Here is a 55,945-nt window from a genome sequence, read left to right as displayed (position 1 = left end):
ACGATGTAGCCGCTCGGCGGGTTGTACGCCGTCGGCATCGCGTCGAACGGAACGTAGCCCGTCCAGCCGTATTGGCTCGTCCAGCCGGGAACGGGCATCGTGCCGTCTCCGGCGGCCCGCACCGGAACGGCTCCGGGAGCTTGGTAGCCGATGTTGCCGTCGACATCGGCGTAGACGAGGTTCTGCGACGGCACCTGGAAGTTCTTCGCGGCGGCGCGGAACTGGTCCCAGTTCTGCGCGGTGTCGAAGGCGAAGATCGCGCCGGCCGTCGGCCCCGGGGTGAGGGCGGTCCACTGCAGCGACAGCTGGTACTTCTCGGCGGGAACGCCCAGCTTGCCCGCCTGGTCTTTCGCGATCGTCGCGAAGCCGTCGCTGATGTCGGTGATGAGCGGGCCGTGCCGTGTCGACCTCACCGTCAGGTGCACGCTCTTGCCGCCGGCGACCTTGATGGTCTCCTTGCGGATGACGAGCGGAACCTGCTTGCCGTCGTATTCGTAGGTGTCGCCGGTGACCTTCTCCTCGTAGAGGTCGGCGACATCCGGGCCCAGGTTGGTGAAGCCCCAGGCGATGCGGTCGTTGTGCCCGATGACCACGCCCGGAAGCCCGGAGAAGCTGAAGCCCGACACGTCGAACGGGCAGTCGGCGGTGACCTTCGTGCAGTGCAGCCCGACCTGATACCAGACCGACGGCATGACCGAACCGAGGTGCGGATCGTTGGCGAGAAGGGGTTTCCCGCTCGCGGTCAGCGCGCCCGACACGACCCACGAGTTCGACCCGATGTCGTTCCCCGCCGGGCCGAGGAGTGTCGGCAACGCGTCGAGCGACGACGCGAGCGAGGTGAGGGCGGTGGCGTACTCGGGCGGTGTGGCGGGCGAAGCGGTGTCTCCGGATGCCGAGCCTGCCGCGGCCGAGTCGTCGGCACCGGCCGAGGCGGGAATGTCGGCGGTCGTCGCCGCCGGATCTCCTCCGCCCGCGTCGGTGATCGTCGGGTGCTCGCCGTACGGGTAGGCCGGATGCAGTTCCGCGATCTGCGCGGGCGTGAGCTTCGTCGACAGCAGCGCCCGGTCGATCTCGTCTTCGAGGTTGGAGCGCAGATCCCACGCCATGGCCTTCAGCCAGGCGACGGAGTCGGCCGGGGTCCACGGCTCGGGGGAGTATCCGGGGTTCTGGAAGCCCAGAACGGCATACTCGAGCGAGATCTCGGAGCCTTTGTGCGTGTCGAGGTAGGCGTTCACACCGTCGGCGTAGTCCTGGTAGTACCGCAGCGACGTCTTGTCGAGCGCCTTCACCTCCTGTTCGGCGACCGTTCGCCAGCCGAGCGTGCGGATGAACGTGTCGGTCGGCACCTGCGACTGGCCGAACATCTCGGCGAGTCGGCCCGAGGTCACGTGCCGGCGGAAGTCCATCTCCCAGAACCTGTCCTGCGCGTGCACGAAGCCCTGCGCGCGGAACAGGTCGTCGGCCGTCGATGCGTCGATCTGAGGGATGCCGGCGTCGTCGCGCACGACGGTGACCGGTGCGTCGAGGCCCGCGATGTCGATGGTGCCCGACGTCTGCGGGAACGATCGGGCGACCGTCCAGACGCCGACGCCGCCCGCGATGACCACGAGCACGAGCAGAATGCCCACCACGACCCCGACGGCTCTCAGTATCCGATGGTGCCGCCTGAGGCGGGGCGAGTCGTCCCCCACGCCACTCCTTCGTTCGGTGCCGGGTCGCTGTGCTGCGCTGTGTTGAGACTGTAACGCATCCGGTTGACGCGGACGGGTGGCGCTGGGAGGCTGCGTGTACGGAGGGGCGGCGCTCAGTGCGCGTTGATTCCTGCCCAGGCCATCCGTTCGAGCACAGGACGCACCGCGGCGGCGTCGACGCTGGCGCCCCCGACGCGGGCCGTATGCGGGGTCGAGTTGATCAGTCCGAAGGTCGCCTGCACGCGCATGCGCTGTTCGACGGAGGTGAGTGAGGGATGCAGGGTGCCGAGCACCCGGATCCAGAGGTCGATGTACCGACGCTGCAGTCGTCGCACCTCGCGGCGTTCCTCCGGAGTGAGCGCGTCGAGGTCCCTGTCCTGCGCCCGGATCGTGTCGGGCTCGGTGAGGGCGAAGTCGACGTGGAAGGCGATCAGCACACGGAGCGCGGTCGAGGAGTCGGTCGCGGCGGCGGCCACCTCGGTGCCACCGTCGAGCAGGTGCCGGCTGACTCCGACGAGCAGAGCCGCGAGCACCGCCTGTTTGCTGGGGAAGTGGCGGTAGACCGCCGGTCCGCTCACCCCCGCTGCCGCGCCGAGGTCTTCGATGGAGACGCCGTTGAATCCGCGTTCGGCGAAGAGCGTCGCCGCTGCCCTCAGCAGGGCGGCGCGGCGGTCGGCCTTGGCCTGACTCCGCTGCGTCGGCCGTGCTGCGGCAGCCGCGGCGTCTTCGGCGACGATGTCGGTCATGATCCGCTCCAGGTGCTGGACATTCGGGTTAATGAACACTAACCTAAAAATGAGTTAGCAATCACTAACTGACTGTCGATGGAGACGAGCGATGCCAACTCTGACCAGCGCCACGAGCGCGGCGGACCCGAGGTTCGAGCAGAACGCCGCTGACCAGCGCGCCCTGGTGGACGACCTGCGCGACCGGCTCGCGGTCGCGGCGGCCGGTGGTCCGGAGCGCTCGCGTGAGCGGCACGTCGCTCGCGGCAAGCTCCTGCCGCGCGAAAGGATCGACGTTCTCCTCGACGAAGGAAGCCCGTTTCTCGAGATCGCTCCGCTCGCGGCGACGGGGATGTACGACGACGAGTCGCCCGCGGCCGGCGTCATCGCCGGCATCGGTCTGGTGCACGGCCGGCACGTGCTGGTGATCTCGAACGATGCGACGGTCAAGGGCGGCACCTATTACCCGATGACGGTGAAGAAGCATCTGCGGGCGCAGGAGATCGCGCTCGAGAACAAGCTTCCCTGCGTGTATCTGGTCGACTCGGGCGGCGCCTTCCTGCCGATGCAAGACGAGGTCTTTCCCGATCGCGACCACTTCGGCCGCATCTTCTACAACCAGGCGCGGCTCTCGGCGGCGAAGGTTCCTCAGATCGCGGCGGTTCTGGGCTCCTGCACGGCGGGCGGCGCCTACGTGCCTGCGATGAGCGACGAGACCGTCATCGTGCGGGGCCAGGGCACGATCTTCCTCGGGGGCCCACCCCTCGTGAAGGCGGCGATCGGGGAGGTGGTGACGGCCGAGGAGCTCGGTGGCGGCGACCTGCACGCGCGCACCTCCGGTGTCGTCGACCATCTCGCCGAGAACGACCGTCACGCGCTGCAGATCGTGCGCGACATCGTTTCGACGCTCCCTACTCCGGCGGCGCCGGCGTGGGATGTGCGGGAGACGGTCGAGCCCGACGTCGACCCGTCCGGGCTCTACGGGGTCGTGCCGACCGACGTGCAGGCGCCTTACGACGTGCGGGAGGTCATCGCCCGGCTCGTGGACGGCAGCGAGTTCCACGAGTTCAAGCCCGAGTACGGCACGACGCTCGTCACCGGCTTCGCGCACCTCCACGGGCACCCCGTCGGCATCGTGGCCAACAACGGGGTGCTCTTCAGCGAGTCGGCGCTCAAGGGCGCGCACTTCATCGAGCTGTGCGATCAGCGCGGCATCCCGCTGCTGTTCTTGCAGAACATCTCCGGTTTCATGGTCGGCCGCGACTACGAGTCCGGCGGCATCGCCAAGAACGGCGCGAAGATGGTGACCGCCGTCGCCACGGCGCGTGTGCCGAAGCTCACGGTCGTGATCGGCGGCTCCTTCGGCGCCGGCAACTACTCGATGTGCGGTCGCGCGTATTCGCCGCGCTTCCTCTGGATGTGGCCGGCCGCGCGCATCTCGGTGATGGGCGGCCCGCAGGCGTCATCCGTGCTCGCCACCGTGAAGCGCGAACAACTGGAGGGCCGCGGCGAGGAGTGGTCGGCTGAAGACGAGGCCGCGTTCAAGGCCCCGATCGCCGAGCAGTACGACCGTCAGGGGAGCCCGTACTACTCCACGGCGCGGCTCTGGGACGACGGCGTCATCGATCCGGCCGACACCCGCACGGTGCTCGGGCTCGCCCTCGACGTGTGCTCGCGCACGCCCCTCCCCGAGACGGCCTTCGGGCTGTTCAGGATGTGATCGCCGTGTCCGCACCGTTCCATACCGTTCTCGTCGCCAACCGCGGGGAGATCGCGTGCCGCGTGATCCGTACGCTGCGAAAGCTCGGCATCCGTTCGGTCGCCGTCTACAGCGACGCCGACCGGCACGCGCCCCACGTCGCCCTGGCCGATGTCGCGCTGCGCATCGGCCCCGCAGCGGCACGCCAGAGCTACCTCGACGGCGGCGCCATCCTCGCGGCGGCGCGTGCGTCGGGTGCGCAGGCCGTGCATCCCGGCTACGGCTTCCTTTCGGAGAACGCGGAGTTCGCGGCCGAGTGCGCTGCCGCCGGCATCGTCTTCATCGGCCCCGACGTGCGCGCCCTGGAGGTGATGGGCGACAAGATCGCGGCCAAGCGCGAGGTCGAGGCCCACGGCGTGCCCACCATCCCCGGCATCGCCGAGCCGGGCCTCTCCGACGAACAGCTCGTCTCAGCAGCCGACCAGATCGGCTTCCCCGTGCTCGTCAAGCCTTCCGCGGGCGGCGGCGGCAAGGGGATGCAGTCCGTGCGCGACCGCGCCGACCTCCCCGACGCGCTGTCGACCGCCCGGCGGGTCGCCGCCGCCGCCTTCGGCGACGACACCCTGTTTCTGGAGCGGCTCGTCGACAGCCCCCGGCACATCGAAGTGCAGGTGCTCGCCGACCGCCACGGCGCTGTCATCCATCTCGGCGAACGCGAGTGCTCCCTCCAGCGCCGCCACCAGAAGGTCATCGAGGAGGCTCCGTCGCCGCTGCTCGATGCCGAGACGCGCGACCGGATCGGCCGCGCAGCCTGTGCCGTCGCGCGCAGCGTCGACTACGTCGGCGTCGGCACCGTCGAGTTCCTGATCTCGGACGCCGCCCCGGGCGAGTTCTTCTTCATGGAGATGAACACGCGGCTGCAGGTCGAGCATCCGGTGACCGAGGCCGTCACCGGTCTCGATCTGGTCGAGTGGCAGCTGCGCGTCGCTTCGGGCGAGCCCTTGACGATCGCGCAAGAGGATGTGCGGCTCACCGGACACGCGATCGAGGCGCGAGTCTATGCCGAGAACCCCGAGCGCGGGTTCCTGCCGACGGACGGCACGGTGCTCGCCCTGCACGAACCGGCCGGAGACGGTGTGCGCGTCGACAGCGGGCTCGCCGCGGGCGGCGCGATCGTCACCGACTACGACCCGATGCTCGCCAAGGTGATCGCCTGGGGCGAAGATCGCGAGACAGCGCTGCTCCGGCTCGACGCCGCGCTCGGCGAGACCGGCATTCTGGGCGCCGTCACGAATCTGGGCTGGTTGCGCGACCTGCTCGCCGACGAGGATGTGCGGCAGGGCCGGCTCGACACGACACTCATCGACCGCCGGTTCTCCGACCTCGCGCCGAAGGAGACGCCGCCCGAGGACAGCATCGCTGCCGCGCTCATCGCACACGCGGAGCGATTCCGCAGGCTCCCGGCCTCGGCCGGACCGCTCTGGGGTTCGCCGAGTGGCTGGCGGCTCGGGGCGAGTCGCCCCGTCGCCTATGACGTCGGCGCCACCACGGTGCTCGTCGGCGGCGACAGCACCGCGCTCACCGCAGGACGCGCGAGGGTGACAGCGGGCGGGAGCGCTGCCGTCGACGCCGGACTCGTCGTCGTCGAGCCGATGGCCCCCGGCGAGCCGTCGACCGCTCTCCTCACCATCGACGGCGTCACCCGCTCGCTGCTCTTCGCCGTCGACCGCAACGGCACCGACAGCGCGGCCACCGACAGCGCGGCCGTCTGGCTGTCGGAGGGCGGCTCGGCGCGGGAGCTTCGCATCCTCGGCCGACAGGAGCGAATGGCGCGCGAGCTCGCCGGTCTGTCGCGAGCCGCGGGAGTCGCCGAACCCGACCTGCGCTCCCCGATGCCGGGAACCGTCATCGCCATCGCCGTCGCGGACGGCGACGACGTGGCCGCCGGCGACACCGTGCTCACGGTCGAGGCGATGAAGATGGAGCACCGTCTGCTCGCCCCGGTCGCCGGAACCGTGCACCTGCAGGTGGCTCCCGGCGACCTCGTGAAGCTCGACCAGCTCGTGGCGACCGTTCGGCAGCCCGAGGCAGCTATCGCCTCCGACGCGACCGCATCCACCGACCCCACCATGCCGCCCACAACAGCGGCGACCGACGAAACCACGCCGACACGATCGACCGTGGCCTGACGAGAGGCAGACGATGACCATGCAGATGACCCGAAGCGAGACCGCGAACGCCGATGTCGCGGGGTTCGAGCTCACCGACGAGCACAAGGCCTTGCGCGATCAGGTGCGCGACTTCGCCGACACCGTGGTCGCCCCCGCGGCCTACGACTACGACACGCGCCGCAGCCTGCCGTACGAGATCATCGCCGAGATGGGGGAGATGGGCCTGTTCGGCCTGCCCTTCCCGGTCGAGTACGGCGGCCAGGGCAAGGACTATCTGTCGCTGTGCCTCGCCGTCGAGCAGCTCGGCCGTGTCGACCAGAGCATCGGCGTGACCCTGGAAGCCGGCGTGGGGCTGGGCATCATGCCCGTCTTCCGCAACGGCACGGAGGCTCAGCGCCAGGAGTGGATGCCGATGCTGACGGCGGGCAAGGCGCTCGCCGGTTTCGGTCTCACCGAGGCGGATGCGGGTTCGGATGCCGCCGGCACCAAGACCACGGCCGTTCTGCGCGACGGCGAATGGGTCATCAACGGCACGAAGCAGTTCATCACGAACTCTGGGAGCGAGATCACCAGGCTCGTCACGATCACGGCGGTCACGGGTGAGTCGACCCGCGCCGACGGCAGCGTCAAGAAGGAGCTCTCCGCCATCCTCGTGCCGGTGCCGACCCCCGGGTTCGTGGCCGAGCCGGCGTACGACAAGGTCGGCTGGCACACCTCCGACACGCATCCGCTCACCCTCACCGACGTGCGGGTGCCGGAGGCGAACCTGCTCGGCGAGCGCGGGCGTGGCTATGCGAACTTCCTGCAGACGCTCGACGAGGGCCGGGTGGCCTTCGCGGCCCTCTGCACCGGTGCGGCGCAGGGATGCTTGGAGGAGGCGATCCGCTACGCGAAGAGCCGCGCCGTGTTCGGCCGTGCCATCGGCTCCAACCAGCACATCGCCTTCAAGATCGCCCGGATGCAGGCCCGCGTGCACACGGCGCGCCTGGCATACTACGACGCCTGCTTCAAGCTCATGGCGGGCAAGCCGTTCAAGCTCGAAGCATCCATCGCGAAGCTCGTCGGCAGCGAGGCCGCGATGGACAACGCGCGAGACGCCACGCAGATCTTCGGCGGCTACGGATTCCTCAACGAGAACCCGGTCGCGCGCCACTACCGGGACTCGAAGATCCTGGAGATCGGCGAAGGCACCTCGGAGGTGCAGCTCATGATCATCTCGCGGGCGCTCGGCTTCGAGGCCTGACCGAGGCCTGACCGAGGGCGGAACGACAGAGGAAAGAGGGAGCGCATGATCGACAAAGTCGTCGCGAGCGCACAAGAGGCCGTGGCCGACATCCCCGACGGGGCGTCGCTCGCCGTCGGTGGATTCGGGCTGTGCGGCATTCCGAGCGCCCTCATCCAGGCCCTGCACGAGCGGGGCACCACCGATCTCGAGATCGTCAGCAACAACTGCGGTGTGGACGACTGGGGGCTGGGCATCCTGCTCGGCGACAGACGCATCCGCAAGATGATCAGCTCCTATGTGGGGGAGAACAAGGAGTTCGCGCGGCAGTTCCTGTCGGGCGAGCTGGAAGTGGAACTCACGCCGCAGGGAACCCTCGCCGAGAAACTGAGGGCGGGTGGCGCCGGCATCCCCGCCTTCTACACGCCGGCCGGGGTCGGCACCCAGATCGCCGAGGGAGGACTCCCGAGGCGGTACGGAGCGGACGGGTCTGTCGCGGTGGCGAGCGAGCCGAAGGAGGTCCGCTCGTTCGACGGGGCGGACTACGTGCTCGAGCGGTCCGTGACCCCCGATTTCGCGCTCGTCCATGCCGCCCAGGGTGACCGCTACGGCAACCTCGTGTTCCATGCGGCGGCAATGAACTTCAACCCGCTGGCGGCCATGGCGGGCCGCGTGACGATCGCCGAGGTCGAGGAGCTGGTGGAGCCCGGTCAGCTGGACCCCGGCCGGGTGCACACGCCCGGCATCTTCGTGCAGCGGGTCGTGCTCGCCCCGGACACCGAGAAACGCATCGAGCGGCGAACGGTGCGGCTAGACGACGCGGCCACCGCCCGGTCGGCCACTGCCCGCGCAACCACTGCCCAAGACGGAGGAGAGCGATGAGCCTCACACGAAACGAGCTGGCGGCCAGGGTGGCGCGTGAGCTGCGCAACGGGCAGTACGTGAACCTGGGCATCGGGATGCCGACCCTCATCCCGAACTACATCCCCGACGACATCGAGGTGGTGCTGCACTCCGAGAACGGCGTGCTCGGGGTCGGGCCGTACCCGGCGGACGACGCGGTCGACCCCGACCTGATCAACGCGGGCAAGGAGACCGTGACCGTCACCGACGGCGCGGCGTTCTTCGATTCTGCCCTCTCGTTCGGCATGGTGCGCGGCGGGCACGTCGACGTCGCCGTACTCGGCGCGATGGAGGTCTCGCAGCGCGGAGACCTCGCCAACTGGATGATCCCCGGCAAGATGGTCAAGGGGATGGGCGGCGCGATGGACCTCGTCTTCGGCGCCAAACGTCTCATCGTCATGATGGAGCACGTCGACCGCGACGGGCGCCCCAAGGTGGTCGTCGACTGCTCGCTGCCCTTGACCGGCACCGGATGCGTCGACCGCATCATCACGGATCTCGCTGTCATCGACGTGGTGCGCGACGACGGCGCCGCGGATGGCGGCAGGCTGGTGCTGCGCGAGGTCGCTCCGGGTGTGACGGTCGACGAGGTCATCGCAGCCACCGGCGCACCGCTGACCATCGACCTCGAAGGGGGAGAGGCGTGAAAGAGATCGAGCAGCGTGGGCTCTACTACGAGGAGTTCGAGCCCGACACGCGCTACCTCCACCGGCCCGGCCGCACGGTGACGGAGGCCGACAACGTGTTCTTCACCACGCTGACCATGAACACGCAGGCGCTGCACCTCGACGCCGCCTGGTCGGAGCGTCAGCCGTTCGGCGAGCGGCTGGTGAACTCGATGTTCACACTGTCGACGCTGGTCGGCGCATCCGTCGCCCAGCTGACGCAGGGCACCATCGTCGCGAACCTCGGCTTCAGCGACATCGCCTTTCCGCATCCGGTGCACCACGGCGACACCCTCTACTCGGAGACCGTCGTGGTGGGCAAGCGGCTCTCCGCCTCGCGCCCGGGCCAGGGGATCATCACGCTCGAACACACCGGGCGCAACCAGGACGGCGTGGTCGTGGCGACCGCCACCCGCCAGGTCATGGTGTGGTGCCGGGATGCGCATCCCGAGGCGGTCCGCTCGTGACCGACCTCCCGTGGGGGCCCGCCCTGCTCTTCTGCCCGGGAGACAGGCCGGAGCGGTTCGGCACCGCCCTCGACCGCGCCGACGCTGTGATCATTGACCTCGAAGACGCGGTCGAACCCTCCCGCCGACCGCTCGCACGCCAGGCCGTGCTCGCCGCGTCGGAGACGCTCGACCCCGAGCGCGTGATCGTGCGCGTCAATCAGGCGGGAACACCGGACCACGACGCCGATCTGGCCGCGCTCGCCGCGACGCCGTTCCGCACCGTGATGCTGCCCAAAGCGGAGAGCGTCGATGATCTGCGCCGGCTCGACGGCGTCGACGGCGCGCAGGTGATCGCCCTCTGCGAGACGGCGGCGGGTGTGCTCGCCGCACCGGCGCTCGCCGAGGCGCCCGGGGTGATCGCGCTCATGTGGGGGGCCGAAGACCTGGTGGCCTCGCTCGGCGGCACGTCCAGCCGGCACGCGGACGGACGATACCGGGATGTGGCCCGACACGCGCGCTCCGCCGTTCTGCTCGCGGCGGGCGCGGCCGGAATCGGCGCGATCGACACGGTGCACCTCGACATCGCCGACCTCGACGGACTCGCCGCCGAGGTGGAGGATGCGGTCGCCGTCGGATTCGCGGCGACGGCGTGCATCCACCCGGGGCAGGTCGAGACGATCAGGGCGGGGTTCCGCCCCTCCGAGCAGGCCGTGGCCTGGGCCGAGTCCTTGCTCGCCGCCGCGGAGACGGCCGGGGGAGTGTTCCGGCACGAGGGCCGAATGGTCGACGGGCCCGTGATCGCGCACGCCCGGGCGGTGCTGCGGCGATCGGGTCGCACGGGTGAACCGACCGGCTCCTGAAGACGTGATGAAACTGTGACCAAGCATTCTGGAACAGTTCACCCGGATCAGCGCAAGGGCGTCGGATGTATGCCGTACTCTGCAAGTAGACGTCGAGGAGCTGGGGCCCTCGAATCGATTCGAGCCAGTCGGGAGTAGGGGGAGGGGCATATGCCGCAACTGCTTCCACTCAGGCTGCGCGAGGCGGCGTCGCGGCGTGCGGCCAGTGCCGCGATCCCCGACACCGACACTCGCGAGACGGGCACGCCCGAAGAGGTGCTGACCGAGTCGATCGGCGTCGAGACGGCCGCGTTGCCGCAGCTCGACCCGCGCCTCGAGCGCACCGGACCGCTCTCGATCATCGCACCGCGTCGCATCGGTGACAGCGATCTCGCGGTCTACCCGCTCTCGCTCGGCGCCAGCGTGTTCGGCTGGACGGCCGACGGCGACACGTCGTTGCGCATCCTCGACCATTTCGCGCACCTCGGCGGCAACTTCGTCGACACCGCAGACAGCTATGTCGGCGGCCGCAGCGAGCTGCTCATCGGGCAGTGGATGCGCGAGCGCGGCAACCGCGACAGCATGGTGATCGCCACCAAGGTCGGCCGCCACCACGAGAATCCCGGGCTCGGCTCCGTGAGCATCGTGCGCGCCGTCGAAGCTTCGCTCGAGCGGTTGCAGACCGATCACATCGACCTGCTCTACTTCCACGACGACGACCCCGACGTTCCGCTCGAAGACAGCCTCGCCACCGTCGAATGGCTGATCGAGTCGGGCAAGGTGCGTTACCTCGCCGCGTCGAACTTCAGCGCAGACAGGCTCATCGAGGCGCGCATCCTTTCGTCGAGCGGGCTGCCGAAGTTCGTGGCCGTTCAGACGCAGTACAACCTGATGCACCGCACCGAGTTCGAGAGCGCCCTCCGCATCGTCGCCAGCGCCCAGGGTCTGGCCGTCATGCCGTACTACGCGCTGGCGAACGGGTTCCTCACCGGCAAGTACCGCAGCAAAGACGACCTGAACGCCGACGCGCGCAGCATCCGTGCCGCCGCCTACGTGAACCGGCGCGGCCAGCGCGTGCTCGCGGCGCTCGACAGGGTCGCCGCCGAACACGAGACGACGCCGGCGAGCATCGCCATCGCCTGGCTGCTGGCCAAGCGCAATGTCGTCGCTCCCGTGGCGAGTGCGAGCCGCCCCGAACAGGTCGACGCGCTCATGATCGCCGCCGGCATCCGTCTCACCCGAGCCCAGATGCTCGAACTCGACCGCGTCTCCGACTGACCGGCCCCGGGCTCCCACCCGCAGCCCATCCTCGCCCTGTAGCCCATCCTCGCCACCCACTCACCGCCTCCGCGCGCTAGCGTGCGTCGGAAAGACGGCTGACATCCCGCGGAATGTCCGTCCTGACGGTCGTTCCATCGGCGTGTCGCCTGAAAACACCGGCGACACGAACGGGGTAGCGGGGGCTACGCTTCCGCGAGGATGCGCTCCAGCGAGCGGTGCAGAGCTGCCCCGGCAGCGACAGGGTCGCCGACGTATCCGCCGGCGAGTGCGCCGTCGCGGGCGAGGATGAGGTCGTCGGCCGCGTCACCGGGGTGCGGGTGACCGATCTCGCGGAAGAGATCTTCGATGCGGTGCGCGTACCAGTCGCGGTGTGCGGTGACGGCGACGCGAACAGGGTGGTTCTCGTCGGCGAACTGGGCGGCGGCGTTGATGAACGGGTCGCCCCGGAACCCGGGGCGGATCGCCTCCGTGTTGATCTGGTCGACCAGCGCACGGGCGATGGCGCGAGGGTCGCTCGCCGTCTTCTCCTGCTCTTCGAACCAGTTACGGATCTGCTTGTCTCGGCCTTCGACGTACGCGATGATGAGCAGATCCTTCGAGCGGTAGTGCTTGTAGAAGGTGGCTTTTGTCACACGGGCGCCCGCAATGATGCGATCGACGCCGACGGTGTGGATGCCTTCGAGATAGAAGAGCTCATCCGCCGTGGCGAGGATTTTGATCTTGGAGGGGGCGGGCGGCCGGATGGTCGCCCGGGCACTAACGACCATCCGGCACATCTCCTTCAACTGTTCTGTTCCGACGGTCGGGTCCGTCGTCTTGCGGTCGGAGGTCGGGCATTTGGGGTTCGCCCGAAGTCCTCGTGAAAATCAGTATATAGGTAGACAGACCAGTCTGTGTGTCCTCAATTTGTTCACGGGTGTTTCAAAGGCTCTGGCGTAGGGTGGAGGGGATGAACAGCGCAGTCGACCTCCCCCTTGGCCTGGCCGACCTTTCTTTCGCCGCGTCCGGCGAAGCGCTGGTGCGGCGAACCGTTCTCCCGAGCGGCGTCCGAATCCTCAGCGAGCAGGTGCCCGGCGCCCGGAGCGCGACCCTCGGCTTCTGGGTGGCGGTCGGATCGCGCGACGAGACGGGCGCGCATCCCGCGACCGCCGAGGGCGCCGATGCCGCCGGTAGTGCCCGCGGCGGCGTGGCGACAGTCCCGGCGAGTTTCGGATCGACGCACTTCCTCGAGCACCTCTTGTTCAAGGGCACCTCGAAGCGCACCGCGCTCGACATCGCGATCGCGTTCGACTCGGTCGGCGGCGAGCACAACGCGATGACGGCCAAGGAGTACACCTGCTATTACGCCAAGGTGCAAGACAGGGATCTGCCGATGGCGGTCGAGGTGATCGCCGACATGCTCACCTCGTCACTGCTCGATCCGGGCGAGTTCGAGAACGAGCGAGGGGTGATCCTCGAAGAGCTCTCGATGGCCGAAGACGACCCCGGTGATGTCGCCAACGAGCGCTTCTTCGAGGCGGTGCTCGGTGACCATCCGCTCGGCCGTCCCATCGGGGGCAGCCCCGAGACGATCCGTCAGGCGCAACGCGACGTGGTGCTGGAGCACTACCGGCTCAACTACCGCCCGCAAGACCTCGTGATCACGGCTGCCGGCGCGGTCGATCACGACCTGCTCGTCGCCGACGTCGAGAAGGCCTTGCGCGCAGCAGGCTGGGACCTCACCGTCGAGGCATCCCCGGTCGTACGACGCGACAGTGCGCCCGCGACCATCGAACGGGCGGCCGCCGTCGTCACCGTCAACCGGCCCACCGAGCAGGCGAACCTGCTCATCGGCGTTCCGGGCCTCGTCGCCACAGACGACCGGCGCGTCACGATGAGCGTGCTCAACTCGGTGCTCGGCGGCGGGATGTCGAGCCGGCTGTTCCAGGAGATCCGCGAGAAGCGCGGACTCGCCTACGCGGTCTACTCTTTCTCCGGCGCCTATTCCGACGCAGGCGTCTTCGGTCTCTACGCGGGATGCGCCCCCGCCAAGGCCGCCCAGGTCGGCGAGCTGATGCTCGCCGAGCTGCACCGTCTCGCCGATGGCGGCGTCACCCAAGACGAGCTGCGCCGAGCTGTCGGTCAGCTCTCCGGCGGCGCGGCGCTCGCCCTCGAGGACTCCGACACCAGGATGTCCCGGCTCGGTCGAGCCGAGATCACCATGGGCGAGTTCTCCGATCTCGATGAGAGCCTCCGCCGCCTGCACCTCGTCACCGTCGACGACGTGCAGGCACTCGCGGCAGACCTGGCCGGCCGCCGGGTCTCCGTCTCCGCAGTGGGGAACGTCACAGACGAGATGTTCGCCGCGCTCGCGTCCTGACCCCGACTTCGCACGACCACTGAGAAAGGCCCGCCCGTGCCCCACTACCTCTACCTCGTTCGCCACGGCGAGCAGCAGGATGCCGAACACGGACTCCCCGACGGCCCCTTGTCGCCGCGCGGCAAGCGGCAGGCGCAGCTGATCGCCGAACGACTGAGCGGCATCCCGTTCACCGCGATGTACCATTCCCCGCTCAACCGGGCCGCTGAGACGGCTTCGATCATGGCCGAGCGGATGCCGGCGCTCACCCCGGAGCCGTCGAGCCTGCTGTTCGACTGCATCCCATCGGGTCCGACACCCGACATGCCGAGGGCGTTCGAGTCGTTCTTCGGCGCCGTCACCGAGGCCGAGATCGAGGCGGGCCGCGCTCAGATGGGGGATGCGGTCGACGAGTTCCTCACGCCGGCCCGCGGCGACCGCCACGACCTGCTGGTGACGCACAACTTCGTGATCGGCTGGTTCGTGCGGCACGTGTTCGACGCACCGGAGTGGCGTTGGCTCGGGCTCAACCAGGCCAATTGCGGGCTCACCATCATCCGCGTGCGCTCGGCGAAGCCGCCGGTGCTGGTCGTGCACAACGACCTCGGGCACCTGCCCGTCGAGCTCCGCACCGGTCTCCCCGAACTGCAGCCCGTCTAGCGCGCTGGCACCCCGGCACCGACCTCGATTCGGGTGTGGCTGTTCGCGCCCAGTGTGCCGGTTCCGGTCGAAACCGACCGGTAGGGGTGCCACTCTCGACCGGACTGGCCACACTCGCCCGGCGGTAGCGGTCAGAGCGCCTTGCGGAACCAGTCCGTTGCGTTCGGATTGTCGTTGTACGGCTGGATGTCGACGTAGCCGTGACTGCGGTAGAGACCAGCGGCCGCCTCAAGGCTCGAATTCGTGTCGAGCACGACCTCCGTGGCGCCGAAGCCGCGCGCGCGATGTTCGAGCTCGGTGAGGATGGCGCGTCCGAGCCCGAGCCCGCGGTGTTCGGGGGACACCCAGAGGTGCTTGATCTCGTACCGCACGATCGGCGCATCCGGATCGGCGTCGGCGAAGGGAACGCGCAGCTCGCGCACTCCGCCGCAACCTGCCTCACTGTCTTCGTCGTAGGCGAGGAGGAACACGCCCGCCGGCGGCACGAACTGCGACGGGTCGGGGAACGTCGTGCGGTAAGCGCCCTGCGCGGCCGGAAAGCCGGCGGCGCGCTCGGCGAAATAGGCGGCGAGCATCCTGTGAGCCGCCGCATCGGTGACCGCCACATCCGCAAATGACACCATCCCTCCAGGGTAGTTCGTGAGCGACGGAGGTCGGAGGATTCGCGCAGCGCGCGGCGGGTAGATTGGTCGGGTGACTATTCGCGTTGCCGTCGCTGGTGCGACAGGAAAGCTGGGCTCGGTGGCCGTGCGGCTGATCGAGCAGGCGGACGATCTCGAACTCGTCGCCCGCCTCGGGTCGGCCTCGTCGCTCGAGGAGATGCTGGGCGCCGACGTGCTCGTCGACATGACGCTGCCGGCCGTGAGCCCCGACATCGTCGCGTTCGCCGTGGACAACGGCATGAAGGTGCTCGTCGGAACCTCCGGATGGTCGGCCGACCGCATCCTCGACCTCGAGCGCCGTGTGGCGAAGAACGAGACGAGCGGCGCCGTGGTCATCCCCAATTTCTCCCTCGGTTCGGCGCTCGGCACGGCGTTCGCCACTGTGGCGGCGAGATTCTTCGATTCGATCGAGATCATCGAGGCGCACGGCGAGGGCAAGGTCGACTCGCCGTCGGGCACCGCGGTGCGCACGGCCGAGCTGATCGGCGCCGCGCGCGCGGAGAGGGGCCCGGTGGATGCGCCGCACACCGATCAGCGCGCGCGAGGGCAGCAGGTGGCGAGCGTGCCCATCCACAGCCTCAGGATGCGCGGCATCGTGGCCCAGCAGCAGGTCGTCTTCGGCGGCACCGGCGAGACGCTGACCATCCGTCACGACACCGTGGGTTCGGAATCGTACGAGACCGGCATCATGCTCGCTCTACGGGCCGCCGCCTCGGCCACCGGCGTCACGGTCGGTCTGGACAAGCTCATCGACCTCGGCATCGAAGAGCCGAAGGGCGACCCGCCCCGCCGCACCGTGCGCGAGACCGCGTGAGCGTCGTGCTCGCACAGCGCTCCGAGCTGGACGCGCCCGCATGAAGAACCGCATCGCAGCGATCGTCATGGCGGCTATCCTCGCCATCTACCTGGTGCTCGTGTTCCAGCGGGCCGTGATGCTGATGGCAACAGGCGTTCCCATCGCGATCGGGATGGGTGTGGCCCTGCTCGTGCTTCCGCTCATCGCCGCCTGGGCCATCGGGCGTGAGTTGCTGTTCGGCGCTCGCACCGAGAAGCTCGTGAAGCTCCTCGACGCCGAGGGCGGACTGCCGGTGGAGAACCTGCCCCATCGCGCGAGCGGCCGCCCACTCCGCGACGCCGCCGACGAGGACTTCCCCCGGTACAAGGCCGAGGTCGAGTCGGAGCCGCAGAGCTGGCGCGCCTGGTTCCGCCTCGGGCTCGCCTACGACGCGTCGGGCGATCGTCGCCGCGCGCGATCGGCCTTGCACGAGTCGATTCGGCTCTTCCGCGCCGACGAGCGCACGCAGCACTGACCGGCGACCGCGCTCTGCGCCGACCGCGCTCTGCGCCGACCGCGCTCTGCGCCGTCAGCGGTGCGCGACGAGGCGGTTCATCGCCTCCTGCACGGTCACGTCCTGAAAGACGAAGCCGTCGTCGGTGAGCTTCTGCGGCACGACCTTCTGGCTTGACAGCAGCAGTTCGTGTCCGGCGTTCTGCAGGGCCAGCTCGACGACCTTCTCGGGGAGAGGGATGCCGTACGGGCGGTGCAGCGCGTGCGCGAGCGCTCTCAGCACGGCATCGGCGGTGGCCGGGGTCGGCCCGACCACGTTGACCGGGCCGGTCAGCTTCGAGGTGAGCAAGTGCACGGTCGCAGCAGCCTCGTCGTGCAGGCTCACCCACGGCCAGTGCTGGCCGCCGCCGCCGATCGGCCCGAGAAGCCCCAGCCTGCCGAGCGGCAACAGGGGCTTCATCGCTCCACCGCGGCCGATGACCACGCCGGTTCGGATCGTGACGACCCGCGTCTTCACGGGAGCGAGGTGCGCCGCCGTCTCCCACGCTTCGACCACATCCGACAGAAAGCCGGTTCCTTTGATCGCCGCCTCGGTGAGCTTCTGGCCGGGCCGATCGCCGTAGAATCCCACCGCCGAGCCGCTCACGAAGACCGCGGGCGGGTTCTTCGCCATCCTCATCGCGTCAGTGAGCGTGTGCGTGGCGTCGAGACGCGACGACAGGATCTTGCGCTCGTAGCTCTTGGTCCAGGGCAGGCGGCTGAGGGATGCGCCGGACAGGTTGACGACCGCGTCGGCTCTGTCCATCAGCGCGACGTCGACGATCCGGCCGCTCGGCGACCAGTGGAACTCGGTGCTCGTCGCCGGCTCGCGCCGCACCAGCCGGAGGACGTCGTGTCCCGCCGCCTCGAGTTGCGCGGTGAGCTCGGAGCCGATCATGCCCGAGGCGCCGGCGATGAGCACCTGCACGGATCAGCCCAGCGTGGCTTGGAGGGTGATCGGGATGCCGACGAGCGCCCGCGAGACCGGGCACGTCGCCTTGGCCTCTTCGGCCAAGCGCTGGAAGTCTTCTTCGCTGATGCCGGGCACGCGCGCGTTCACGACGAGGTGGCTACCGGTGATGCCTTCGGCGGGGTCGAACGTGACCGCAGCGCTGGTCTGCACGCTCTCCGGCACGCTGCCGAACGCGCTCAGGATGTTCGAGAACGCCATCGAGAAGCACGCCGAGTGGGCGGCCCCGAGCAGTTCTTCGGGGGTCGTGACCTCGGACGAGCCCTCGGAGCGCGCCTTCCAGGAGACCGGGAACGAACCGGCGTGGGACGACTCGAGAGCGACCGTGCCCGAGCCTGATTTGAGGTCGCCGTTCCAGACCGTTGTCGCTTCGCTCGTGACCGCCATGAAGACCTCCCGTTCGTCGTCGCCGACCGTTTCGAGCGACGGTCCACCAAGCCTACTGGCGCTCTCCGACACCGGGTGGGGCGCTCGGAGGATTCCCGGGAACGGGTCAGGCCGTGGCCGGGCCACGGCGGCGGATGATGCCCGCACGCACCAGCAGCAGGTAGATCTGGCAGCCCAGGCAGTAGCCGAACACCGAGTTGAGGAAGGCGGCGACGAAGGCGAGCGCCGCAGCGATCGGCAGCACGAACGGGACCCCGAGGAGGTGCAGGAGCAGCCCGAGCCCGGTCACGACCAGGCCGACACCCTGCGCGAACGTCGGCGGCGCGGCATCCTCCCGCTCGGTCGGCGCAGCCAGTCGCGGCCGGATGAGCGTGCGGAAGATCACGCCGTACGGATGCCGCTTGATCCCCGCGAACGCGCCCCACGCGAAGAGCGCGGCGATGGCCAGCAGCAGCCAGAACGCGGCTGTCGTGGCTCCGACGAGCCCGAGGAACAGGTCGACGAGGAGAAGCACGGCGGTGATCCCGGCGCCGAACCGCGGTGATCGCGGATCGATCCCGGTCGAGGTGTCAGACGGTGCGGACATGGTTGCTCCCGAGAAGGTCTTCGATGGCCGCTCGCACCTCGGCGGGTCTGGCGGCGCCGCCGATGCGAGCGCGGACCGTGCCCCGTCCGTCGAGCACGAGCGTGGTGGGGGTCTGCAGGATGCCGAACCGCTTGGCGAGGTCCGGACGGTTCGTGAGGTCGATCTCGACGTGCTCGACGCCGTCACGCTCGGCGCCGATGCCGCCCAACACCCGCGCTGTGCTGCGGCACGGAGCGCAGAACTCGGTCGAGAACTGCAGCAGGGTCGCGCCGCTACCGAACCCGGCCGCGCCGACCTCGGCCGGCCGAACGGTCTCGCCGGCCGTGCTCGCGCGCACACGACCGGTGCGCGCGCGCCAGAGGAGCCCGATCGCCGTCGCGACGACGACGACTCCGAGCAGCAGAGCTCCCGCGGCCAGAGTGTTCATGATGCGGCGACCATACGCGGAGCGAGGGGTGGTCGGCGAGGAGTGTGACTGAAGGTTACGGGCCCGACCCGATAGCCTGGTGCCATGTCGAACTCCTCGAACCCGTTCGGCCAGGTGCTCGTCGCTCTGGTCACCCCGTTCACCGCCGATGGCGAAGTGGACTGGACAGGCGTGGAGAAGCACATCGACGACGTCATCGTGAACGGCGCGGACGGCATCGTCGTCACCGGAACGACGGGGGAGACCTCGACCCTCACCGACCAGGAGAAACTGCGTCTCGTCGAGGTCGGAAAAGACGTCGCCGCCGGTCGCGCGAAGATCATCACCGGGGGCGGCTCGAACGAGACGGCCCACGCCATCCAGCTCTACCAGCAGAGCGAGAAGGCCGGCGCCGACGGTGTGATGATCGTCACCCCTTATTACAACAAGCCGACGCAGGCGGGCATCCTCACCCATTTCCGGATGATCGCGGACTCCACCGATCTGCCGGTCATCCTGTACGACATCCCCGGCCGCACGGGCGTTCCGATCAGATACGAGACGATCCTGCGCATCGCGAAGCACCCCAACGTGCTCGCGATCAAAGACGCCAAGGGCGATTTCAGCGAGGTCAGCCGGGTTCTCAACCAGACCGATCTGCTGTACTTCTCCGGCGACGACGCGAACGTGCTCCCGCACCTCGCGATCGGCGCGACCGGGCTCATCGGCGTGACAGCCAACATCGCGGCTCGCCCCTACCGGCAGATCGTGGATGCGGTCAACGCCGGCGACCTGAAGACGGCGACCGCGGCGCACCAGCAGCTCGAGCCGCTCGTGCGCGCCGTCATGACGCACGTGCCCGGCACGGTGGCGGCCAAGTACATCCTGCACGGGCTCGGCCGCATCGCCAGCCCTCGTGTGCGTCTGCCCCTCGTCGGCCCCGAGGAGTGGGAAGCCGCCCAGATCGAAGACGAACTCGACCTGGTCAAGAACATCCCCGGCGTCGACTTCTCCAACTTCCGGCCCGATCGCAACGCAGCAGCCGGTGGCGCGCTGCCGAAGATCGCCGGGACCACACGCTAGGGGCCGTGCCACTGCACGGTCCGAACCCCAACCGGCGCTCCGGCGCCCCTGTACCGAGCTAGGAGGGCACATGCCCAATCTCGTCTCCGATCCACCAGCCCTCGAACCGGGAACGCTGAGGATCATCCCCACCGGCGGTCTCGGTGAGATCGGTCGCAACATGACCGTGTTCGAATACGAGGGCAAGATCCTCATCGTCGACTGCGGCGTGCTCTTCCCCGAAGAGAACCAGCCCGGCGTCGACCTGATCCTGCCGGACTTCGCGCCGGTGCGGGATCGCCTCGACGACATCGTCGGCGTCGTGCTCACCCACGGCCACGAAGACCACATCGGCGCCGTGCCCTACCTGCTGAGGCTGCGGGCGGACATCCCTCTCATCGGCTCGGGCCTCACGCTCGCGCTGGTGGAGGCGAAGCTCAAGGAGCACCGCATCCAGCCGTACAGCCTGACGGTGAAAGAGGGCGAGACCGAGAAGCTCGGCCCGTTCGACCTCGAGTTCGTCGCCGTCAACCACTCCATTCCGGATGCGCTCGCCGTCGCGATCACCACCCCCGCGGGCGTCGTGTTGCACACCGGCGACTTCAAGATGGACCAGCTGCCGCTCGACGACCGCATCACCGACCTGCGCGCGTTCGCGCGTCTCGGCGAGAAAGGCGTCGACCTGTTCATGGCCGACTCCACCAACGCCGACGTTCCCGGGTTCACCCCGCTCGAGCGCTCCATCGGCCCGGTGCTCGACAACGTGATCGCTCGCGCACCGCGCCGTGTGATCGTGGCCAGCTTCTCCAGCCACGTGCACCGCGTGCAGCAGGTGCTCGACGCCGCCGCGGCGAACGGCCGCCGCGTCGCCCTGCTCGGCCGGTCGATGGTGCGCAACATGGGCATCGCCGCGGACCTCGGCTACCTGAAGGTGCCGGAGGGCGTGCTGATCGACTACAAGAAGGCCGCCGACCTGCCCGACGACGAGATCGTCTACATGTCGACGGGATCGCAGGGCGAGCCGATGGCCGTGCTCGCACGCATGGCGAACCTCGATCACCAGATCGAGGTCGGCCCGGGCGACACCGTGATCCTCGCCTCGAGCCTGATCCCGGGCAACGAGAACGCCGTGTACCGGGTGATCGACGGGCTGACGAAGCTCGGCGCCAACGTGGTGCACAAGGGCAACGCGAAGGTGCACGTCTCCGGCCACGCGGCCGCCGGCGAGCTGCTCTACTGCTACAACATCCTGAAGCCCAAGAACGTGATGCCGGTGCACGGCGAATACCGCCACCTCGTGGCCAACGCCAAGCTCGCCATCGACACCGGTGTTCCCGTCGAGAACACGATCCTCGCCGAAGACGGCACCGTCATCGACCTGCGGGCCGGTGTGGCACGGGTGGTCGGTCAGCTCGACATCGGCTTCGTCTACGTCGATGGCTCGAGCGTCGGCGAGATCACGGATGCCGATCTCAAAGACCGCCGCATCCTCGGCGAAGAGGGCTTCATCTCGATCATCGTCGTCGTCGAGGCCGCGACGGGGCGGATCGTCACCGGTCCGGAGATCCACGCCCGCGGTTTCGCGGAGGACGACAAGGTGTTCGACGCCGTCAAGCCCAAGATCGCCTCGGCGCTCGCGGATGCGGCCCACAACGGGGTGCGCGACCCGCACGCTCTCGCGCAGGTCGTGCGCCGAACGGTCGGCCGCTGGGTGAACACAAGCTACCGGCGCCGTCCGATGATCGTGCCGCTCGTGATCGAGGCGTGATCGCCCCGACATCGAAACCCGCGCGAAACACCCGATCCGGTAGCGTCTCGACATGAGCGACTTCCACATCCGCGCCGCGACGAGCGAGGATGCGCGCTTTCTCGGCGACATGCTCGTCGAGGCGGCGAACTGGAACGTCGCCGCCGCTCGCCCGCGGATAGCGGTGATGGAAGACCCGAAGGTCTCGCGGTACGTCGCCGGCTGGCCGCGACCGGGCGACTTCGGCTCGGTGGCCGTCGACGCGAACGGCGCGCCGATCGGTGCCTGCTGGGGCCGCCTGTTCGCCGCGAACGCGCCGGGCTACGGTTTCGTCGCGACGGGCGTTCCCGAGCTCACCCTCGGCGTGAACGCCCAGTGGCGGGCGCGAGGTGTCGGCCGGGCGCTCCTGCAGGCGGTCGCGCGGCAGGCGTCGCTCGCGGGCCACGCGCGGGTGAGCCTCAGCGTCGAGCGGGCGAACTTCGCGCAACGCCTCTACATCAGTGAGGGATACGTCACCGTCGAGTCGGGGGAGAACTCCGACACGATGGTGCGGGCCGTTCACTGATTTTCGTGCAATCAGCGCGGTAGACGCGCGATGCCGGAGGCTGGAAGTACCGTGTAGTCCATGGCTACGAGCACCAAGTCGACATCGCGCGCCCGGAACACCTCCGGCCGCGGGGGTTCGACCGCGCGCAAGCCGGCGAGCAAGACGGCGGCCCAGAAGACGGTCGCCTACCCGGCGGCCGGCGCTGCACAGAATCCGTTCGCCAAGGCCTGGATGGGCTTGGCACACCTCACCGGCGCCGCGTTCCGCGCCCTCGGTCCCGAGAAGTTCGAGAAGGAGGAACGCCGCGACGGCTTCCCCTTCTTCCTCGTGCTGCTGGCGATCGCGGGCGCCATCGTGGAGTGGTTCCTGATCAACGACGAGATCGCGCGCACGCTGGATGCGTGGACGTTCGGCGGTCTGTTCGGCCGCGTGGCCTTCGCGCTCCCCGTGATCATGGTGCTGTTCGCCGCGTGGCTGTTCCGGCATCCGAGCTCCGTGCACGACAACACGCGCATCGGCATCGGGCTCTCCATCCTGTTGCTGACGGTCTCGGGTCTCTGCCACCTGTTCAGCGGGCACCCGTCGCCGAGCGACGGCATGGCGAAGCTCGCCGAAGCCGGGGGAGTGCTCGGCTGGCTGCTCGCGGCCCCGCTGTCGCTCGTCATCACGCCGTACGGCGCCGCAGCCGTGATCATCGTGCTGCTGGTGCTCAGCCTGTTCATCATCACCAAGACGCCGCCGAACAAGGTCGGCGTTCGCGTTCGCGAGCTCTACGCGTATCTCTTCGGGGCGCAGTTGCCGACCGAGGAGGAGCGTCAGGCCGCGAAAGAGGCCAAGACCCAGCAGGTCGAGCTCGACGGGATCGACGAAGACCCCGACGCCGAGACCAACCTCCCCTGGTGGCGTCGCAACAAGTCCCAGCGCGAAGAAGACCCGGCCTACGATTCACCGGTCATCTCAGACAGCGTCACGGAGGTCTTCGGCGACAAGCCGGCGCGCGGCAAAGGCGAGTTCGCGACCGCCCTCGAGCCCGATCCGTCGAGTGACCACTACAACACCGAGGTGCTCAGCGAGCTCGCTCTGGCCGAGGATGCGGTCAAACGCTTCACCGGCGAGGTCGCGCTCGGCACCGGCCTGCCGGCTGCCGTTCCGCCGGTGGCCCCCGCTGCCGGGTTCGCCGGCGCCCCGGGCGTGCTCCCGGGATTCACACCCGGCGCCGCCGACTTCGACGAGAACGCCGTTCCGCCCGTCGCCTCCGACCTCCCCACCGCTCCCTACCGGCTTCCGACGCCCATGATGCTGTCGGCGGGAACCCCGGCGAAGACGCGCTCGGCCGCCAACGAAGACATCGTCACCTCGATCACCGAGGTGCTCGATCAGTTCGGCGTCGACGCCAAGGTCACCGGATACTCGCGCGGGCCGACGGTCACGCAGTACGAGATCGAGCTCGGCCCCGGAGTGAAGGTGGAGCGCGTCACGGCGCTCAGCAAGAACCTGTCGTACGCGGTCGCCTCGAACGAGGTGCGCATCCTCTCTCCCATCCCGGGCAAGAGCGCGATCGGCGTCGAGATCCCGAACACCGACCGTGAGATCGTGTCACTCGGCGACGTGCTGCGCTCTGCGGCCGCCACGAAGAGCGTGCACCCGATGACCATCGGCGTCGGCAAAGACGTCGGCGGCGGGTTCGTGGTCGCCAACCTGGCCAAGATGCCTCACCTCCTGGTGGCCGGTTCGACCGGCTCGGGAAAGTCGAGCTTCGTCAACTCGATGATCACCAGCCTGCTCATGCGGGCGAAGCCGTCGGACGTGCGGATGGTGCTGATCGACCCGAAGCGCGTCGAGCTCACCATCTACGCCGGCGTGCCGCACCTCATCACCCCCATCATCACGAATCCGAAGAAGGCGGCGGAAGCGCTGCAGTGGGTCGTGAAAGAGATGGACATGCGCTACGACGATCTGGCGAGCTTCGGCTTCCGCCACATCGACGACTTCAACAAAGCCGTCGTCAACGAGGAGATAGTGCTGCCGGCGGGCAGTGAGCGCAAGCTCAAGCCGTACCCGTATCTGCTCGTGGTGGTCGACGAGCTCGCCGACCTCATGATGGTTGCGCCGCGCGACGTCGAGGACTCGATCGTGCGCATCACGCAGCTCGCTCGTGCGTCGGGCATCCATCTGGTGCTCGCCACGCAGCGCCCGTCGGTCGACGTCGTCACGGGCCTCATCAAGGCGAACGTGCCGTCGCGGCTCGCGTTCGCGGTGACGAGCGTCACCGACTCCCGCGTCATCCTCGACCAGCCGGGCGCCGACAAGCTCATCGGGCAGGGTGACGCCCTCTTCCTCCCGATGGGCGCGTCGAAGGCCGTGCGCGTGCAGGGCGCCTGGGTGAACGAGGCGGAGATCCAGAAGGTCGTCGACCACGTCACGCGACAGGCGCAGCCCGAATACCGTCAAGATGTGGCGGCGCCCGCCGAGCACAAGCAGATCGACGCCGACATCGGCGACGACCTGGAGCTGCTGCTCGCTGCGGCCGAACTGGTCGTGTCGACGCAGTTCGGGTCGACCTCGATGCTCCAGCGCAAGCTGCGCGTCGGATTCGCGAAGGCCGGGCGTCTCATGGACCTGCTCGAATCGCGCGAGATCGTCGGCCCCTCCGAAGGCTCGAAGGCCAGGGATGTGCTCGCCACGGTCGAACAGCTGCCTGCCGTACTGGCCAAGCTGCGGGGCGAGGACAGCCCGTCCGCTTCGGCCGGTGCAGCCGGGCCCGCCGCCGCCTCGGCGGCGCCCCCTGCGGCCTCGCCCGACCACGGCGGCGACCAGTACGCGGGAGACCCCGTAGCGCGGATGACCGAGGGCTATCCTGAGGTGGAAGGCGACTCGAACGAAGACGCCTGGCAGCTGACCGACAGGGAGTAGACCGCATGTCGGTGCCCGACGCGCCCCCGCCCTCGATGGCAGGGGGCACACCCCGTGCCGTGAGCAACTGGAACGTGCCGAACATCATCACGGTGGTGCGCATCCTGCTCGCCCCCCTGTTCGTGTGGATGCTGCTGGCCGACGCCGGAGCGGACACCTGGCTGCGCTGGGCCGCTGCCGTGCTGTTCGTGCTCGCCATCGCCACCGACGGCGTCGACGGGGCGATCGCGCGTCGCAACAACCTTGTGACCGAGCTCGGAAAACTGCTCGACCCCATCGCCGACAAGGTGCTGACGGGCGGTGCCCTCATCGCGCTCTCCATCCTCGGCGAGCTGCCCTGGTGGGTCACGGTCGTCATCCTGGTGCGCGAGGTCGGCATCACGGTCTACCGCTTCGTCGTGATCAAGCAGGGCGTCATCGCGGCATCCCGCGGCGGCAAGCTGAAGACGATCGTGCAGTCGGTCGCGATCAGCCTCGCGCTCTTCCCGCTCTGGACGCTGTTCGGCGACTGGGTGCACTGGGTCAACGGCATCGCCATGACCCTGGCCGTCGTGCTCACCGTGGTCACGGGTGCGGACTACCTCTGGCAGGCCTGGAAAGGCCGGAAGGCGAAGCGTGTCGCCGTCTGAACCGGGTGGTGGCCCAGCGGCAGAGGTCGACGATCTCACGGCGGCCGTCGTCAGGCGCCTCGCGGCCGACGGGCTCACCGTCGCCGCGGCGGAGTCGCTGACCGGGGGAGAGCTCACCGCTGAATTGACCAGGGTTCCGGGCGCCTCGGCCGTGGTGCTCGGCGGCACCGTCGTCTACGCCACCGCGCTCAAGCACAGCCTTCTCGGTGTGGATGCCGAACTCCTCGCCGAGGTGGGGCCGGTGCATCCCGAGGTCGCCGCCCAGCTCGCCACCGGCGTGCGGGAGCGGCTCGCCGTCGACGGCCGGGCAGCCGACATCGGGCTCTCGACGACCGGGGTCGCCGGGCCCGACCCCCAGGGCGGGCAGCCCGTCGGCACCGTGTACGTCGGCATCGCGACCCGGTCGGGCGCACGCGTGGTGGCTCTGGCGCTCAGCGGTTCCCGTGCGTCGATCCGGCGACAGGTCGTGCTGAGGGCGATTCGGGAGCTTGCACGAGAGGTCGGAATCGACGCGACATGACGCTCGGGAATACAGGCTGTTTCGAGTCTGTTACACATCGTGCATTCACAAGAAAAGCCCAGTCGTGCTCATTATCGTTGACGAAAAGATGCGTGTAGTGTTGGCATCCATTATCGAAGTACCAGGTAAGCGGCAGGGTAGAAGAAGGAGGCTCCAATGATTCTTGTACGTCAGGAAATCGGCGACGTGCTCAGGGACTTCCGCCTGCAGAAAGGGCGCACGCTCCGGCAGGTCGCGAGCAAGGCCAGCGTGGCTCTCGGCTACCTGAGCGAGGTCGAGCGGGGCCAGAAGGAGGCGTCGAGCGAGATCCTCGCATCGGTCGCCGACGCACTGGACACCCCGATCTCGGTCATCATGCGCGAGGTCGGCGACAGGCTCGCCGTGCTCGAGGGCATCGAGCCCATCATCCCCGACACCGTTCCCGACGAGTTCGTGGCCGCCATGGACGCGGATCTCGTCGCCCGCTGACACCAGCGGGTCGATCAGACTCACCAATAAGACGCCCCGGAGCACCGGGGCGTCTTCTTCGTCTGCCCCCCTTCGCCGATATCGTGAACCCCGAGGTGATCCATGAAGTTGAGTGAGTTCCAGCGCGCCGTCGCCGACGAGTTCGGCACGCAGTACGGCCGCTCCCTGATGGTCGACCTCGTGCTCGGCGAGCTCGGTGGCCGCACGGCCCAGCAGGCGATCGACGATGGACTGCCGACGCGGGATGTGTGGCTCGCGCTCTGCCGCGAGACGGGCGTTCCGCCGTCGCACTGGTACGGCGCGGGAAAGCCGGCGCCGAAGCGCTGAACGGCGGCGTCAGCTCCACGACACGCCGGATACGAACACTCGAAGATATGTTCGGATGTTGTTAGGCTCCTCCACAACGGCAATCGAAAACGGGTTGTCCACAGAAGATGATCGTCCCGCGTCGGGTGTCAGTGCCCCCGCGTACAGTCGGACTCGTTAGTGAAGCCGAAGAAGGAGAACCGCAATGCCATCAGCCGCCGATCGTGAGAAGGCTCTCGAGACTGCCCTTGCGCAGATCGACCGTCAGTTTGGCAAGGGCTCGGTCATGCGACTGGGCAGCGACGAGCGGGCGCCCGTCGAGGTCGTTCCGACCGGTTCGATCGCACTGGATGTCGCGCTCGGCATCGGCGGTCTTCCCCGCGGCCGCATCGTGGAGATCTACGGCCCGGAGTCGTCGGGTAAGACCACGCTGACCCTCCACGCCATCGCCAACGCGCAGCGTGCGGGCGGCATCGCGGCCTTCATCGACGCCGAGCACGCGCTCGACCCCGAATACGCCCGCAAGCTCGGTGTCGACATCGACGCGCTCCTCGTGTCTCAGCCCGACACCGGTGAGCAGGCGCTCGAGATCGCAGACATGCTGGTGCGAAGCGGCTCCATCGACCTCATCGTCATCGACTCCGTGGCGGCCCTCGTGCCGCGCGCCGAGATCGAGGGCGAGATGGGTGACTCCCACGTCGGACTTCAGGCCCGCCTCATGTCGCAGGCGCTCCGCAAGCTCACCGGTGGGCTCAGCCAGACCAACACGACCATGATCTTCATCAACCAGTTGCGCGAGAAGATCGGCGTGTTCTTCGGCAGCCCCGAGACCACCGCCGGCGGTAAGGCGCTCAAGTTCTACGCCTCGGTGCGTCTCGACATCCGCCGCATCGAGACTCTGAAAGACGGCACCGAGGCGGTCGGCAACCGTACGCGCGTCAAGGTGGTCAAGAACAAGATGGCGCCGCCCTTCAAGCAGGCCGAGTTCGACATCCTCTACGGCGTCGGCATCTCGCGCGAAGGCAGCCTCATCGACTTCGGCGTCGAGCACGCCATCGTCAAGAAGTCGGGCGCCTGGTACACCTACGAGGGCGACCAGCTCGGGCAGGGTAAGGAGAACTCGCGCAACTTCCTGATCTCCAACCCCGACATCGCGCTGGAGATCGAGAACAAGATCCTCGTGAAGCTCGGTATCCATGCCGACCCGAACGCGGTCGAGGCCCCGGCCGACAACATCGACTCCATCGAAGAGAAGCTGAAGGCCCGCAAGGGCGCCTAGCTCCCATCGGCCGTGATCGAAGTGAGAAGGAGGAACGCCGCGTGGTGAGTTTTCCGCCTGAGCTTCCGAGTGACGGGCCGACGAGCGCAGACTCGTCGTCCGACGCCCGCCTGGCGCCCGTGACGAATCTGAGCGACGCGCGTCGCGCCGGTTCGTCACGCGGCGCGGGGATGCGCGAGCACCCGATGCGCGACCATCCCTCCACGCGGCAGGTCCACCGTCCGGCGGTGGCCTTCCCCGGCGCCGGAGCGTCGGACGCTGGACTCGAGACCGCCGAGGCCGGCGCGGTGGGGCTCGGCTCCCCGGAGACCGGCGCCGCCGACACCGGAGCTTTCGAGACCGGTACTGCCGAGAAGGCCGTCAAGCGAGCATCCAACGTGTCAGTGCATCAGCTCGCGCGCCGGGGCATGTCCCGGTGGGAGCTGGAACAGGTTCTCGCCAAGAGGGAGATCGAGCCTGAGATCGCGAAGGCCGAGCTCGACAGGCTCGAGAGCGTCGGGTTGCTCGACGACGCGGCGCTGGCCGTGACTCTCGTCTACACCAACCACACGCGCAAAGGGCTCGGTCGTTCCGCCATCGCGCAAGAGCTCAAGCGGCGGCACATCGATCCCGTCATCATCGACGAGGCGCTCGAAGAGATCGCCGACGACGATGAGCTGGAGCGGGCCATCGAACTCGCCGTCAAGCGCATCGGCCAGCTCTCCAGCTACGACGACGAGACGGTCAAGCGCAGGCTCCACGGGTTCCTCGCGCGAAAAGGCTACAATTCCGGCGTCGTGCGTCAGGCGATGGATGCCGCGTTCGCCAGCCGTGGCAAGCGCGGTGTTCGCTTCCAGTAGCCCGCCGTAAACTAGTCGCACTATGAGCATCACGGAAGAGCGCAGAATCATCCTGCCATCGACCGCCGCGGTCGATTCGCGCGGCCAGGCCCGCACCTACGAGGTCCGTACGTACGGCTGCCAGATGAACGTGCACGACTCCGAGCGGCTGAGCGGATCGCTCGAGGCCGCGGGCTATGTGCCCGCGAACGGAGCTGAGGCCGACATCGTCGTCATCAACACCTGCGCCGTGCGCGAGAACGCCGACAACAAGCTCTACGGCAACCTGGGGCACCTGGCCTCGGTGAAGAAGCGTCACGAGGGAATGCAGATCGCCGTCGGCGGCTGCCTCGCCCAGAAAGACAAGAACGTCATCCTCGAGAAGGCTCCCTGGGTCGACGTGGTCTTCGGAACGCACAACATGGGTTCGCTGCCGAGCCTGCTCGAACGCGCGCGGCACAACGACGCCGCCGAGATCGAGATCCTCGAGGCTCTCGAGACGTTCCCCTCCACCCTTCCCACCAAGCGCGACTCCAGCTACAGCGGCTGGGTGTCCATCTCCGTCGGGTGCAACAACACCTGCACGTTCTGCATCGTGCCTTCGCTGCGCGGCAAAGAGAAAGACCGCCGCCCGGGCGAGATCCTCGCCGAGGTGCAGGCTCTCGTCGACGACGGAGCGATCGAGGTCACGCTGCTCGGCCAGAACGTCAACTCCTACGGCGTCGAGTTCGGCGACCGTCAGGCGTTCAGCAAGCTGCTCCGCGCCGCTGGCGAGATGAAGGGGCTCGAGCGCATCCGCTTCACCAGCCCGCATCCGGCCGCCTTCACCGATGACGTGATCGATGCGATGGCCGAGACCGAATCGGTGATGCCTCAGCTGCACATGCCGCTGCAGTCGGGCTCCGACCGCATCCTGAAAGCCATGCGCCGCTCCTACCGTTCGACGAAGTTCCTCGGAATCCTCGACCGCGTTCGAGCGAAGATGCCGGATGCCGCCATCAGCACCGACATCATCGTCGGCTTCCCGGGCGAGACCGAAGAAGACTTCCAAGAGACGCTTCGCGTCGTCGAGGCGGCGCGGTTCGCCTCGGCGTTCACCTTCCAGTACTCGATCCGACCGGGCACACCGGCGGCCACCATGGCCGACCAGGTGCCGAAAGAGGTCGTGCAGGAGAGGTACGAGCGCCTCGTCGCTCTGCAGGAGCGCATCTCCCTCGAAGAGAACGAGAAGGTCATCGGCCGCCAGGTCGAACTGCTCGTCGCCAACGGCGAGGGGCGCAAAGACGCCGACACGCATCGTCTGAGCGGACGCGCGCGCGACAGCCGTCTGGTGCACTTCGACGTTCCGGCGGGCTCCGACCTGCCCCGGCCGGGCGACGTCGTCACGGTCACGGTGACTCGCGCGGCGCCCTTCCACCTGATCGCCGACTCGCTCGACGGCGCGCCGCTCACGATTCGGCGCACGGTCGCGGGCGACGCGTGGGACCGCGCCGAAGCGGCATCCTGCGGGGTGCCCGTGCCCGCGGGCTCCGTCGCCGGCAACGGCGCGGGGCGCGTCTCGCTCGGCCTGCCGACCTTGCGCGCCGGCGAGCCGCTGATGGCACCCGGCGTGGGCACGATGCCCATCTACGACCCGACGGACGGCCAGCGCTGACCGAGCGGCAGCCGCGCGAAGGCACCGCAGGCGATCCCGAACGGCCTGGTGCGGAAACACGCATCCTCGCCATCGTCGGGGCGACCGGAACCGGAAAGACCGATCTGTCCCTCGCTGTCGCAGAACGGCTGCGCGCTTCCGGCCGTGAGGCCGAGATCGTGAACGCCGACGCGATGCAGCTCTACCGGGGCATGGACATCGGAACCGCCAAGCTCGCTCCGGGCGAGTGGCGGAGCATCCCTCACCACCTGTTCGATGTGCTTGACGTGACCGACGAGGCCACCGTGGCCGGCTACCAGCCCGAAGCTCGTGCCGCGATCGACGGCATCATCGAGCGTGGCGCTGTGCCCATCCTGGTGGGCGGCTCAGGACTCTACGTGTCGAGTGTGATCTTCGACTTCCAGTTTCCGGGAACCGACCCGGAGCTTCGGGAACAGCTCGAGTCCGACCTGACCGCACACGGTCCCGGCCTGCTCTACCAGCGGCTGAAGGAGATCGACCCGGCCGCGGCCGCCAACATCGGATCGAGCAACGGTCGCCGTCTGGTGCGGGCGCTCGAAGTGGTCGGGCTGACGGGGCGCCCGGTGAGCGGCACGCTTCCCGATGAGCCACGGCCCTGGCGCCCCGTCACCGTGATCGGGCTGGCGGCTCCTCGCGACGAACTGACCGCGCGGCTCGACGCGCGGGTGGAAAGGATGTGGGAGTCCGGGCTCCTCGACGAGGTCGCCCGGCTGCTGCCGCTCGGTCTCGATCGCGGCGTGACCGCTCGTCGCGCCATCGGCTATGCGCAGGCTATCGCAGAGCTGAGGGGTGAGCTGAGCCGGGCCGAGGCGATCGCTCAGACGCAACAACTGACCCGTCGCTACGCTCGGCGTCAGGTGAGTTGGTTCAAGCGCTACCCGGGCATCCACTGGCTCGACTACGCCGACCCGCAGTCCGCCTCGGTGACGCTCGATAGGCTGTGAGCATGGCGACAACGCTGCACTTCACCAAGGGTCACGGCACCGGCAACGACTTCGTGCTGTTCGCCGACCCGGACGGGCTCGTCGACCTCACCCCGACTCAGATCGCCGCCATCTGCGACCGGCACTTCGGCGTCGGAGCCGACGGGATCATCCGCGCGGTGCGCTCGAAGCACCTGCCTGCAGGCCTGGAGGCTCTCGCCGAAGACGAGTCGGCCGAGTGGTTCATGGACTACTCGAACGCCGACGGTTCGGTTGCCGAGATGTGCGGCAACGGCATCCGGGTGTACGTGCGGTTCCTGATCGAGAGCGGCCTGGTGCAGCTCGCCGACGGCGACACGCTCGCCATCGGAACGCGCGGCGGCGTTCGCGACGTGCAACGCACCCTGACGGGCTTCCAAGTCGACCTCGGCCGCTGGGCGCTGGACGGTGGGGAGCCACTGGTGCGCGCGAAGGAGCTGCCCGTGGCTCGTCCCGGTCTGGGCATCGACGTCGGAAATCCGCACGTCGTGGTGGCCGTGGCCGACGACGATGAGCTCGATGCCGCCGATCTCACCTACATCCCGCACCTGGAGCCGGCGCCGGAGGCGGGAGCGAACGTCGAGTTCGTCGTTCCGCGTGAGCCCCTCGTGAAAGACGGAGTCGGGCGCATCCGGATGCGGGTGCACGAGCGGGGCAGCGGTGAGACGCTCTCGTGCGGCACCGGAACGGCGGCCGCCGCATTGGCGGTGCGCCACTGGGCGGGGCCGGGCGCGCCGAACCAGTGGCGCGTCGAGGTTTCCGGTGGCACCCTCGCCGTGCGGATGTTCCCGACCGAAGACGGCGAGCACGTCGCGCTCTCCGGCCCCGCCGAGCTCGTCTACACCGGCGTCATCGACCTGGCGTAGTCGCGGTCAGTCTGCGGAACGGCGGGAACGCAGCACGCGGTAGCCCTTGGACGTGGCCGCGCGAGTGGTGGTCAACTCGGGCATCGTCGCCTGGATCCAGCGGTGCAGCGAGTCCGAGCCCAGATTGCGCTGCACGACGAGCCAGGCATCCGAACCCCGCTCCAGGCGCGGCAGCCACTTCTGCAGGAGGTTGTGCAGCTCGTTCTTGCCGACCCGGATGGGCGGATTCGACCAGATGGTCGTAAAAGTCACGTCATCAGGAACATCTTCGGGCAAGGATGTGTTTACATTAGTGAGCCCGAGCTTCTGCGCATTTCTGCGCACCACATCCAGCGCCCGGGTATTGACATCGACGGCCCAGACGGTCGCGTGAGGGGATTCGAGAGCAAGTGTGAGAGCCAGGGGCCCCCAGCCGCAACCGAGGTCGAGAAGCTGACCCCCGGGCGGAGCCGAGGGGACATGGTCGAGGAGCACTCTCGTACCCGAATCGATGCGCTCGGGGCTGAAGATGCCGTTCGCGGTCGTCAGATCGTACGTCTGTCCAGCGAGGCGGACGGTGAACGGCCGGAGCTTCAGCTCGCTCTCGGGCGCCGAGGAAAAGTAGTGATCTCCGCTGGCCATAACAGGACCGTACAGGACACGAACGAACTAGGGCCAACCCGGATAGGATTTGCCCGGATGCAGGACAACGAATGAACGAACGATTTTCACAAACCGAGACCGAAGCCGGCGACGTCGATGTCGTGGCGCGGGTGCTCGCGAACGCCGACACGCACGCCGGTGTCGCCCTGTTCGGACGCGGTGCTCAGGCACTGCAGACCGACAGCGTCGACGACGCCGGGCACGACGGTGAACAGTTCGACCGCGAGGAGCGCGCAGCGCTGCGTCGCGTCGCCGGGCTGTCGACCGAGCTCCAGGACGTCACCGAGGTCGAGTACCGGCAGCTGAGGCTCGAGAACGTCGTGCTGATCGGCATCTACTCGCAGGGCAGCCTGCAGGATGCCGAGAACTCGATGCGAGAACTCGCCGCCCTGGCCGAAACCGCCGGCGCCTCGGTGCTGGACGGCCTGCTGCAGCGCCGGCCGCATCCCGACGCCAGCACCTACCTCGGCAAGGGCAAGGCGCAGGAACTCGCCGGTATCGTCGCCGCCCTCGGCGCGGACACCGTCATCGCTGACACGGAGCTGGCCCCGAGCCAGCGTCGTGCTCTCGAAGACGTGGTGCGCGTGAAGGTCATCGACCGCACCGCCGTGATCCTCGACATCTTCAGCCAGCACGCCAAGAGCCGCGAGGGCAAGGCGCAGGTCGAGCTGGCGCAGCTCGAATACCTGCTGCCGCGTCTGCGTGGCTGGGGTGAGTCGATGTCGCGCCAGGCCGGTGGCCAGGTGGGCGGCACGGGCGCGGGCATGGGCTCGCGCGGACCGGGTGAGACGAAGATCGAGCTCGACAGGCGGCGCATCCACACCCGGATGGCTAAACTGCGCAAGCAGATCGTCGGCTTCAAACCGGCGCGCGAGGCCAAGCGTGCCAACCGCCGCCGCAACTCGGTACCCTCGGTCGCGATCGCCGGATACACGAACGCGGGCAAGTCGAGCCTGCTCAACCGCATCACCAAGGCGGGCGTGCTCGTCGAGAACGCGCTGTTCGCGACGCTCGACTCGACCGTGCGCAAGTCGGTGACGGCGGACGGCCGGCTCTACACGCTCGCGGACACGGTCGGATTCGTAAGAAACCTCCCGCACCAGCTGGTCGAGGCTTTCCGCTCGACGCTGGAAGAGGTCGCCGACTCGGATGTGATCGTGCACGTGGTCGACGGGTCGCACCCCGACCCCGCGAGCCAGCTCGCGACCGTACGAGACGTGATCGGTGAGGTCGGTGCACGAGACCTTCCCGAGATCGTCGTGTTCAACAAGGCCGATCTCATCGCGCCCGACGACCGTCTCGTGCTGCGAGGGCTGGAGCCGGGAGCGATCTTCGCCTCCGCCCGCACGGGCGAGGGCATCGACGAGGTGCTCGCCGCGATCGCCCGGCTGCTGCCGGACACGTCGATCGAGATCGAGCTCGAGGTCCCGTACGACCGGGGCGACCTGATCTCCGCTCTGCACGAGCGCGGTCGAGTGCTGAGCACCGAGTACGTCGAGGACGGCACCCGCGTCAGGGCGCGCATCCAGCCCGAGTACGAGTCGGTGTTCGAGGCGTTCGCGGTCGCGCCGACCAGCTAGCCTGCCGGCCAGCGCAGACAACCCGACCAAGGCCGGGCGGAGCACGTGTGTCATATGCCGACACACAGTGTTCCGTCCGGCCTTCTTCGTTGCTAGATTTCCAGTCAACCGAAGCGCTGAACCGCTCGGTGGTGCGACAGCCGAGCCCGGCACCCGCCCGCGAACACCCTGTGAGAGCAGGGTCCTGACCCTGACCGGGACGGGCGCGGCCGACACGGGCTGTGATCCGTCACACCATCCGAAGAGGACGCCATGAGCTGGAACACCGCGCGGTTCTCCTTCGAGCTGTATCCGCCCCGCACCGCGGCCGCAGCCTCGGCGCTGCCGGCGACGATCGACAGGCTCGCCGCCACCCACCCTGACTTCATCTCTGTGACGTACGGCGCCAACGGCTCATCGCGCTCGTCGTCCCTCGAACTGCTGCGATACATCCTCGACAACACGAACGTGAGCCCGATGGCGCACCTTACGTGCGTCGGATCGTCGCACGCGGAGACCAACCTGCTGATCCGCGAGTTTCTCGACGCGGGCATCCGGAGCTTTCTGGCCGTGCGGGGCGATCCGCCCGCGGACGCCGCCCCGGGTGAGACCGGTCTCGGCGAAGTGCGCAGCTCGGCCGAACTGGTGCAGCTCATCCATCGCGTTCAGGCCGAACGGGAGCCGTACAGCGAGCTCTCGGTGCCCGGCCTCGACGCGAGCGCGGTGCTCTCGAGCCGGGAGCACGTTCAGATCGCGGTCGCCGCGTTTCCGAACGGTCACCCGACCTCGCACTCGGTGAGCCAGGACATCGACACCCTTCTCGCCAAACAGGCCGCGGGTGCGAATCTCGGCATCACCCAGCTGTTCTTCCACCCGGAGGACTACCTCAGCTTCGCGCAGAAGGCCAAGGACGCGGGTGTGCTCTTCCCGATCCTGCCCGGCATCATGCCGGTCACCAGCCCGGCCAGGCTGCGGCGGATGCTCGAGCTGAGCGGCGAGGACCTGCCGAGCGACCTCGCCATCCAGCTGGAGATCGAGCCGACTGAAGAGGGCCAGCGCGAGATCGGGATCGCCTGGGCGACCGACTTCGCGCGCACGCTCCTCGACGGGGGCGCCCCGGGCATCCACCTCTACACGTTCAACCAGCACGAGGCGGTCCTCGCCGTTCTCGAGCGCACCGGACTCCTGTCCGCCGGCACCACGGACAGTCTCACCACCGAAAGGGAACACGCATGAGCGACACCACCACCCGGCCCGCCTTCCCGGTCGGCACGATCATCGGGTACCCCCGGATCGGACGCCGCCGCGAGCTGAAGAAGGCCGTCGAGAGCTTCTGGGCCGGAGCGATCACCGCGGACGTGCTGGAGACGACCGCCGCCGAGCTGCGCGCCGCCACCCGGGAACGACTGGCTTCGCTCGGTCTGGGACGCGACGACTCGTCCATTCCGGAGAGCTTCAGCTACTACGACCAGGTGCTGGATGCGGCGGTGACGGTGGGAGCGATCCCGTCCCGCTTCGCCGGACTCGCCGATGCGGAGGGAGCGGTCGACCTGGCCGGGTACTTCACCATCGCCCGCGGCGAGGGCGACAACGCCCCGCTCGAGATGACCAAGTGGTTCGACTCCAACTATCACTACCTCGTTCCCGAGATCGGCCCGGAGACCTCGTTCCGGCTGGCCTCCGACCGGATCGTGCGCGAGTTCGAGGAGGCCAAGGCGGCAGGATTCGTCACCCGCCCCGTCATCGTCGGCCCGGTCACGTTCCTGCTGCTCAGCAAGGCGAGCGACGAGGCGCCGGAGGGGTTCCGTCCGCTGTCCCGCCTTGCCGACCTGCTCCCCGTCTACCGCGAGCTGCTGCAGCGGCTGGGCGCGGCGGGCGCACCGTGGGTGCAGCTCGACGAGCCCGCGCTCGTCAGCGAGAGCATCGACGAGGAACGTGGGGCGGTGCTGGCAGCCGTCGCATCGGCCTACGAAGCGCTCGGCGGCGTCGACGCTCGCCCCGGGATCTTCGTGGCCGCTCCGTACGGCAGTCTCGATGACGCGCTTGCGGTGCTGGCCGCTTCCCCCGTGGAGGCCCTCTCCCTCGACCTGGTGCGCGGAGCGACGCCGACCGGACTCGACGCCGCGACCGCATCCGCCCTCGCCGGCAAGACGGTCGTCGGCGGCGTGATCGACGGCCACAACATCTGGCGCGGCGACCTCGAAGCGGCCTTCGGAAAGCTGACCGAGCTGCTCGCGCTCAGCCCCGATGTCGCGGTGTCGACATCGACCTCCCTGCTGCACGTTCCGCACGACATCGACGACGAGCCCGCGCTGAGCGATCAGCTGAAGAGCTGGCTGGCGTTCGCCGACCAGAAGGTCGCGCAGGTCGCGACGCTGGCCCGCGGTCTGGTGGACGGCCACGAGGCCATCCAGGAGGAGCTGAGCGCCGCATCCGCTGCCCTCGCCGACCGTGCCGCGGCGCCGGGCGTGCGCGACGTCTCGGTACGCGACCGCACCGAGGCGCTCACGGAATCCGACTTCACGCGCGGCGACTACGCCGACAGGCTCGCGGCGCAGGAGACCGCGCTCGGGCTGCCCTTCCTGCCCACCACGACCATCGGGTCGTTTCCGCAGACCGGCGACATCCGCCGTGCGCGCGCCCAGCTGGCGAAGGGGCTCATCACCGAGGCCGACTACCTCGGCAGGATGCAGGCCGAGATCAAGCGCGTCGTCGACCTCCAGGAGGAGATCGGCATCGACGTCATCGTGCACGGCGAGCCCGAGCGCAACGACATGGTGCAGTACTTCGCCGAGAACCTCGACGGCTTCGCGGTGACGCAGAACGGTTGGGTGCAGTCGTACGGCAGCCGCTGTACGCGGCCGTCGATCCTCTGGGGAGACGTCTCGCGGCCGGCGCCGATCACCGTCGACTGGTCGGCGTACACGCAGAGCCTCACGGCGAAGCCGGTCAAGGGGATGCTCACCGGTCCGGTCACGATTCTCGCCTGGTCGTTCGTTCGCGACGACCAGCCGCTCGGCGACACCGCGCGCCAGGTGGCCCTGGCTCTCCGCGACGAGATCGCCGACCTGGAGGCCGCGGGCATCCGGATCGTGCAGGTCGACGAGCCGGCGTTGCGCGAGCTGCTGCCGCTCAAGAACGCCGATCACGCGGGCTACCTCGACTGGTCGGTGGCCTCGTTCCGTCTCGCCACGGCGGGCGTGCGTGACGAGACGCAGATCCACACGCACCTCTGCTACTCCGAGTTCGGGGTCGTCATCGATGCCATCCGCAACCTGGACGCGGATGTGACGAGCATCGAGGCCGCCCGCTCTCGGATGGAGGTCGTGCGCGACATCCAGACGTCGGGCTTCGAACACGGCATCGGCCCGGGCGTCTACGACATCCACTCGCCGCGCGTGCCCTCGGTCGCCGAGGTGACCGAGCTTCTCGAGACGGCGCTCGAAGCCATCCCGGGGCGACAGCTCTGGGTGAACCCGGACTGCGGTCTGAAGACGCGGGGCTACGACGAGACCGTCGCGTCTCTGCAGAACATCCTGGAGGCGACCCGTGCGGTTCGCGCCAAGGCGGGCGTGCCGGCCTGACCTGTCCTGTCCTGTCCTGTCCTGTCCTGTCCTGTCTCGCCGCGCCGGAGTTCCGGGCCCCTCTGGCCCGGAACTCCGGCGCGACGGACGTTTCACCCGCGCGTCGCGCGAAATCTCCGGCGCTAGGCGAGGATGTGGTCATGGTCGAGATCTCGGACGAGGACTTCGAAGCGATGGTCGGAGCCGTCTACGACGGGCTGCCGGAAGGCATGGTCGCACCGCTGCAGAACGTGGCGGTGCTCGTCGCGGACCAGCCGCCGGGGGAGAGGCCGCGCCTGTTCGGTCTGTACAGCGGGCATCCGCTCACCGGGCGAGGCTTCTACGGCTTCGGTGAGCTGCCCGACCGCATCACTCTGTACAAGAACAATCTCGCCGGGGCCAGTGCTGATCGGGATGAGCTCCGCGCCCGCGTGCGTGTGACCCTGGTGCACGAGATCGGCCACTACTTCGGGCTCGATGACGCCCGCCTGCAGGAGCTCGGCTGGGCTTAGACCGCGCGGAGAACCGCGACCACCTTGCCGAGCACCTGGGCGAAGTCGCCGAGGATCGGTTCGAAGTTCGAGTTGCGAGGGAGCAGCCAGGTGTGTCCGTCGCGCTGGCGGAAGACCTTCACTGTCGCCTCCTCGTCGAGCATGGCCGCGACGATGTCGCCGTTCTCCGCCGTGTTCTGCGTGCGCACGACCACCCAGTCGCCGTCGCAGATGGCGGCGTCGATCATCGACTCGCCGACCACTTTCAGCATGAAGAGTTCGCCGTTGCCGACGAGCTGCCGCGGAAGCGGGTAGACCTCTTCGACCTGCTGCTCGGCGGTGATCGGCACGCCGGCCGCGATTCGGCCGACGAGAGGGACCATCGCGGCGTCGCCGACGGGAATCTGGCTCTCGAACTCCGTGGTCTCCGCAGTGGGTGAGGGCAGGTCGATGAGGATCTCGAGCGCCCGAGGCCGGTTCGGATCGCGCCGCAGATAGCCGCTCAGCTCGAGCTGGTTGAGTTGGTGGGTGACGCTGGAGAGGGAGGAGAGCCCGACCGCGTCGCCGATCTCCCGCATGCTCGGCGGATAGCCGCGCTGGCTGACGGAACGGGAGATGGCCTCGAGGATGGCGAGCTGTTTCTCGCTCAGGCTCTTGCGCCGTCGGGTGCCCCCGCGCTCGCGCCCTGCCTGGTTGTCGTTCGACACTGTCGTCCCTTCGTGACCCGCCTGACGCATCCGGCCCGTCCGAATGTCGGTGGTGCCTGGTTGAGTGAACTCCAGACAATCGAAACTGTATCCACGATGCAGAGGTAAAACAAACATATGTTCGAGCGTGTCTCGAATCCGTGGGCGATTTTCCCTCGAACACCGTGGTTGTGATTTCGAACATTCGAAGATATATTCGGAACACAGCTTCGCATCCGGTCCGCCGGCCAAGCACCGGGTGCGGAATTCTAGGAGGTCAAGACCATGAGCACTGCAACGGTCACGATGTCGTCATCCACCGTCGAATTCCCCGCAGGCGCCACGACGCACCTGCGGCTCACGCGTCGCGGACGCGCGGTCCTCACCACTCTGGCCGCGGTGCCGCTCATCGTCGGCGCCCTCTTCTTCGCCCTCAACGGCGGTGGAGCGTTGGCATCGGGCGATCAGGCCCGCGTGCAGTTCCAGTACGTCACGGTGGAGTCGGGCCAGTCGCTCTGGAGCATCGCCGAGAAGGTCGCGCCCACGGCAGACCCCCGCGATGTCATCGCTGACATCGTGTCGCTCAACCAGCTCGATTCGGCCGTGGTCTCGCCCGGTCAGCGCCTCGCCATCCCGGCGCAGTACGAGCGCTGACAGGCAGTCGCGGCGCAGGTGGGGGCCGTCGCAACACAGCCTGCTGCGGCAACTACCATGGTGTGGTGACTTCTCTTTCCGATCTGCCGATTCGTGATGATCTGAGGGGCAAGAGCCCCTACGGCGCACCCCAGAAGGTCGTGCCCGTTGCTCTGAACGTGAACGAGAACACGCATCCGATTCCCGAAGACGTGGCGACCGACATCGTCGAGAGGGTCGCGCACGCGGTGCTCGGGGTCAATCGGTATCCCGACCGCGAGTTCACCGAGCTGCGGGAGAGCCTCGCACGGTACCTCGGCCACGGTCTGACTGCGGAGAACCTGTGGGCCGCGAACGGCTCGAACGAGGTCATCCAGCAGATTCTGCAGGCCTTCGGCGGCCCGGGGCGCAGTCTGCTGGGATTCGCACCGACGTACTCGATGTACCCGCTGCTGGCGGCCGGTGCAGGCACGGCCTACCTCTCCGGGCGGCGTGACGCCGAGTTCGAGCTGTCGCCCGAGACGGCGGCGGCAGAGATCCGCCGTCTCGATCCGGACATCGTGATCCTGTGCTCGCCGAACAACCCCACCGGAACCCCGCTCTCCCTCGAGACCATCGAGGCCGCCTACGACGCCGCGCGCGGAATGGTGGTCGTCGACGAGGCGTATGCGGAGTTCATGCCCGAGGGCGAGCCGTCGGCACTGACCCTGCTGCCCGGGCGTCCGCGTCTGCTCGTCTCGCGCACGATGAGCAAGGCGTTCGCGTTCGCCGGGGCACGGGTCGGGTATCTCGCGGCCGATCCTGCGGCTGTTGACGCACTCCGCCTGGTGCGGCTTCCGTATCACCTCTCCGCACTGACCCAGGCCGCTGCCCTCGGCGCACTCGCCCACTCCGAGGAGATGCTCGCCATGGTCGGGGAGATCCGGGACCAGCGCGACCGTATCGTCACCGAACTCGCCGGGCTGGGGTATCGCCCGCACCGCAGCGGCAGCAATTTCGTGCTCTTCGGTGGTGTCGCCGATCCGCAAGCGACGTTCGAGGCCTTGCTCGAGCAAGGGGTGCTCATCCGCGATGTGGGCATCCCGAACCACCTCAGGGTGACGGCCGGCACCGAGGCGGAGACGACCGCGTTCCTGACCGCGCTCGCGTCGCTCGGTCGCCCGGCCTCCGGGGCGAACGCCGCGCCGGATGCCGCGGAATCCGCGACAGACCAGCCGGTAGGCTCGCAGTCATGAGCAATCGCACGGCCACACTGCAGCGCGAGACCAGCGAGTCGAGCATCGACCTGAGCATTGACCTCGACGGCACGGGCGAGACGGACATCGAGACCTCGGTTCCGTTCTACGACCACCTGCTCACGGCATTCGCGAAGCACTCGCTCACCGACCTGCGCGTGCGGGCGAACGGCGACACCGACATCGACGTGCACCACACGGTCGAAGACATCGGCATCGTGCTGGGGCAGGCGATCAAGCAGGCGCTCGGCGACAAGCGCGGCATCTCCCGCTACGGGGATGCGCTCGTGCCGCTCGACGAGGCGCTGGTGCAGGCCGTCGTCGACATCTCGGGCCGCCCGTATCTCGTGCACTCCGGCGAGCCCGCCGGGTTCGAGTTCCACCTCATCGGTGGTCACTTCACGGGTTCGATGGTTCGTCACGTCTTCGAGGCGATCTCGTTCAACGCCGCCATCACGACGCACATCACCGTCGTGGGCGGCCGTGACCCCCACCACATCGCCGAAGCCGAGTTCAAGGCGTTCGCCCGCGCGTTCCGCCAGGCCAAGGCTCTCGACCCGCTGGTGACCGGCATCCCGTCGACCAAGGGTGCGCTGTGAATCGCCCTGACGTCGTCGTCTTCGACTACGGAACCGGCAACGTGCACTCGGCCGTGAAAGCGCTCGAGGCAGCGGGGGCCGACGTCGAACTCACCGGAGACCGGGCTCGCGCTCGCGAAGCCGCGGGTCTCGTGGTGCCCGGAGTCGGCGCCTTCAGCGCCGTGGCCAACGCGCTGTGGGCATCCCGCGGCCACGAGGTCATCGATCGGCGCCTGTCGGGAGGACGCCCCGTTCTCGGCATCTGCGTCGGCATGCAGGTGCTGTTCGAGCGCGGCGTCGAACGCGGCGTCGACAGCGAGGGACTCGGCGAGTGGCCGGGAACGGTCGACCGGCTCGAGGCCGAGGTACTGCCGCACATGGGCTGGAACACCGTCGAGGCTCCCGAGACATCGGTGCTGTTCGACGGCCTCCACGACGAACGCTTCTACTTCGTGCACTCCTACGCCGCGAAGGAGTGGTCGCTGGATGTGGTGCCGCCGTTCCCGCGCCCGAGCGTGACCTGGGCTCGGCACGGCGAACGCTTCATCGCCGCCGTGGAGAACGGCCCGCTCAGTGCCACGCAGTTCCACCCCGAGAAGTCTGGGGATGCGGGAATCCAGCTGCTGCGCAACTGGGTGGGCACGCTCTGAGGCGACGTGGTCGCTAGGCTTCTGTGCTTGTGCCGCTGCTCGATTCGAGCCGTCGTCTGCCGCTGACGGCCCTGAGCGTTTGATCCGAGGAAGACTGATGAGTGAATTCAACAACACCCCCGAGCTCGTGCTCCTGCCCGCGGTCGACGTCGCCGACGGAAAGGCCGTTCGGCTGACCCAGGGCGAGGCAGGTTCGGAGACCAGCTACGGCGACCCGGTCGACGCCGCCGCCGAGTGGGCCGACCAGGGGGCCGAGTGGATCCACCTGGTGGACTTGGATGCGGCCTTCGGGCGCGGCGACAACCGCGGCCTGCTGAAGAAGGTCATCCGCCAGGTGCGCGGTGTGAACGTCGAGCTGTCGGGCGGCATCCGTGACGACGCGTCACTGGAGTCGGCGCTCGAGATCGGCGCCAAACGCATCAACCTCGGCACCGCGGCGCTGGAGAACCCGGAGTGGGCGGCGAACGTGATCGGGCAGTACGGCGAGGCGATCGCGGTGGGATTGGATGTGCGCGGCACGACGCTCTCGGCGCGCGGCTGGACGCAGGACGGCGGTGACCTCTGGACCGTGCTCGCGCGGCTGGAGGAAGCCGGGTGCGCGCGGTACGTCGTGACCGACGTGACAAAAGACGGCACCCTGCGCGGACCGAACCTGGACCTGCTGCGCGAGGTGATGGAGCGCACAGCGCGCCCCGTGGTCGCCTCGGGAGGCATCTCGAGCCTGGACGACATCGCCGCGCTGCGCGAACTGGTGCCGCTCGGGCTGGAGGGCGCGATCGTCGGCAAGGCGCTCTACGCCGGCGCGTTCACACTGCCCGAGGCGCTGGATGTTGCGGGGCACTGACCTTGCGGGGCATTGAAGTTGCGAGGCACTGATGTCACAGCGCGCTGACGGTGACGGCCCGAGCGACGAGGGCGCGGCGCGCCTGAGCGGGTTCGCGGCGCAGCTGGCGGCAGCGGATTCGGCCGGCCAGCCGTGGGCCGGGCGCGAGTTCGACGAGAACTCGTTCGAGAACGATGACGGCAGCGCGCCGCAGCAGCTTCTCGACGCGCTGAGCGCGTTCCGCTCGGGCGAGGCCGGGCCCGAGGTCGTTGTGGATGCGGTGCGCGAGTCGCGCCTGCTCATCCCGTTGGTCGCACAGCTCGGCGAGATCGGCGTCAACGCGCACGGGCACACCGTCGACAAGTCTCAGGAGCTAGCGATCGTGACCGTCGCCGGCCCGGACGGTCGCACGGTTCTGCCGGTGTTCTCTTCCGTGGACGCCATGCGGCGCTGGAATCCGCTCGCGCGCCCGGTGCCCGCCGATGGCGCGCGCGTCGCCCTCGCGGCAGCCGGTGAGGACACCGAACTCGTGGTGCTCGATCCCACGTCGGAGACGGAGTTCGTCATCCGGCGGCCGGCGCTGTGGGCCATCGCGCAGGCGCAGCCCTGGGTGCCGAGCCACCGGGATCCCGAGGTGTTCAGGGCGTTCGTGGGCTCGATCGGTTCTGAACTCGGCGTTCACGACGTCGCCCTCCTGCCGGGCGATCCGGAGTCGAGGCTCGCCGCCGAAGAGCTCGTCGTGCGGCTCGAGCTGGCTCGCGGCCTGACCCGCGACGAGCTGGATGCCGTGCTGGGCCGGCTCGCCCAACGGTGGGCGGCCGACGACGTGATCGCCACCCGGGTCGACTCTCTGCGCGTGCAGCTGGTCGCCACCGAAGACTGAGCCCGACTTCGGGCCGAGCCCGCCCGGCGGGAGCACCCGACCGAAGCGTGGCTCAGCTGTCGGCGCGGCCGAGCATCCGGAGCCCGGCGATCAGGCTCAACCCGGCCATCACGACCACGAACACGACGAGCACGGGAACCAGCGGCCAGACGATGAGCGCTGCACCCACGAGAAGCACAGGCAGCGCCAGTCCGATATAGGCGATGAGGAAGATGGCCGCCAGCACCTCTCCGCGGCGTGACGGGGCGGCGAGGGATGCGGCGACCGCGACGGCCGAGCGGAACTGCAGCCCGACACCCGCTCCGGCGAGCACTCCACTGACGATGAAGGTCGTCGGGTCGGCGATGAGAACACCCACGGCCAGTCCGGCGAGGCCGACGACGACGAGCACGATGGCGATCACCAGCTGAACGCGCGTCCTGAGGCGGGCGAAGACGATCTGGGACACCGTGGAGGCCGCGAACACCGAGAACGGCACTGCACCGGCCGTGAGCCGGGAGGTCTCGTGGAGCACTCCCGCGAGAACGCTCGGCGCCAACGACGTGAACAGGCCGAACACGGCGAAGCCTGCGAATGCTGCGATGGCTGCGGCCGAGAAGGCGCTCCGCGATCCGGCGGGGAGCGAGATGCGCTGAGGACGGTAAGCGGGCCTCTCCTCGGCACGCTCGACGGTCTCAGGCACGAGCGCGACGGCGACGGCCGCGACCGCGAGAACGACCAGGAACACGACGTAGGGGATGACGAGAGGGGCAGGCAGGAACTGCGCGAGGGCGCCCGCGATCAGCGGACCCAACGCCAGGCCGCCCGTGTTCACCACGGTGGAGATCGTGCCTGCGAGTCGCGGACCCTCCTCCGGTTTGGCGACGGCGCGCAGTTCGCTGAGATGAGCCGTGGCGCTCGCGGTCAGGGCACCGACCCCGACACCCGAGATCACGCGCGCGACGAGCAGTCCCGTCACGTCGTTCCAGAACAGGAACAGCACCGCGCCGAGGATCTCGAGCACGATGGCGACCAGCACCATCCGGCGTCGTCCCGCCCAGTCGCTGATGTGCCCGATGAGGAAGAGGCTCGCGATGACTCCCACCGCGTATGCCGCGAAGATCACGGTCACGACCCAGGTCGGAAAGCCGTCGCGCTGCTGGTAGAGGGCGTAGAGCGGTGTCGGCAGGGTCGAGAACGCCATCACCGAAAGAAACGCCGCTGCGATCACCCAGAATCCGGCGCCGTGACGGAGTCGCCAGCCGGCGCGGGTCGCGCGGGCGTCGGAAGGGGCGATGGGGTGAGTGTCGGTCGGGGTGGTCATGACATGATCGTGCCCTCGGTGCGCAATCGTGTCCAACGAATCAAATCGATGGTCGCGATCGACGATTACGATTGCGACATGGAAACACGTCAGCTGGAGTATTTCGTCGCCGTCGCGGAGGAGAGCAACTTCACGCGAGCGTCAGAGCGCGTGTTCGCGGCGCAGTCCACCGTGTCTGCGGGCATCCGTTCCCTCGAACGCGAGCTCGGGGCCGATCTCTTCGAGCGCGACCCGCAGGGGGTCAGACTCACGCCACTCGGCGCCGAGGTGCTCGAAGCGGCGCGCGCGACGCTGGAGGCGAGCGAACGGATGCGGATGCTCGCCGACCCTCGCGGCGGTCTCCGGGGCCAGCTCAGGGTCGGGATCTTCACCAACCTGACCACAATCGACCTCCCCGGGATCCTGGGCGAGTTCCACTCACGCCACCCCCTGGTGGACCTGCGCCTCGGCCCATCACCGAGCGGCTCGACCGGTCTCGCCGAAGACGTGAGGCTCGGCCGTGTGGACGTGGCCTTCATGGGACTTCCCGGCCGTTTGCCCGGCCTTCACTACCAGCGGCTGGCGATGTCGCCCTTCGTCGCCGTGCTCGCCGAGGATCACCCGCTGGCATCGCAGAATCGCATCCGGCTGGCCGACCTGACGACCCAGCCGTTCGTGGATGCGCGCGAGGGTTTCGGCAACCGCGTCACTCTCGACCGGCACCTGGCGGAGCTCGGGCTGAGTCGTCGGGTGGCGACGGAGGTCTCCGATCTCGGCGAGATCCCTCGTTTCGTCGCGGCCAGGCTCGGCGTGGCCGTGATGCCCGCGCTCACGGTGCTGCCGGCCGTGGGCGCCGTCGTGCGTCCGCTCGCCGAGCCCGTCGAGTGGGAGCTCAGCGCCGTCAGCCGGCCCCGGCCGAACGCTGCCGCCGCCGCGCTGCTGGGGCTGCTCGCCGAGCGGTTCTCATCCGGGCGTGCCGGGGGGACGGTCGAGCGTGATGGCACGGAGTAGGGCCTTGGCGAGAGTCGTTCGCTGAGGGACACTGAACCCATGGCGAATCTCTCCCGTGAACAGGTTCCTGCGCCCGTTCTCGCCGCGATCGACGCGGCGAACTCCGGCGACCTCGACGGCTTTCTCGACGCGTTCGCGCCGAACGGCTCGGTCGATGACTGGGGCCGCGTGTTCACCGGGCGGGAGCAGGTGCGGCGCTGGAGCGACGCCGAGTTCATCGGGGCACACGTGACGCTCGATGAACTCTCCTATACGACCGTCGACGGCGACGGGCATCCCGGAGAGGCGGCGGCGCCCGTGGCGGTTGCGGTCTCGGCCCAGGTCGGCGGCGACGGTTTCAACGGACCGTCGACGTTCACGTTCGCCGTCGGCCCCGACGGCATCGACCGGATGACGATCACAGGATAGGCACGGCGCTCGATGGCGGTGGGGTCAGCAGGTCACCGTGAGTGTTCCGTCGTTCGAAAGCCTGTCGACCGCGGGGCTGGCCGCAGCGCGCACGGGAGTGCCACGATGGAGGCATGACGATCGAGCTGCACATTACCGACGACGCGGACGCCGACGCACTGCTGTCCGCCGACCCTCTCGCTCTCCTGATCGGGATGCTCCTCGACCAGCAGGTGCCGATGGAGACCGCGTTCGCCGGGCCGGCCAAGCTGCGTGACAGGCTCGGCGTCTTCGATGCCGCCACGATCGCGGGCACCGATCCGGATGCGCTCGCCGCGGTGATGAAGCAGACGCCGGCGGTGCATCGGTTCCCCGGGTCGATGGCGGGGCGTGTGCAGGCTCTGAGCGCTGCGATCGTCTCGGACTGGGGCGGCGACGCCGCAGCGATCTGGACCCAGGGGTCGCCGGACGGCGCCGAGGTGCTGTCGCGGCTGAAGGCGCTGCCGGGCTTCGGCGAGCAGAAGGCCAAGATCTTTCTCGCGCTGCTCGGCAAACAGTGCGGGCTCGCGGCGCCCGGATGGCGCGAAGCGGCGGGAGTCTACGGCGAAGAGGGGTCGCATCGATCCGTCGCCGACATCGTCGACCCTGCCTCACTCGGCAAGGTGAGAGAGACCAAGAAGGCGCTCAAGGCCGCCGCAGCCGCCGCCAAGACCAAGGCATAGCGACCGCCTGCCTCCGCCGCAGGCATCACGCTCCCGCGTCTTCTAGGCTTGACCGGTCATGACAGTTCTCGCCGCCACCGTGCTCTTCCTCAACGCCGTCTTCAACGTCTTCGCCTGGCCACGGTTCTTCCAGCGGGTGTCGAAGGATGCGCGCGCCCGAGACGCTGCGGGCAAGACGACCGCCTTCTACAAGGTCCACGCTGTGCTGCTCGGCGTGGCGCTGCTCCTCGCGCTCGTCTCGCTCGTCGCGGGCGTGCTCGTGCTGCTGTGATTCACGGAATCGACTCGGCGGGCGTCGCGCCGGTCGACCGGCGAGCGTGTCACAGGGTGCCGATACGCTCGGACTGCGAGCGACCGCGCGCATCCTGACGACGGACAGGGGGAGTGTATGTTCCTGCTCGACGGTGCCGTGATCACGAGCGCGAGCGATCTCACCGAGGCCTCCAAGTGCGAGTTCGCCTTTTTGCGCACCCTTGACGAGAAGCTGGGGCGCATCGAGAAGGCCGAGAAGGTCGACGACCCGATGTACGTGCGGTCGTCGCGGCTGGGAGACGAGCAGGAGCACCGCATCCTCGGCGAGTACCGGGAACGTTTCGGCGACGGGGTCGTCGAGATCGAGCGGCCCGAGACACTCGACGCCGAGAGCCTGGGGGCTGCGGTTGCGGAGACGCTCGCCGCGTTCTCCCGGCAGGAGCCGGTGGTGTTCCAGGCGACGTTCTTCGACGGCGCGTTCGTGGGTTTCGCCGACTTCATCGTGCGCCTCGACGACGGAAGCTATCGCGTGCAAGACTCCAAGCTCGCGCGGAGCGCCCGCGTGACCGCACTGCTGCAGCTCTGCGCGTACGCCGAACAGCTCGAGCGGATGGGCGTCGCCGTCGACGACACCGTCGAGCTGCTGCTCGGCACAGGGGCGGTCAGTGAGCACAGGCTCTCCGACATCGCCCCGGTGTACCGCAAGCGTCGCGCACGGCTGCTCGCCATCATCGAGGCCCACCTCGCCGACACAGGGCCGGTGCGCTGGGGGGATCCGCGGTTCACGGTGTGCGGGCGGTGCGAGACCTGCGATGCCGAGATCCAAGCGGCCAGGGATGTACTGCTCGTGGCGGGGGTGCGCATCACGCAGCGTGAGCGACTGGCGGCCGCGGGCATCATGACCATCGACGCGCTCGCGGCCTCCAGCGGCCCGATCGACGGCATCGGCGAGGCGACGCTCGAAGGCCTGCGTGAACAGGCGCGCCTGCAACTGGCCGTGGTGGAAGGACTCGCGCCGCCCATCCATGTGTTCAACGCGCCCGTGCTCGCCGCGTTGCCCATCCCCGATCAGGGCGACATCTTCTTCGACTTCGAGGGCGATCCGCTCTACACCGAGGGTGCGGGCGAGCGCTGGGGGCTCGACTACCTGTTCGGCCTTGTCGACCAGGATGCGGTGTTCACCGCATTCTGGGCACACGACTTCGCCGCCGAACGCGTGGCGCTCCAAGACTTTCTGGCGTTCGTGCGCGAGCGCCGGGCACGGTATCCGCAGATGCACATCTACCACTACGCGGCCTACGAGCAGACGCACCTGCTGGCGCTCGCCGCTCGGCACGGCGTCGGCGAAGAGGAGGTTGACGGCCTGCTGCGCGACAACGCGTTCGTCGATCTCTACCCCATGGTGCGTAAATCCGTGCGAGTCGGATCGCGGTCGTATTCGATCAAGAAGCTCGAGCCGCTCTACATGGGCGACAGCCTGCGCGAGAGCGACGTCACCAACGCGGTCGACTCGATCACAGAGTACGCGAACGCCCGCGATCTCCTCGCCGTCGGCAAGATCGACGAGGCACAGCGGATGTTCGACTCGATCGGCGACTACAACCGCTACGACTGCGTCTCGACACTGCGCCTGCGCGACTGGTTGCTCGATCGGGCGGCCGAGAACGGCATCCCCGTCGGTCGCGCTCCGGTGGAGGAGATGGAGCCGGCCCCCGAGGCGTCGCCGCTGCGCGCCGGGCTGCTCGCCTTCGCCGGCGACCCGCTCGACCCCCACCGAACGCCCGACCGGGAGGCGATGGCGCTCGCCGCCGCAGCCATCGACTATCACCGCCGCGAGCAGAAGACCTTCTGGCAAGGCCACTTCTCTCGTCTCATCCAGCCGGTCGACGAATGGGCCGAGACCCGCGACGTGCTCGTCGTCGAGCACGCGCAGGTGGTGCGGGACTGGTATCAAGACGAAGGCCACCGGGTCGAGCGACGTGAGATGCTGCTGTCGGGGCAGTGGGGCCCCGGAAGCGCCGTCCGCACGAGCGAACGCACAGGGCCCTTCCTGCTCTACGAGTTCCCCGGCCCGTATCGGCAGCCCCGCGCACAGCCGGGGGCAAGAACGGCGCGGTCGGTCGCGGTGATCGCCGCGACCGACGAAGGCGCGGTGCTGGTGCGCGAGACGCTTCCGCCGGAGGTGCAGCGCTACGACGACGTGCCCACCGCCCTGACGCCCGCGGGGCCGCCGGACGCCCGGCGCCTGGCCGCCGCCATCCAGGAGTGGGGCGCCGAGCTGCTCGACGCGAGAGTCAGCGCCGATACGTGGCCGAACGACGCAATGGTCGACCTGCTGCGGCGCACGCCACCGCGCACGCGCTCGGGGCGGCTCGCGCCGCCCGCGCCCGACGGCCTGCTGGTGCAGTCGGTCGTGGCCAGCCTGCTCGACCTCGACCGGTCGTATCTCGCCGTGCAAGGTCCGCCCGGAACAGGTAAGTCGTATCTGGGCGCACGCGTGATCGCGGAGCTCGTCACGCGCCACCGCTGGCGGATCGGCGTCGTGGCCCAGTCGCACGCCGTCGTTGAGAATCTCCTCGATCGGGTGGTCGACGCCGGGCTCGACGCCCGGCTGGTCGCCAAGGTGCCGGGCAGCGACAGCGCCGACGACGCCCACGCCTTCACGGCGCTCGAGAAAGACGGCCAGCTGACCTTCGCGCTCGACAACACCGGCACGGGCTATGTGGTCGGGGGAACGGCCTGGGACTTCGCCAACGCGGCGCGCATCCCGCGCAACGGGCTCGACCTGCTCGTGATCGACGAGGCAGGGCAGTTCTCGCTCGCCTCGACCATCGCGGCGGGTGCCGCGGCGCACCGGCTGCTGCTGCTCGGCGACCCGCAGCAGCTCCCGCAGGTGAGCCAGGGCCGGCATCCCGAACCGATCGACGGATCCGCGCTCGGTTGGGTGAGCGACGGTCATGACGTGCTGCCGGCCGAATTCGGCTACTTCCTGCCAGAGACGAGAAGGATGCACCCGGCTCTGGCCGGCGCGGTGTCGCGGCTCTCCTACGAGGGCAGACTGCACGCCCACCCGGACGCCGCGCTGCGCTCGCTCGAGGGGGTCGAGCCTGGACTGCATCCGGTGCCCGTCGACCACGTCGGCAACGCCACGCAATCCCCGGAAGAGGCGACGGTGGTGGTGGAGCTGGTGCGCGACCTGCTGGGCAGACCGTGGAGCGATCCGTCGGGCGGTGCTGAGAGCGACCGGCCGCTCGGGGAGGGCGACATCATCGTCGTCACGCCGTACAACGCGCAGCTGGCCCTGGTGCGCGAGGCGCTCGTCGACGCGGGCCACAGCGGCGTGCGCGTCGGCACCGTCGACAAGTTCCAGGGGCAGGAGGCCGCGATCGCCATCGTGAGCCTGGCGGCCTCGTCTGCGGCGGACGTGCCGCGGGGGATGTCGTTCCTCATCATGAAGAACCGGCTCAATGTGGCGATCTCGCGGGCGAAATGGGCGGCCTTCCTCGTGCACTCGCCCGAACTCACCGACTATCTGCCGGTCACCCCGGCCGGGGTCACCGAACTGAGCGCCTTCATCCGGCTGGTCGAGACGCGCTGAGCGGCGCCCCTGTGCACCCCCGGCGCAACGCCCCCGGTGCTACGCTCGGTGCGTGTCGCCAGAGGAGCTTGCCGCGCTCGTGCTCTTGCGCAAAGCGCGCGACCTGATCGACCGTGAGTACGCGAAACCGCTCGACGTGCCCACGATCGCTCAGCGTGCCCTGATGTCGCCCGCGCACTTCTCCCGCAGCTTCCGCGCCGCCTACGGCGAGACGCCGTACAGCTACCTGATGACCCGGCGCATCGAACGAGCCATGGCGTTGCTCCGCGGCGGAATGAGCGTCACCGATGCGTGCATGGCCGTCGGCTGTACCTCGCTCGGTTCGTTCAGCTCGAAGTTCACCGAGTTGATGGGCGAGACACCGACCGCGTACCGCAACCGCGAGCACCTGGCCGTGTCAGCGATGCCGGGATGCGAGGCCAAGCAGCGCACGCGACCGATCCGCACCAAACCGGGAACGCAGCCGGCCGTAAGCACCTGGTCCCGCACATCGAGCAGTTTTGAAGAAGTCGCCGCCGCCGCCGTTTCCTAGGCTGTTCCCATGACTATTTCGCTGCAGTACTACCACATCACCGTTCTCGACCCCGAAGAGTCGCTCGGCTTCTACCGGGACACCCTCGGGTTCGAGGTCGTCAACGACGTCGCGTCGGGCGGGCACCACTGGGTCACCCTCGGCATCCCCTCGCAGCCCGGTCTCGAGATCGTGCTGTCCGACCCGCACGGCGGTCGCCCGCAAGCCGACGGCGACAGCCTTCAGGAGCTGCTCGTGAAGGGCGTGCTCACCAACGTCGTGTTCCGCACCGACGACGTCGACGCCACCTTCGAGCACGTGCGCGCTTCCGGCGCCGAGGTGCTGCAGGAGCCGACCGACCAGCCGTGGGGCCCGCGAGACTGCGCTTTCCGCGACCCGTCGGGCAACATGGTGCGCTTTCTGCAGGCGCAGCCGGTGGCCCAGAACGCCTGACCGGCACCGTCACGGCAGTAACGACAGCCGTTTCACCAGCTTGTCGACGCGGTTGCGTGGGCCCACGATGCTGACGGCCAGCGGGCGCAGTGCGGCCGTGGTCTGTCTTGCCACGGTCTCGAGATACTCGTCGTAGACGCGGGTGGACTGCGCCGCCTCCGGCATCGTGGCGACGTGCACGCCCTCGGACGCCTGCGCCTTCACGAGCACCTCGGCCACAGCGTCGGGAGTGGCGCCGAGGATGCTGCAGCCGGCCCAGGGCAGACCCGGATGCGTCTGCGCGTCGGAGTCGACCGCATCCGGGCCCAGCAGTCCGCCGACGGAGCTCGCGGTGGCGGCCGCAACGCAGGCCGTGGCGTTGACGGCGCGGCCAGCGGGAAGCGATTCGTCGACCACGATCACCCATTTGAGTCGGGCCGAGCGCGTCGGTTCGTCAGTGCGGATCTCTTCGGGGGCGAACGAGAGGGCGGGAAGGGTCACAGGATGTCCGATCGTCGTACGGGAGTTCTGGCCGATGGTAGGCACACGTAGTGGATGCGCGCAAACGGTCCGTACTTCGTCCGGCTAGACTGCCGCTATGGCGCCACTCGACGAACTTGATACGGCCATTCTGCGAGAACTGCAGTCGGATGCGCGGCGCACCAACCGGGACATCGCGGCAGCCGTGGGGGTCTCGCCGACCACCGCGCTCGACCGCACGCGAGCGTTGCGCCAGCGTGGTGTGATCCGGGGCGCCCTACTCGACGTGGACCTCGCCGCGATCGGCCGACCGGTGCAGGCGATGATCGCTGTGCGCATCCGGCCTCCTTCGCGTCGCAACATCGAGGCTTTTCGCAACTGGGCGAGCGAGCTGCCGGAGACGATCGGCGTGTTCGTGACCTCGGGCGCAGAAGACTTTCTGCTCCACGTGGCTGTGCCGGGCAACGACAGCCTGTACTCGTTCGTCATCGATCGGCTGACCGAACGCCCCGAGGTCGCGGACGTTCGCACCTCGGTCGTTTACGAGCACCTGCGGAGCCCACGCGTCCTACCCGCGGACGACACGGCCGCACGCTAGGCGATCGAGCGCAGTTCGTACTCGCGCACGCGGTGCGGAACCGTGGCGCCGCACGTGCTGAGCAGCGGTGCCGACAGGCGCTCACCGACCTCGACGACGACACGCTCGCCGTCGTGGTCGAGCTCGACGGTCCAGCCGTGCGGGTGCGCATGCTCTGTCACGAGCGAGTACGCGTCGATCCTGTCGTCGCCGGAGCCCTCGCGGGCGTAGGCCTCCGCCGCCTGCGCGACCGTGCTGAGCGAGGTGCGTCCGCGCAGATAGCGTTCGTCGACGAGGCCGGATGCGTAACGCTGCACGACGGTCTCGACATCGGCTGCGGCAACCCGGCCGTAGAGGAGGCCGTGGGGGAAGAGCACCATCGTCGCGGCGAAGCGGTCGCCGCCGAGGTGCGAGCACTCCCACGTCTCCTCCGGATGCGTTCGCGCAAGGGCCTCGACGACGGGGCGGCCGCGCACGGCGCAGCACTGGTCGTGTCTGGCGTGTGTGCACACGCAGTAGAGGGGAGCGTCGCTCTCTTCGCCCGCCGAGCCGTCGAGCGGTATCGTCAGCAGGTCCTCCGCCGCCTCGGCGCGGCCCCAGCGGATGCTGGTGCGGCCGGGTCGGGCATCCACCAAGGCCCAACGCCACGACGTCTGGGCGCGACGCTCGTCGGCGCGCAGACGCGTGCGGCGAATGGCGAGCGGGCGGATGCCGGCTGCCTCGCACCGTGCGACGATGCCGGCTCCGAGCCGCACATCCAGGGCGGAGGTGAAGAACGCGTGCTCGCCCCACGCGCTCTCGATCTCGACGAGCAGCCACCGCTCGCCGAGCCCCGCGGTGCCGGGCAGCGGATCGTCGCGTTCGAGTGAACGATCGCTGCACGGCCGCCAGGGCAGGTCAGTCACCGTCGTCGCCGCCACCGTCGCCGCCGTACGGACCGTCATCGCCCGCGAACTCGATCACACCCTCGCGCAGCAGCCGGCGGGCGACCACCACGGCCGAGTCGGCGTCGAGGTCGGGCAGCTCGGCTACGGGGATCGGCACGCCCGTCAGGAGGCGTTCGACGGCCGCACGGGCGGCTATCGGAAGAGTGACCGTCTTGGTCGGCAGACGGAGGCTCACGGTCGTCTCCGCCACCACGAGCCGCGGAGGCAGCGCGGAGCGCAGGACGACGGGCATGGATGCGTCGCCGGCGTCGAGCACGTCGACGGCCTCGATCGTGGCCAGGGGCAGCACAGGACCGGGCGGGCTGTCGGCCTGGCGCCGCGCGGTCAGCCGGTCAGCGACGTCACTGGTCGTCGCCTCGCCGGCTCCGCCCAGGCTTGCGATCAGATCGGCGATGGTCGCTTCGACGATCGGGCGCAGTGCATCCGTGTCGCTTGGATCGAAACCGAGGGGCAGCGACGCGCGGAGCTCGACCGTGTCGGCGGCTCGCGCGATCGCCTCGCGCACGATGTCGTGGCGGGTGTACGCCGCCACGCCGATCGTGAGGTGTATCGAGATGCCGCCGAGCGCTGTCGCGGAATGGATCCAGCCGCGGGGGAGGTAGAGCACATCGCCCGGGCGGAACGTGGCGTCGACGGCCGGTTCGCCGGCGGCGCGTGCGGCCACCTCGTCGCGGTGATCCGACCACGGCTGGTCGCGCAGCGGATCCTGGTGCACCGGTTCGTGGATGACCCAGTGCTTCTCGCCGTGGATCTGGAGCACGAACACGTCGTGCACGTCGTAGTGCGGGTCGAATCCGCGGGAGGACGCCGGAGTGATGTACGCGTTCACCTGGCACGGATGCCCCAGCTCGGCCGCCAGACGGCGCGCGAACTCGGCGATCGGCGGCCAGGTGCGATGCAGCCCTTGCAGCACGAGAGTCGCGCCGTTCGCGAACTCGGCGAGCACCTTCTCGGAGCTGACCTGGTCGGCGACCTCGGCCCCGAAACCGCCGGGGGCGGTGTACCGCGTCGGGGGCAGAACAGTGCCCTCCTTCGCCATCCGCACGAACGGCGTGCGCAGTGCTCGCGACGACACGAGTTCGTCGGCCGCGTCGCGGCTGAACAGGTCGTCGAAGCCGCCGGTCAATTCTGCCGCGGTGGTGAGGAGCGGTCGTTTCGCCCAGTACTCCGCAGCGAACGCGTCGGGGTCGATCGCCAGGCAACGAGAAAGCGCGGGTCGGTCACCCGACC

At 68.9% G+C, this 55,945-nt stretch carries 57 protein-coding genes (1 of these 57 cut by a window edge); 43 read left to right on the top strand and 14 right to left on the bottom strand.

Going from position 1 to position 55,945, the window contains the following annotated elements:
- Together ACFVWR_RS11250 and ACFVWR_RS11245 are read right to left on the bottom strand one after the other, a co-directional pair.
- Positions 1-1,691, bottom strand: the 5' portion of a protein-coding gene (locus ACFVWR_RS11250) for a penicillin acylase family protein (RefSeq protein ID WP_387211452.1). The gene continues 928 nt to the left of window position 1, outside the view; only the first 1,691 of its 2,619 coding nucleotides appear in the window; it begins with the start codon at positions 1,689-1,691; its stop codon lies off the left edge, out of view.
- Positions 1,692-1,804: 113 nt separating this feature from the next.
- Positions 1,805-2,437 (bottom strand): helix-turn-helix domain-containing protein, encoded by a 633-nt coding sequence (locus tag ACFVWR_RS11245; protein WP_387211449.1) that lies wholly within the window; start codon positions 2,435-2,437, stop codon positions 1,805-1,807.
- Positions 2,438-2,528: 91 nt separating this feature from the next.
- Between ACFVWR_RS11245 and ACFVWR_RS11240 the strand changes: the two genes are divergently transcribed.
- From ACFVWR_RS11240 to ACFVWR_RS11205, 8 genes are all read left to right on the top strand, one after another.
- A complete protein-coding gene (locus ACFVWR_RS11240; protein ID WP_387211446.1) occupies positions 2,529-4,136 on the top strand; it encodes a carboxyl transferase domain-containing protein in 1,608 nt (535 codons plus the stop codon).
- Between the two features lie 5 nt (positions 4,137-4,141).
- The gene (locus ACFVWR_RS11235) at positions 4,142-6,304 is read left to right on the top strand and encodes a biotin carboxylase N-terminal domain-containing protein (RefSeq protein WP_387211441.1); all 2,163 of its coding nucleotides are present in this window, start codon (positions 4,142-4,144) and stop codon (positions 6,302-6,304) included.
- Between the two features lie 13 nt (positions 6,305-6,317).
- Positions 6,318-7,529 (top strand): acyl-CoA dehydrogenase family protein, encoded by a 1,212-nt coding sequence (locus ACFVWR_RS11230; RefSeq protein ID WP_387211438.1) that lies wholly within the window; start codon positions 6,318-6,320, stop codon positions 7,527-7,529.
- Positions 7,530-7,574: 45 nt separating this feature from the next.
- Entirely contained in the window at positions 7,575-8,390 is an 816-nt protein-coding gene (locus ACFVWR_RS11225) for a CoA transferase subunit A (protein ID WP_387211435.1), read from the top strand.
- Positions 8,387-9,058 carry a 3-oxoacid CoA-transferase subunit B gene (locus tag ACFVWR_RS11220; protein WP_387211432.1) on the top strand — a complete coding sequence of 224 codons (672 nt, stop codon included), beginning with the start codon at positions 8,387-8,389 and terminating at the stop codon, positions 9,056-9,058. Before ACFVWR_RS11225 ends, ACFVWR_RS11220 begins: the two co-directional genes overlap by 4 nt.
- On the top strand, positions 9,055-9,543 hold the full coding sequence (locus tag ACFVWR_RS11215; protein ID WP_387211429.1) for a MaoC family dehydratase: 489 nt from the start codon (positions 9,055-9,057) through the stop codon (positions 9,541-9,543). The genes ACFVWR_RS11220 and ACFVWR_RS11215 overlap by 4 nt, the downstream gene beginning before the upstream one ends.
- Complete coding sequence (locus tag ACFVWR_RS11210; RefSeq protein WP_387211425.1) at positions 9,540-10,385, top strand: HpcH/HpaI aldolase/citrate lyase family protein; 846 nt, start codon at positions 9,540-9,542, stop codon at positions 10,383-10,385. The genes ACFVWR_RS11215 and ACFVWR_RS11210 overlap by 4 nt, the downstream gene beginning before the upstream one ends.
- 150 nt (positions 10,386-10,535) lie before the next feature.
- Complete coding sequence (locus tag ACFVWR_RS11205) at positions 10,536-11,642, top strand: aldo/keto reductase (RefSeq protein WP_387211422.1); 1,107 nt, start codon at positions 10,536-10,538, stop codon at positions 11,640-11,642.
- Between the two features lie 185 nt (positions 11,643-11,827).
- Here the strand turns inward: ACFVWR_RS11205 and ACFVWR_RS11200 are convergent, their stop codons facing one another.
- Positions 11,828-12,412: a TetR/AcrR family transcriptional regulator gene (locus tag ACFVWR_RS11200; RefSeq protein WP_387211419.1), complete on the bottom strand. Its 585-nt coding sequence runs from the start codon at positions 12,410-12,412 to the stop codon at positions 11,828-11,830.
- A 182-nt stretch (positions 12,413-12,594) separates the two neighbouring features.
- Here ACFVWR_RS11200 and ACFVWR_RS11195 point away from each other — a divergent pair, with 182 nt between their 5' ends.
- The gene (locus tag ACFVWR_RS11195) at positions 12,595-14,004 is read left to right on the top strand and encodes a M16 family metallopeptidase (RefSeq protein WP_387211416.1); all 1,410 of its coding nucleotides are present in this window, start codon (positions 12,595-12,597) and stop codon (positions 14,002-14,004) included.
- A gap of 36 nt (positions 14,005-14,040) precedes the next feature.
- A complete protein-coding gene (locus ACFVWR_RS11190) occupies positions 14,041-14,643 on the top strand; it encodes a histidine phosphatase family protein (protein ID WP_387211413.1) in 603 nt (200 codons plus the stop codon).
- A gap of 131 nt (positions 14,644-14,774) precedes the next feature.
- On the opposite strand, the gene ACFVWR_RS11185 is transcribed toward ACFVWR_RS11190, so the two are convergent.
- Complete coding sequence (locus ACFVWR_RS11185; RefSeq protein WP_387211410.1) at positions 14,775-15,266, bottom strand: GNAT family N-acetyltransferase; 492 nt, start codon at positions 15,264-15,266, stop codon at positions 14,775-14,777.
- Positions 15,267-15,336: 70 nt separating this feature from the next.
- Here ACFVWR_RS11185 and dapB point away from each other — a divergent pair, with 70 nt between their 5' ends.
- Both dapB and ACFVWR_RS11175 read left to right on the top strand, forming a co-directional pair.
- Positions 15,337-16,119, top strand: a complete 783-nt coding sequence (gene dapB / locus ACFVWR_RS11180; RefSeq protein ID WP_387211407.1) for a 4-hydroxy-tetrahydrodipicolinate reductase — start codon at positions 15,337-15,339, stop codon at positions 16,117-16,119.
- A 40-nt stretch (positions 16,120-16,159) separates the two neighbouring features.
- On the top strand, positions 16,160-16,615 hold the full coding sequence (locus tag ACFVWR_RS11175; RefSeq protein ID WP_387211404.1) for a hypothetical protein: 456 nt from the start codon (positions 16,160-16,162) through the stop codon (positions 16,613-16,615).
- 54 nt (positions 16,616-16,669) lie between these two features.
- Here the strand turns inward: ACFVWR_RS11175 and ACFVWR_RS11170 are convergent, their stop codons facing one another.
- From ACFVWR_RS11170 to ACFVWR_RS11155, 4 genes are all read right to left on the bottom strand, one after another.
- Positions 16,670-17,560, bottom strand: a complete 891-nt coding sequence (locus tag ACFVWR_RS11170; protein WP_387211400.1) for a TIGR01777 family oxidoreductase — start codon at positions 17,558-17,560, stop codon at positions 16,670-16,672.
- A gap of 3 nt (positions 17,561-17,563) precedes the next feature.
- Positions 17,564-17,989: an OsmC family protein gene (locus ACFVWR_RS11165; RefSeq protein WP_387211397.1), complete on the bottom strand. Its 426-nt coding sequence runs from the start codon at positions 17,987-17,989 to the stop codon at positions 17,564-17,566.
- A 106-nt stretch (positions 17,990-18,095) separates the two neighbouring features.
- The gene (locus ACFVWR_RS11160) at positions 18,096-18,575 is read right to left on the bottom strand and encodes a DUF4395 domain-containing protein (RefSeq protein WP_387211394.1); all 480 of its coding nucleotides are present in this window, start codon (positions 18,573-18,575) and stop codon (positions 18,096-18,098) included.
- The gene (locus tag ACFVWR_RS11155) at positions 18,559-19,002 is read right to left on the bottom strand and encodes a TlpA family protein disulfide reductase (protein WP_387211391.1); all 444 of its coding nucleotides are present in this window, start codon (positions 19,000-19,002) and stop codon (positions 18,559-18,561) included. The genes ACFVWR_RS11160 and ACFVWR_RS11155 overlap by 17 nt, the downstream gene beginning before the upstream one ends.
- An 84-nt stretch (positions 19,003-19,086) precedes the next feature.
- Between ACFVWR_RS11155 and dapA the strand changes: the two genes are divergently transcribed.
- The 13 genes from dapA to dapF all read left to right on the top strand — a co-directional run bounded on the left by dapA (position 19,087) and on the right by dapF (position 32,773).
- Positions 19,087-20,064, top strand: coding sequence for a 4-hydroxy-tetrahydrodipicolinate synthase (gene dapA, locus ACFVWR_RS11150; RefSeq protein ID WP_387211388.1), 978 nt, complete (start codon positions 19,087-19,089; stop codon positions 20,062-20,064).
- 70 nt (positions 20,065-20,134) lie between these two features.
- Complete coding sequence (locus tag ACFVWR_RS11145; RefSeq protein ID WP_387211385.1) at positions 20,135-21,811, top strand: ribonuclease J; 1,677 nt, start codon at positions 20,135-20,137, stop codon at positions 21,809-21,811.
- A gap of 52 nt (positions 21,812-21,863) precedes the next feature.
- Positions 21,864-22,355 carry a GNAT family N-acetyltransferase gene (locus ACFVWR_RS11140; RefSeq protein WP_387211382.1) on the top strand — a complete coding sequence of 164 codons (492 nt, stop codon included), beginning with the start codon at positions 21,864-21,866 and terminating at the stop codon, positions 22,353-22,355.
- A gap of 60 nt (positions 22,356-22,415) precedes the next feature.
- Entirely contained in the window at positions 22,416-25,250 is a 2,835-nt protein-coding gene (locus ACFVWR_RS11135) for a DNA translocase FtsK 4TM domain-containing protein (protein ID WP_387211379.1), read from the top strand.
- A gap of 5 nt (positions 25,251-25,255) precedes the next feature.
- Positions 25,256-25,879, top strand: coding sequence for a CDP-diacylglycerol--glycerol-3-phosphate 3-phosphatidyltransferase (gene pgsA, locus ACFVWR_RS11130; RefSeq protein WP_387211376.1), 624 nt, complete (start codon positions 25,256-25,258; stop codon positions 25,877-25,879).
- Positions 25,866-26,399 carry a CinA family protein gene (locus ACFVWR_RS11125; RefSeq protein ID WP_387211373.1) on the top strand — a complete coding sequence of 178 codons (534 nt, stop codon included), beginning with the start codon at positions 25,866-25,868 and terminating at the stop codon, positions 26,397-26,399. The genes pgsA and ACFVWR_RS11125 overlap by 14 nt, the downstream gene beginning before the upstream one ends.
- A 156-nt stretch (positions 26,400-26,555) precedes the next feature.
- Positions 26,556-26,867: a helix-turn-helix domain-containing protein gene (locus ACFVWR_RS11120; protein ID WP_387211370.1), complete on the top strand. Its 312-nt coding sequence runs from the start codon at positions 26,556-26,558 to the stop codon at positions 26,865-26,867.
- 102 nt (positions 26,868-26,969) lie between these two features.
- Positions 26,970-27,194: a DUF3046 domain-containing protein gene (locus ACFVWR_RS11115; RefSeq protein ID WP_387211367.1), complete on the top strand. Its 225-nt coding sequence runs from the start codon at positions 26,970-26,972 to the stop codon at positions 27,192-27,194.
- A gap of 184 nt (positions 27,195-27,378) precedes the next feature.
- A complete protein-coding gene (gene recA / locus ACFVWR_RS11110) occupies positions 27,379-28,452 on the top strand; it encodes a recombinase RecA (RefSeq protein WP_387211364.1) in 1,074 nt (357 codons plus the stop codon).
- A 44-nt stretch (positions 28,453-28,496) separates the two neighbouring features.
- Positions 28,497-29,291: a regulatory protein RecX gene (locus ACFVWR_RS11105; RefSeq protein ID WP_387211361.1), complete on the top strand. Its 795-nt coding sequence runs from the start codon at positions 28,497-28,499 to the stop codon at positions 29,289-29,291.
- A 22-nt stretch (positions 29,292-29,313) separates the two neighbouring features.
- Positions 29,314-30,924, top strand: coding sequence for a tRNA (N6-isopentenyl adenosine(37)-C2)-methylthiotransferase MiaB (gene miaB, locus ACFVWR_RS11100; protein ID WP_387211358.1), 1,611 nt, complete (start codon positions 29,314-29,316; stop codon positions 30,922-30,924).
- Between the two features lie 62 nt (positions 30,925-30,986).
- Positions 30,987-31,889 (top strand): tRNA (adenosine(37)-N6)-dimethylallyltransferase MiaA, encoded by a 903-nt coding sequence (miaA, locus tag ACFVWR_RS11095; protein WP_387211506.1) that lies wholly within the window; start codon positions 30,987-30,989, stop codon positions 31,887-31,889.
- 2 nt (positions 31,890-31,891) lie between these two features.
- Entirely contained in the window at positions 31,892-32,773 is an 882-nt protein-coding gene (gene dapF / locus ACFVWR_RS11090) for a diaminopimelate epimerase (RefSeq protein WP_387211355.1), read from the top strand.
- Between the two features lie 6 nt (positions 32,774-32,779).
- Here dapF and ACFVWR_RS11085 read toward each other — a convergent pair whose 3' ends face one another.
- On the bottom strand, positions 32,780-33,394 hold the full coding sequence (locus ACFVWR_RS11085; protein WP_387211352.1) for a class I SAM-dependent methyltransferase: 615 nt from the start codon (positions 33,392-33,394) through the stop codon (positions 32,780-32,782).
- A gap of 71 nt (positions 33,395-33,465) precedes the next feature.
- Here ACFVWR_RS11085 and hflX point away from each other — a divergent pair, with 71 nt between their 5' ends.
- The 4 genes from hflX (at position 33,466) to ACFVWR_RS11065 (ending at position 39,049) form a co-directional block, all read left to right on the top strand.
- The gene (hflX, locus tag ACFVWR_RS11080; RefSeq protein ID WP_387211349.1) at positions 33,466-34,995 is read left to right on the top strand and encodes a GTPase HflX; all 1,530 of its coding nucleotides are present in this window, start codon (positions 33,466-33,468) and stop codon (positions 34,993-34,995) included.
- 252 nt (positions 34,996-35,247) lie between these two features.
- Positions 35,248-36,210, top strand: a complete 963-nt coding sequence (locus ACFVWR_RS11075; RefSeq protein ID WP_387211346.1) for a methylenetetrahydrofolate reductase — start codon at positions 35,248-35,250, stop codon at positions 36,208-36,210.
- On the top strand, positions 36,207-38,558 hold the full coding sequence (metE, locus tag ACFVWR_RS11070) for a 5-methyltetrahydropteroyltriglutamate--homocysteine S-methyltransferase (RefSeq protein WP_387211343.1): 2,352 nt from the start codon (positions 36,207-36,209) through the stop codon (positions 38,556-38,558). The genes ACFVWR_RS11075 and metE overlap by 4 nt, the downstream gene beginning before the upstream one ends.
- 140 nt (positions 38,559-38,698) lie before the next feature.
- Complete coding sequence (locus tag ACFVWR_RS11065; protein ID WP_387211341.1) at positions 38,699-39,049, top strand: metallopeptidase family protein; 351 nt, start codon at positions 38,699-38,701, stop codon at positions 39,047-39,049.
- Here ACFVWR_RS11065 and lexA read toward each other — a convergent pair.
- Complete coding sequence (lexA, locus tag ACFVWR_RS11060; RefSeq protein ID WP_387211338.1) at positions 39,046-39,735, bottom strand: transcriptional repressor LexA; 690 nt, start codon at positions 39,733-39,735, stop codon at positions 39,046-39,048. The two genes, ACFVWR_RS11065 and lexA, sit on opposite strands and share 4 nt — an antisense overlap.
- Before the next feature lie 264 nt (positions 39,736-39,999).
- On the opposite strand from lexA, the gene ACFVWR_RS11055 reads away from it, so the two are divergent.
- The 6 genes from ACFVWR_RS11055 (at position 40,000) to ACFVWR_RS11030 (ending at position 44,516) form a co-directional block, all read left to right on the top strand.
- Positions 40,000-40,368, top strand: a complete 369-nt coding sequence (locus ACFVWR_RS11055) for a LysM peptidoglycan-binding domain-containing protein (protein WP_387211335.1) — start codon at positions 40,000-40,002, stop codon at positions 40,366-40,368.
- A 65-nt stretch (positions 40,369-40,433) separates the two neighbouring features.
- Positions 40,434-41,582 (top strand): histidinol-phosphate transaminase, encoded by a 1,149-nt coding sequence (locus ACFVWR_RS11050; RefSeq protein WP_387211332.1) that lies wholly within the window; start codon positions 40,434-40,436, stop codon positions 41,580-41,582.
- Positions 41,579-42,181, top strand: a complete 603-nt coding sequence (gene hisB / locus ACFVWR_RS11045) for an imidazoleglycerol-phosphate dehydratase HisB (RefSeq protein ID WP_387211329.1) — start codon at positions 41,579-41,581, stop codon at positions 42,179-42,181. The genes ACFVWR_RS11050 and hisB overlap by 4 nt, the downstream gene beginning before the upstream one ends.
- A complete protein-coding gene (gene hisH / locus ACFVWR_RS11040) occupies positions 42,178-42,810 on the top strand; it encodes an imidazole glycerol phosphate synthase subunit HisH (RefSeq protein WP_387211326.1) in 633 nt (210 codons plus the stop codon). The genes hisB and hisH overlap by 4 nt, the downstream gene beginning before the upstream one ends.
- 97 nt (positions 42,811-42,907) lie before the next feature.
- A complete protein-coding gene (priA, locus tag ACFVWR_RS11035; RefSeq protein WP_387211323.1) occupies positions 42,908-43,654 on the top strand; it encodes a bifunctional 1-(5-phosphoribosyl)-5-((5-phosphoribosylamino)methylideneamino)imidazole-4-carboxamide isomerase/phosphoribosylanthranilate isomerase PriA in 747 nt (248 codons plus the stop codon).
- A 31-nt stretch (positions 43,655-43,685) separates the two neighbouring features.
- The gene (locus ACFVWR_RS11030; protein ID WP_387211320.1) at positions 43,686-44,516 is read left to right on the top strand and encodes an SseB family protein; all 831 of its coding nucleotides are present in this window, start codon (positions 43,686-43,688) and stop codon (positions 44,514-44,516) included.
- 52 nt (positions 44,517-44,568) lie between these two features.
- Here the strand turns inward: ACFVWR_RS11030 and ACFVWR_RS11025 are convergent, their stop codons facing one another.
- Positions 44,569-45,819: an MFS transporter gene (locus ACFVWR_RS11025; protein WP_387211317.1), complete on the bottom strand. Its 1,251-nt coding sequence runs from the start codon at positions 45,817-45,819 to the stop codon at positions 44,569-44,571.
- 78 nt (positions 45,820-45,897) lie between these two features.
- On the opposite strand from ACFVWR_RS11025, the gene ACFVWR_RS11020 reads away from it, so the two are divergent.
- The 7 genes from ACFVWR_RS11020 to ACFVWR_RS10990 all read left to right on the top strand — a co-directional run bounded on the left by ACFVWR_RS11020 (position 45,898) and on the right by ACFVWR_RS10990 (position 52,732).
- Positions 45,898-46,809 (top strand): LysR family transcriptional regulator, encoded by a 912-nt coding sequence (locus ACFVWR_RS11020; RefSeq protein WP_387211314.1) that lies wholly within the window; start codon positions 45,898-45,900, stop codon positions 46,807-46,809.
- 39 nt (positions 46,810-46,848) lie between these two features.
- Entirely contained in the window at positions 46,849-47,217 is a 369-nt protein-coding gene (locus ACFVWR_RS11015) for a nuclear transport factor 2 family protein (RefSeq protein WP_387211311.1), read from the top strand.
- A 119-nt stretch (positions 47,218-47,336) separates the two neighbouring features.
- A complete protein-coding gene (locus tag ACFVWR_RS11010; RefSeq protein WP_387211503.1) occupies positions 47,337-47,918 on the top strand; it encodes an HhH-GPD-type base excision DNA repair protein in 582 nt (193 codons plus the stop codon).
- Between the two features lie 58 nt (positions 47,919-47,976).
- Positions 47,977-48,189, top strand: a complete 213-nt coding sequence (locus ACFVWR_RS11005; protein WP_387211308.1) for an SCO4848 family membrane protein — start codon at positions 47,977-47,979, stop codon at positions 48,187-48,189.
- Between the two features lie 117 nt (positions 48,190-48,306).
- On the top strand, positions 48,307-51,768 hold the full coding sequence (locus tag ACFVWR_RS11000) for a TM0106 family RecB-like putative nuclease (protein WP_387211305.1): 3,462 nt from the start codon (positions 48,307-48,309) through the stop codon (positions 51,766-51,768).
- A gap of 52 nt (positions 51,769-51,820) precedes the next feature.
- Positions 51,821-52,300: a helix-turn-helix transcriptional regulator gene (locus ACFVWR_RS10995; RefSeq protein ID WP_387211302.1), complete on the top strand. Its 480-nt coding sequence runs from the start codon at positions 51,821-51,823 to the stop codon at positions 52,298-52,300.
- Between the two features lie 9 nt (positions 52,301-52,309).
- Positions 52,310-52,732: a VOC family protein gene (locus tag ACFVWR_RS10990; RefSeq protein ID WP_387211299.1), complete on the top strand. Its 423-nt coding sequence runs from the start codon at positions 52,310-52,312 to the stop codon at positions 52,730-52,732.
- Between the two features lie 9 nt (positions 52,733-52,741).
- Here the strand turns inward: ACFVWR_RS10990 and ACFVWR_RS10985 are convergent, their stop codons facing one another.
- The gene (locus ACFVWR_RS10985; protein ID WP_387211295.1) at positions 52,742-53,257 is read right to left on the bottom strand and encodes a DUF2000 domain-containing protein; all 516 of its coding nucleotides are present in this window, start codon (positions 53,255-53,257) and stop codon (positions 52,742-52,744) included.
- A 52-nt stretch (positions 53,258-53,309) separates the two neighbouring features.
- Here ACFVWR_RS10985 and ACFVWR_RS10980 point away from each other — a divergent pair, with 52 nt between their 5' ends.
- The gene (locus ACFVWR_RS10980) at positions 53,310-53,789 is read left to right on the top strand and encodes an Lrp/AsnC family transcriptional regulator (RefSeq protein ID WP_387211292.1); all 480 of its coding nucleotides are present in this window, start codon (positions 53,310-53,312) and stop codon (positions 53,787-53,789) included.
- Here the strand turns inward: ACFVWR_RS10980 and ACFVWR_RS10975 are convergent.
- Positions 53,786-54,712 carry a sucrase ferredoxin gene (locus ACFVWR_RS10975; protein ID WP_387211289.1) on the bottom strand — a complete coding sequence of 309 codons (927 nt, stop codon included), beginning with the start codon at positions 54,710-54,712 and terminating at the stop codon, positions 53,786-53,788. The two genes, ACFVWR_RS10980 and ACFVWR_RS10975, sit on opposite strands and share 4 nt — an antisense overlap.
- The coding region (locus ACFVWR_RS10970; RefSeq protein WP_387211286.1) for a cupin domain-containing protein at positions 54,666-55,945 on the bottom strand (1,280 nt) is incomplete at its 5' end. The genes ACFVWR_RS10975 and ACFVWR_RS10970, both read right to left, overlap by 47 nt.

Source organism: Leifsonia sp. NPDC058292, from assembly GCF_042880955.1.
GTDB lineage: Bacteria > Actinomycetota > Actinomycetes > Actinomycetales > Microbacteriaceae > Leifsonia.
Note: the sequence above shows the minus strand (reverse complement) of the source record. Positions and strands in the feature narration are given on the sequence as shown.

Coding starts and splice junctions, on each gene's coding strand:
- ACFVWR_RS11245 (WP_387211449.1), bottom strand. CDS start 2,437: ATGACCGACATCGTCGCCGAAGACGCCGCGGCTGCCGCAGCACGGCCG.
- ACFVWR_RS11240 (WP_387211446.1), top strand. CDS start 2,529: ATGCCAACTCTGACCAGCGCCACGAGCGCGGCGGACCCGAGGTTCGAG.
- ACFVWR_RS11230 (WP_387211438.1), top strand. CDS start 6,318: ATGACCATGCAGATGACCCGAAGCGAGACCGCGAACGCCGATGTCGCG.
- ACFVWR_RS11225 (WP_387211435.1), top strand. CDS start 7,575: ATGATCGACAAAGTCGTCGCGAGCGCACAAGAGGCCGTGGCCGACATC.
- ACFVWR_RS11220 (WP_387211432.1), top strand. CDS start 8,387: ATGAGCCTCACACGAAACGAGCTGGCGGCCAGGGTGGCGCGTGAGCTG.
- ACFVWR_RS11205 (WP_387211422.1), top strand. CDS start 10,536: ATGCCGCAACTGCTTCCACTCAGGCTGCGCGAGGCGGCGTCGCGGCGT.
- ACFVWR_RS11200 (WP_387211419.1), bottom strand. CDS start 12,412: ATGGTCGTTAGTGCCCGGGCGACCATCCGGCCGCCCGCCCCCTCCAAG.
- ACFVWR_RS11195 (WP_387211416.1), top strand. CDS start 12,595: ATGAACAGCGCAGTCGACCTCCCCCTTGGCCTGGCCGACCTTTCTTTC.
- ACFVWR_RS11185 (WP_387211410.1), bottom strand. CDS start 15,266: ATGGTGTCATTTGCGGATGTGGCGGTCACCGATGCGGCGGCTCACAGG.
- ACFVWR_RS11175 (WP_387211404.1), top strand. CDS start 16,160: ATGAAGAACCGCATCGCAGCGATCGTCATGGCGGCTATCCTCGCCATC.
- ACFVWR_RS11165 (WP_387211397.1), bottom strand. CDS start 17,989: ATGGCGGTCACGAGCGAAGCGACAACGGTCTGGAACGGCGACCTCAAA.
- ACFVWR_RS11160 (WP_387211394.1), bottom strand. CDS start 18,575: ATGTCCGCACCGTCTGACACCTCGACCGGGATCGATCCGCGATCACCG.
- ACFVWR_RS11155 (WP_387211391.1), bottom strand. CDS start 19,002: ATGAACACTCTGGCCGCGGGAGCTCTGCTGCTCGGAGTCGTCGTCGTC.
- dapA (WP_387211388.1), top strand. CDS start 19,087: ATGTCGAACTCCTCGAACCCGTTCGGCCAGGTGCTCGTCGCTCTGGTC.
- ACFVWR_RS11145 (WP_387211385.1), top strand. CDS start 20,135: ATGCCCAATCTCGTCTCCGATCCACCAGCCCTCGAACCGGGAACGCTG.
- ACFVWR_RS11140 (WP_387211382.1), top strand. CDS start 21,864: ATGAGCGACTTCCACATCCGCGCCGCGACGAGCGAGGATGCGCGCTTT.
- ACFVWR_RS11135 (WP_387211379.1), top strand. CDS start 22,416: ATGGCTACGAGCACCAAGTCGACATCGCGCGCCCGGAACACCTCCGGC.
- pgsA (WP_387211376.1), top strand. CDS start 25,256: ATGTCGGTGCCCGACGCGCCCCCGCCCTCGATGGCAGGGGGCACACCC.
- ACFVWR_RS11120 (WP_387211370.1), top strand. CDS start 26,556: ATGATTCTTGTACGTCAGGAAATCGGCGACGTGCTCAGGGACTTCCGC.
- ACFVWR_RS11115 (WP_387211367.1), top strand. CDS start 26,970: ATGAAGTTGAGTGAGTTCCAGCGCGCCGTCGCCGACGAGTTCGGCACG.
- recA (WP_387211364.1), top strand. CDS start 27,379: ATGCCATCAGCCGCCGATCGTGAGAAGGCTCTCGAGACTGCCCTTGCG.
- miaB (WP_387211358.1), top strand. CDS start 29,314: ATGAGCATCACGGAAGAGCGCAGAATCATCCTGCCATCGACCGCCGCG.
- dapF (WP_387211355.1), top strand. CDS start 31,892: ATGGCGACAACGCTGCACTTCACCAAGGGTCACGGCACCGGCAACGAC.
- ACFVWR_RS11085 (WP_387211352.1), bottom strand. CDS start 33,394: ATGGCCAGCGGAGATCACTACTTTTCCTCGGCGCCCGAGAGCGAGCTG.
- hflX (WP_387211349.1), top strand. CDS start 33,466: ATGAACGAACGATTTTCACAAACCGAGACCGAAGCCGGCGACGTCGAT.
- ACFVWR_RS11075 (WP_387211346.1), top strand. CDS start 35,248: ATGAGCTGGAACACCGCGCGGTTCTCCTTCGAGCTGTATCCGCCCCGC.
- metE (WP_387211343.1), top strand. CDS start 36,207: ATGAGCGACACCACCACCCGGCCCGCCTTCCCGGTCGGCACGATCATC.
- ACFVWR_RS11065 (WP_387211341.1), top strand. CDS start 38,699: ATGGTCGAGATCTCGGACGAGGACTTCGAAGCGATGGTCGGAGCCGTC.
- ACFVWR_RS11055 (WP_387211335.1), top strand. CDS start 40,000: ATGAGCACTGCAACGGTCACGATGTCGTCATCCACCGTCGAATTCCCC.
- hisB (WP_387211329.1), top strand. CDS start 41,579: ATGAGCAATCGCACGGCCACACTGCAGCGCGAGACCAGCGAGTCGAGC.
- priA (WP_387211323.1), top strand. CDS start 42,908: ATGAGTGAATTCAACAACACCCCCGAGCTCGTGCTCCTGCCCGCGGTC.
- ACFVWR_RS11030 (WP_387211320.1), top strand. CDS start 43,686: ATGTCACAGCGCGCTGACGGTGACGGCCCGAGCGACGAGGGCGCGGCG.
- ACFVWR_RS11025 (WP_387211317.1), bottom strand. CDS start 45,819: ATGACCACCCCGACCGACACTCACCCCATCGCCCCTTCCGACGCCCGC.
- ACFVWR_RS11020 (WP_387211314.1), top strand. CDS start 45,898: ATGGAAACACGTCAGCTGGAGTATTTCGTCGCCGTCGCGGAGGAGAGC.
- ACFVWR_RS11015 (WP_387211311.1), top strand. CDS start 46,849: ATGGCGAATCTCTCCCGTGAACAGGTTCCTGCGCCCGTTCTCGCCGCG.
- ACFVWR_RS11005 (WP_387211308.1), top strand. CDS start 47,977: ATGACAGTTCTCGCCGCCACCGTGCTCTTCCTCAACGCCGTCTTCAAC.
- ACFVWR_RS11000 (WP_387211305.1), top strand. CDS start 48,307: ATGTTCCTGCTCGACGGTGCCGTGATCACGAGCGCGAGCGATCTCACC.
- ACFVWR_RS10990 (WP_387211299.1), top strand. CDS start 52,310: ATGACTATTTCGCTGCAGTACTACCACATCACCGTTCTCGACCCCGAA.
- ACFVWR_RS10980 (WP_387211292.1), top strand. CDS start 53,310: ATGGCGCCACTCGACGAACTTGATACGGCCATTCTGCGAGAACTGCAG.
- ACFVWR_RS10975 (WP_387211289.1), bottom strand. CDS start 54,712: ATGACGGTCCGTACGGCGGCGACGGTGGCGGCGACGACGGTGACTGAC.